The 55365-nt window shown below is 59.5% G+C and carries 57 protein-coding genes and 1 other RNA gene (2 of these 58 only partly in view); 27 read left to right on the top strand and 31 right to left on the bottom strand.

Annotated features, from left to right (window positions below):
- The 4 genes from ACR809_RS10745 to ACR809_RS10730 form a co-directional block, all read left to right on the top strand.
- On the top strand, window positions 1-50 hold the final stretch of the coding sequence (locus tag ACR809_RS10745) for a DNA-binding transcriptional regulator (RefSeq protein WP_004891228.1). 763 nt of this gene lie to the left of the window's left edge; only the last 50 of its 813 coding nucleotides appear in the window; its start codon lies off the left edge, out of view; the stop codon is at window positions 48-50.
- 91 nt (window positions 51-141) lie between these two features.
- The gene (locus tag ACR809_RS10740; protein WP_122051231.1) at window positions 142-1200 is read left to right on the top strand and encodes an ABC transporter substrate-binding protein; all 1059 of its coding nucleotides are present in this window, start codon (window positions 142-144) and stop codon (window positions 1198-1200) included.
- Complete coding sequence (locus tag ACR809_RS10735) at window positions 1190-2197, top strand: FecCD family ABC transporter permease (protein ID WP_122051230.1); 1008 nt, start codon at window positions 1190-1192, stop codon at window positions 2195-2197. Before ACR809_RS10740 ends, ACR809_RS10735 begins: the two co-directional genes overlap by 11 nt.
- The gene (locus ACR809_RS10730) at window positions 2194-2943 is read left to right on the top strand and encodes an ABC transporter ATP-binding protein (RefSeq protein WP_004151841.1); all 750 of its coding nucleotides are present in this window, start codon (window positions 2194-2196) and stop codon (window positions 2941-2943) included. Before ACR809_RS10735 ends, ACR809_RS10730 begins: the two co-directional genes overlap by 4 nt.
- On the opposite strand, the gene ACR809_RS10725 is transcribed toward ACR809_RS10730, so the two are convergent.
- The 4 genes from ACR809_RS10725 to ACR809_RS10710 all read right to left on the bottom strand — a co-directional run bounded on the left by ACR809_RS10725 (window position 2927) and on the right by ACR809_RS10710 (window position 7826).
- Window positions 2927-3670 (bottom strand): substrate-binding domain-containing protein, encoded by a 744-nt coding sequence (locus tag ACR809_RS10725; protein ID WP_122051229.1) that lies wholly within the window; start codon window positions 3668-3670, stop codon window positions 2927-2929. The genes ACR809_RS10730 and ACR809_RS10725 overlap by 17 nt on opposite strands.
- Before the next feature lie 56 nt (window positions 3671-3726).
- The gene (locus ACR809_RS10720; protein ID WP_122051228.1) at window positions 3727-4563 is read right to left on the bottom strand and encodes a shikimate dehydrogenase family protein; all 837 of its coding nucleotides are present in this window, start codon (window positions 4561-4563) and stop codon (window positions 3727-3729) included.
- Between the two features lie 15 nt (window positions 4564-4578).
- Entirely contained in the window at window positions 4579-5901 is a 1323-nt protein-coding gene (locus ACR809_RS10715; protein WP_032431911.1) for an MFS transporter, read from the bottom strand.
- A 71-nt stretch (window positions 5902-5972) separates the two neighbouring features.
- The gene (locus tag ACR809_RS10710) at window positions 5973-7826 is read right to left on the bottom strand and encodes a bifunctional sugar phosphate isomerase/epimerase/4-hydroxyphenylpyruvate dioxygenase family protein (RefSeq protein WP_122051227.1); all 1854 of its coding nucleotides are present in this window, start codon (window positions 7824-7826) and stop codon (window positions 5973-5975) included.
- Window positions 7827-7952: 126 nt separating this feature from the next.
- Between ACR809_RS10710 and ACR809_RS10705 the strand changes: the two genes are divergently transcribed.
- On the top strand, window positions 7953-8591 hold the full coding sequence (locus ACR809_RS10705) for a TetR family transcriptional regulator (protein ID WP_002908844.1): 639 nt from the start codon (window positions 7953-7955) through the stop codon (window positions 8589-8591).
- Window positions 8592-8608: 17 nt separating this feature from the next.
- Here the strand turns inward: ACR809_RS10705 and fumD are convergent, their stop codons facing one another.
- From fumD to ACR809_RS10690, 3 genes are all read right to left on the bottom strand, one after another.
- On the bottom strand, window positions 8609-8821 hold the full coding sequence (gene fumD / locus ACR809_RS10700) for a fumarate hydratase FumD (RefSeq protein WP_004180357.1): 213 nt from the start codon (window positions 8819-8821) through the stop codon (window positions 8609-8611).
- Window positions 8811-8969, bottom strand: a complete 159-nt coding sequence (locus ACR809_RS10695; protein WP_004143246.1) for a hypothetical protein — start codon at window positions 8967-8969, stop codon at window positions 8811-8813. The genes fumD and ACR809_RS10695 overlap by 11 nt, the downstream gene beginning before the upstream one ends.
- Before the next feature lie 88 nt (window positions 8970-9057).
- Window positions 9058-9189 carry a hypothetical protein gene (locus ACR809_RS10690; RefSeq protein WP_004217210.1) on the bottom strand — a complete coding sequence of 44 codons (132 nt, stop codon included), beginning with the start codon at window positions 9187-9189 and terminating at the stop codon, window positions 9058-9060.
- Here ACR809_RS10690 and ynhH point away from each other — a divergent pair.
- The 3 genes from ynhH to ACR809_RS10675 all read left to right on the top strand — a co-directional run bounded on the left by ynhH (window position 9134) and on the right by ACR809_RS10675 (window position 11288).
- A complete protein-coding gene (ynhH, locus tag ACR809_RS10685; protein ID WP_418133804.1) occupies window positions 9134-9319 on the top strand; it encodes a protein YnhH in 186 nt (61 codons plus the stop codon). The genes ACR809_RS10690 and ynhH overlap by 56 nt on opposite strands.
- 7 nt (window positions 9320-9326) lie before the next feature.
- The gene (pykF, locus tag ACR809_RS10680) at window positions 9327-10739 is read left to right on the top strand and encodes a pyruvate kinase PykF (protein ID WP_002908859.1); all 1413 of its coding nucleotides are present in this window, start codon (window positions 9327-9329) and stop codon (window positions 10737-10739) included.
- 312 nt (window positions 10740-11051) lie between these two features.
- On the top strand, window positions 11052-11288 hold the full coding sequence (locus ACR809_RS10675; protein WP_002908860.1) for a major outer membrane lipoprotein: 237 nt from the start codon (window positions 11052-11054) through the stop codon (window positions 11286-11288).
- 61 nt (window positions 11289-11349) lie between these two features.
- Here ACR809_RS10675 and ldtE read toward each other — a convergent pair whose 3' ends face one another.
- From ldtE to ACR809_RS10635, 8 genes are all read right to left on the bottom strand, one after another.
- The gene (ldtE, locus tag ACR809_RS10670) at window positions 11350-12336 is read right to left on the bottom strand and encodes a L,D-transpeptidase LdtE (protein ID WP_004180358.1); all 987 of its coding nucleotides are present in this window, start codon (window positions 12334-12336) and stop codon (window positions 11350-11352) included.
- A gap of 99 nt (window positions 12337-12435) precedes the next feature.
- Window positions 12436-12852, bottom strand: coding sequence for a cysteine desulfuration protein SufE (gene sufE / locus ACR809_RS10665; RefSeq protein ID WP_002908865.1), 417 nt, complete (start codon window positions 12850-12852; stop codon window positions 12436-12438).
- Window positions 12853-12863: 11 nt separating this feature from the next.
- Window positions 12864-14084 (bottom strand): cysteine desulfurase SufS, encoded by a 1221-nt coding sequence (sufS, locus tag ACR809_RS10660; RefSeq protein WP_002908867.1) that lies wholly within the window; start codon window positions 14082-14084, stop codon window positions 12864-12866.
- Entirely contained in the window at window positions 14081-15355 is a 1275-nt protein-coding gene (gene sufD / locus ACR809_RS10655) for a Fe-S cluster assembly protein SufD (protein ID WP_040219207.1), read from the bottom strand. Before sufD ends, sufS begins: the two co-directional genes overlap by 4 nt.
- A complete protein-coding gene (gene sufC / locus ACR809_RS10650; protein ID WP_002908876.1) occupies window positions 15330-16076 on the bottom strand; it encodes a Fe-S cluster assembly ATPase SufC in 747 nt (248 codons plus the stop codon). The genes sufD and sufC overlap by 26 nt, the downstream gene beginning before the upstream one ends.
- Before the next feature lie 16 nt (window positions 16077-16092).
- Window positions 16093-17580 (bottom strand): Fe-S cluster assembly protein SufB, encoded by a 1488-nt coding sequence (sufB, locus tag ACR809_RS10645; protein ID WP_002908877.1) that lies wholly within the window; start codon window positions 17578-17580, stop codon window positions 16093-16095.
- Between the two features lie 2 nt (window positions 17581-17582).
- Window positions 17583-17960 carry a Fe-S cluster assembly scaffold SufA gene (sufA, locus tag ACR809_RS10640; protein WP_004143232.1) on the bottom strand — a complete coding sequence of 126 codons (378 nt, stop codon included), beginning with the start codon at window positions 17958-17960 and terminating at the stop codon, window positions 17583-17585.
- A gap of 483 nt (window positions 17961-18443) precedes the next feature.
- Window positions 18444-18641 (bottom strand): hypothetical protein, encoded by a 198-nt coding sequence (locus ACR809_RS10635; RefSeq protein ID WP_002908880.1) that lies wholly within the window; start codon window positions 18639-18641, stop codon window positions 18444-18446.
- Between ACR809_RS10635 and ACR809_RS10630 the strand changes: the two genes are divergently transcribed.
- From ACR809_RS10630 to lldD, 4 genes are all read left to right on the top strand, one after another.
- Window positions 18640-18777: a hypothetical protein gene (locus tag ACR809_RS10630; RefSeq protein ID WP_014343173.1), complete on the top strand. Its 138-nt coding sequence runs from the start codon at window positions 18640-18642 to the stop codon at window positions 18775-18777. The genes ACR809_RS10635 and ACR809_RS10630 overlap by 2 nt on opposite strands.
- A gap of 100 nt (window positions 18778-18877) precedes the next feature.
- Window positions 18878-19273 (top strand): DoxX family protein, encoded by a 396-nt coding sequence (locus ACR809_RS10625; protein ID WP_004143228.1) that lies wholly within the window; start codon window positions 18878-18880, stop codon window positions 19271-19273.
- On the top strand, window positions 19270-19902 hold the full coding sequence (locus tag ACR809_RS10620) for a TetR/AcrR family transcriptional regulator (protein WP_101970301.1): 633 nt from the start codon (window positions 19270-19272) through the stop codon (window positions 19900-19902). Before ACR809_RS10625 ends, ACR809_RS10620 begins: the two co-directional genes overlap by 4 nt.
- A gap of 254 nt (window positions 19903-20156) precedes the next feature.
- Window positions 20157-21341: an FMN-dependent L-lactate dehydrogenase LldD gene (gene lldD, locus ACR809_RS10615; protein ID WP_004151846.1), complete on the top strand. Its 1185-nt coding sequence runs from the start codon at window positions 20157-20159 to the stop codon at window positions 21339-21341.
- A 55-nt stretch (window positions 21342-21396) separates the two neighbouring features.
- Here lldD and ACR809_RS10610 read toward each other — a convergent pair whose 3' ends face one another.
- The 4 genes from ACR809_RS10610 to ACR809_RS10595 form a co-directional block, all read right to left on the bottom strand.
- The gene (locus ACR809_RS10610) at window positions 21397-24489 is read right to left on the bottom strand and encodes an efflux RND transporter permease subunit (protein WP_122051226.1); all 3093 of its coding nucleotides are present in this window, start codon (window positions 24487-24489) and stop codon (window positions 21397-21399) included.
- Complete coding sequence (locus ACR809_RS10605; RefSeq protein ID WP_048978213.1) at window positions 24486-25595, bottom strand: efflux RND transporter periplasmic adaptor subunit; 1110 nt, start codon at window positions 25593-25595, stop codon at window positions 24486-24488. Before ACR809_RS10605 ends, ACR809_RS10610 begins: the two co-directional genes overlap by 4 nt.
- Window positions 25596-25669: 74 nt before the next feature.
- Window positions 25670-26284 carry a TetR/AcrR family transcriptional regulator gene (locus ACR809_RS10600; protein WP_004143215.1) on the bottom strand — a complete coding sequence of 205 codons (615 nt, stop codon included), beginning with the start codon at window positions 26282-26284 and terminating at the stop codon, window positions 25670-25672.
- Window positions 26285-26380: 96 nt separating this feature from the next.
- A complete protein-coding gene (locus tag ACR809_RS10595; RefSeq protein ID WP_122051225.1) occupies window positions 26381-27367 on the bottom strand; it encodes an NAD-dependent epimerase/dehydratase family protein in 987 nt (328 codons plus the stop codon).
- 96 nt (window positions 27368-27463) lie between these two features.
- Here ACR809_RS10595 and ACR809_RS10590 point away from each other — a divergent pair, with 96 nt between their 5' ends.
- The 5 genes from ACR809_RS10590 (at window position 27464) to ACR809_RS10570 (ending at window position 32574) form a co-directional block, all read left to right on the top strand.
- The gene (locus ACR809_RS10590) at window positions 27464-28375 is read left to right on the top strand and encodes a LysR family transcriptional regulator (protein WP_114670099.1); all 912 of its coding nucleotides are present in this window, start codon (window positions 27464-27466) and stop codon (window positions 28373-28375) included.
- A gap of 158 nt (window positions 28376-28533) precedes the next feature.
- The gene (locus tag ACR809_RS10585) at window positions 28534-29532 is read left to right on the top strand and encodes an ABC transporter substrate-binding protein (protein WP_004200258.1); all 999 of its coding nucleotides are present in this window, start codon (window positions 28534-28536) and stop codon (window positions 29530-29532) included.
- Complete coding sequence (locus ACR809_RS10580) at window positions 29532-30569, top strand: FecCD family ABC transporter permease (RefSeq protein WP_071009799.1); 1038 nt, start codon at window positions 29532-29534, stop codon at window positions 30567-30569. Before ACR809_RS10585 ends, ACR809_RS10580 begins: the two co-directional genes overlap by 1 nt.
- A complete protein-coding gene (locus ACR809_RS10575; protein ID WP_122051224.1) occupies window positions 30569-31330 on the top strand; it encodes an ABC transporter ATP-binding protein in 762 nt (253 codons plus the stop codon). The genes ACR809_RS10580 and ACR809_RS10575 overlap by 1 nt, the downstream gene beginning before the upstream one ends.
- Before the next feature lie 56 nt (window positions 31331-31386).
- Window positions 31387-32574: an MDR family MFS transporter gene (locus ACR809_RS10570; RefSeq protein ID WP_020317066.1), complete on the top strand. Its 1188-nt coding sequence runs from the start codon at window positions 31387-31389 to the stop codon at window positions 32572-32574.
- An 82-nt stretch (window positions 32575-32656) separates the two neighbouring features.
- Here the strand turns inward: ACR809_RS10570 and ACR809_RS10565 are convergent, their stop codons facing one another.
- The gene (locus tag ACR809_RS10565; RefSeq protein ID WP_002909005.1) at window positions 32657-33688 is read right to left on the bottom strand and encodes a methionine synthase; all 1032 of its coding nucleotides are present in this window, start codon (window positions 33686-33688) and stop codon (window positions 32657-32659) included.
- Window positions 33689-33711: 23 nt separating this feature from the next.
- A complete protein-coding gene (locus ACR809_RS10560; protein ID WP_002909008.1) occupies window positions 33712-34692 on the bottom strand; it encodes a DUF1852 domain-containing protein in 981 nt (326 codons plus the stop codon).
- Between the two features lie 569 nt (window positions 34693-35261).
- Between ACR809_RS10560 and ACR809_RS10555 the strand changes: the two genes are divergently transcribed.
- A complete protein-coding gene (locus ACR809_RS10555) occupies window positions 35262-35582 on the top strand; it encodes a hypothetical protein (protein WP_004212509.1) in 321 nt (106 codons plus the stop codon).
- Window positions 35583-35679: 97 nt separating this feature from the next.
- On the opposite strand, the gene ACR809_RS10550 is transcribed toward ACR809_RS10555, so the two are convergent.
- The 3 genes from ACR809_RS10550 to ydiJ form a co-directional block, all read right to left on the bottom strand.
- Complete coding sequence (locus ACR809_RS10550) at window positions 35680-35928, bottom strand: GlsB/YeaQ/YmgE family stress response membrane protein (protein ID WP_002909014.1); 249 nt, start codon at window positions 35926-35928, stop codon at window positions 35680-35682.
- A 204-nt stretch (window positions 35929-36132) separates the two neighbouring features.
- Window positions 36133-36543: a 1,4-dihydroxy-2-naphthoyl-CoA hydrolase gene (menI, locus tag ACR809_RS10545; protein WP_002909015.1), complete on the bottom strand. Its 411-nt coding sequence runs from the start codon at window positions 36541-36543 to the stop codon at window positions 36133-36135.
- On the bottom strand, window positions 36540-39596 hold the full coding sequence (gene ydiJ / locus ACR809_RS10540; RefSeq protein ID WP_009307612.1) for a D-2-hydroxyglutarate dehydrogenase YdiJ: 3057 nt from the start codon (window positions 39594-39596) through the stop codon (window positions 36540-36542). Before ydiJ ends, menI begins: the two co-directional genes overlap by 4 nt.
- A gap of 218 nt (window positions 39597-39814) precedes the next feature.
- Here ydiJ and ydiK point away from each other — a divergent pair, with 218 nt between their 5' ends.
- Both ydiK and rprA read left to right on the top strand, forming a co-directional pair.
- On the top strand, window positions 39815-40927 hold the full coding sequence (gene ydiK / locus ACR809_RS10535) for an AI-2E family transporter YdiK (protein WP_004148729.1): 1113 nt from the start codon (window positions 39815-39817) through the stop codon (window positions 40925-40927).
- A 188-nt stretch (window positions 40928-41115) separates the two neighbouring features.
- An RNA gene (gene rprA, locus ACR809_RS10530) (antisense sRNA RprA) lies at window positions 41116-41223 on the top strand.
- Between the two features lie 86 nt (window positions 41224-41309).
- Here the strand turns inward: rprA and ppsA are convergent.
- A complete protein-coding gene (gene ppsA / locus ACR809_RS10525; protein WP_002909055.1) occupies window positions 41310-43688 on the bottom strand; it encodes a phosphoenolpyruvate synthase in 2379 nt (792 codons plus the stop codon).
- Window positions 43689-43763: 75 nt separating this feature from the next.
- Here ppsA and ACR809_RS10520 point away from each other — a divergent pair, with 75 nt between their 5' ends.
- The 4 genes from ACR809_RS10520 (at window position 43764) to hemP (ending at window position 46397) form a co-directional block, all read left to right on the top strand.
- On the top strand, window positions 43764-43883 hold the full coding sequence (locus ACR809_RS10520) for a hypothetical protein (protein WP_009484225.1): 120 nt from the start codon (window positions 43764-43766) through the stop codon (window positions 43881-43883).
- A 144-nt stretch (window positions 43884-44027) separates the two neighbouring features.
- A complete protein-coding gene (ppsR, locus tag ACR809_RS10515) occupies window positions 44028-44861 on the top strand; it encodes a posphoenolpyruvate synthetase regulatory kinase/phosphorylase PpsR (protein ID WP_002909061.1) in 834 nt (277 codons plus the stop codon).
- Window positions 44862-45015: 154 nt separating this feature from the next.
- Window positions 45016-46062, top strand: coding sequence for a 3-deoxy-7-phosphoheptulonate synthase AroH (gene aroH / locus ACR809_RS10510; protein WP_004180369.1), 1047 nt, complete (start codon window positions 45016-45018; stop codon window positions 46060-46062).
- A 155-nt stretch (window positions 46063-46217) separates the two neighbouring features.
- Window positions 46218-46397: a hemin uptake protein HemP gene (gene hemP, locus ACR809_RS10505; protein WP_014343179.1), complete on the top strand. Its 180-nt coding sequence runs from the start codon at window positions 46218-46220 to the stop codon at window positions 46395-46397.
- 29 nt (window positions 46398-46426) lie between these two features.
- Here the strand turns inward: hemP and selO are convergent, their stop codons facing one another.
- The 4 genes from selO to ACR809_RS10485 form a co-directional block, all read right to left on the bottom strand.
- On the bottom strand, window positions 46427-47869 hold the full coding sequence (selO, locus tag ACR809_RS10500) for a protein adenylyltransferase SelO (RefSeq protein ID WP_122051223.1): 1443 nt from the start codon (window positions 47867-47869) through the stop codon (window positions 46427-46429).
- A 113-nt stretch (window positions 47870-47982) separates the two neighbouring features.
- Complete coding sequence (locus ACR809_RS10495) at window positions 47983-48447, bottom strand: NlpC/P60 family protein (RefSeq protein ID WP_002909082.1); 465 nt, start codon at window positions 48445-48447, stop codon at window positions 47983-47985.
- An 81-nt stretch (window positions 48448-48528) separates the two neighbouring features.
- Window positions 48529-49278: a vitamin B12 ABC transporter ATP-binding protein BtuD gene (gene btuD, locus ACR809_RS10490; protein WP_122051222.1), complete on the bottom strand. Its 750-nt coding sequence runs from the start codon at window positions 49276-49278 to the stop codon at window positions 48529-48531.
- Window positions 49278-49829 carry a glutathione peroxidase gene (locus ACR809_RS10485; RefSeq protein ID WP_004175610.1) on the bottom strand — a complete coding sequence of 184 codons (552 nt, stop codon included), beginning with the start codon at window positions 49827-49829 and terminating at the stop codon, window positions 49278-49280. Before ACR809_RS10485 ends, btuD begins: the two co-directional genes overlap by 1 nt.
- A 236-nt stretch (window positions 49830-50065) precedes the next feature.
- Here ACR809_RS10485 and ACR809_RS10480 point away from each other — a divergent pair, with 236 nt between their 5' ends.
- Window positions 50066-50866, top strand: a complete 801-nt coding sequence (locus tag ACR809_RS10480; RefSeq protein ID WP_002909085.1) for a MetQ/NlpA family ABC transporter substrate-binding protein — start codon at window positions 50066-50068, stop codon at window positions 50864-50866.
- Window positions 50867-50902: 36 nt separating this feature from the next.
- On the opposite strand, the gene btuC is transcribed toward ACR809_RS10480, so the two are convergent.
- Both btuC and ACR809_RS10470 read right to left on the bottom strand, forming a co-directional pair.
- The gene (btuC, locus tag ACR809_RS10475; RefSeq protein ID WP_004151850.1) at window positions 50903-51889 is read right to left on the bottom strand and encodes a vitamin B12 ABC transporter permease BtuC; all 987 of its coding nucleotides are present in this window, start codon (window positions 51887-51889) and stop codon (window positions 50903-50905) included.
- A gap of 123 nt (window positions 51890-52012) precedes the next feature.
- Window positions 52013-53446 carry a gluconate:proton symporter gene (locus ACR809_RS10470; protein WP_004184568.1) on the bottom strand — a complete coding sequence of 478 codons (1434 nt, stop codon included), beginning with the start codon at window positions 53444-53446 and terminating at the stop codon, window positions 52013-52015.
- A gap of 280 nt (window positions 53447-53726) precedes the next feature.
- On the opposite strand from ACR809_RS10470, the gene ACR809_RS10465 reads away from it, so the two are divergent.
- Both ACR809_RS10465 and ACR809_RS10460 read left to right on the top strand, forming a co-directional pair.
- A complete protein-coding gene (locus ACR809_RS10465; RefSeq protein WP_002909089.1) occupies window positions 53727-54641 on the top strand; it encodes a LysR family transcriptional regulator in 915 nt (304 codons plus the stop codon).
- 37 nt (window positions 54642-54678) lie between these two features.
- A protein-coding gene (locus ACR809_RS10460; protein WP_322962240.1) for a D-amino acid dehydrogenase crosses the window boundary here: on the top strand, window positions 54679-55365 show its 5' portion. The gene runs 579 nt beyond the window's last position; 687 of the gene's 1266 nt are visible here — the first part of the coding sequence; the start codon lies at window positions 54679-54681; its stop codon lies off the right edge, out of view.

The raw sequence follows: 55365 nt of genomic DNA, 5'->3' as shown, positions 1-55365 counted from the left end.
AGATAGAAGCCCGCATGGAGGATGAAGAAGTGTGGTACGAAATGCCCTGATCGTGATGAGGGTAACCGCGATCAACCATTGCGCCCGGCTTCGTTATATAATTTAATACACAACGAATTTTCACGCCATTCGGGCCACACCATGTCAAAACACCCCTTACTGCTGGGCCTGACGCTGCTCAGCGCCAGCCTGTTCACCGGCCAGGCCTTCGCCGACCGCACCGTCACCGACCAGCTGGGTCGCCAGGTCACCCTCCCCGACCACGTCACCCGCGTAGTGGTTCTGCAGCATCAGACGCTCAATCTGCTGGTACAACTGCATGCCGCCGAGGATATCGTCGGCGTCTTAAGCAGCTGGAAGAAACAGCTCGGGCCGCAGTTCGCCCGCTTCATGCCCGAGATCGGGCAACTGGCGACCCCAGGCGATCTCACCCAGGTCAATATTGAAAGCCTGCTGGCGCTGCGTCCGCAGGTGGTTTTCGTCGCCAACTATGCGCCGCCGGCGATGATCGCGCAGATCCAACAGGCCGGGATCCCGGTGGTGGCCATCTCGCTGCGCCATGATGCCGCCGGGGAAAAAAATAAAATGAACCCCACCATGGCTGACGAAGAGCAGGCCTATAACGCCGGGCTGATGGAGGGGATCCGCCTTATCGGCGAGGTGGTCGAGCGCCAGCCCGAGGCCGAGGCGCTGATTCACTACACCTTCGAGGCGCGCAAGCAAGCCAATGCGCCGGTGGCCGATATTCCCCAGAACCAGCGGGTGCGGGTGTACATGGCCAACCCCGATCTGAATACCTATGGCGCTGGCAAATACACCGGGCTGATGATGGCGCACGCCGGGGCGCTGAACGTGGTGGCCGCCAGCGTAAAAGGCGCCCGCCAGGTGTCGCTGGAGCAGGTGCTGGAGTGGAACCCCCAGGTGATCTTCGTCCAGGACCGTTATCCGCAGGTGGTCAAACAGATAGAGAACGACCCGCAGTGGCAGACGATCGATGCGGTGAAACATCACCGCGTGTGGCTGATGCCGGAGTACGCCAAAGCCTGGGGCTATCCCATGCCAGAGGCCCTGGCGCTGGGTGAGCTGTGGATGGCGAAAAAACTCTATCCCGCGCGCTACCAGAGCATCGATGTGGACAGTAAAGCCAGCGATTACTATCAGCGTTTTTACCGCGTGGCGTGGACGCCAGATGCCCGCTAACCATCATCCCTGGCTGGTGCAGGGTAGCCTGGCGCTGGTGACCCTGGCGATCGCGGTCGCCTCGCTCTGTTTCGGCCAGTACCCGTTAAGCCTGAGCGCCGTTGGCCACACCCTGGTCCATCTGCCGCCAGGAGAAGGGGTGATCGGGCAGATCGTCTGGTCGGTTCGCCTGCCGCGCGTGGTGATGGCCCTGCTTGCCGGGGGCGCGCTGGGGCTGTGCGGCGCCACCTTGCAGGGCGTGTTCCAGAACCCGCTGGTGGACCCGCACATCATCGGGGTGACCGCCGGCTCCGCCTTCGGCGGCACGCTGGCGATCCTGTTGGGCGTCGGCAGTCTGCTGATGATGGCCTCGACCTTTTTCTTCGGCCTCGTCGCGCTGGGGCTGATTTACGCCCTCGCCGCCCTGCAGGGGCGGGACAGCACGCTGGGGCTGATTCTGTCCGGGATCATTCTCAGCGGCTTCTTCGCCGCGCTGGTCAGCCTGATGCAGTACCTCGCCGACAGCGAAGAGACGTTACCGAACATCGTTTTCTGGCTGCTCGGCAGCTTCGCGACCGCCAGCTGGCATAAGGTACTGCTTATGTCCCTGCCCCTGGCGCTTGCCGCCGGGGTGCTGTGGAAGCTGCGCTGGCGTATCAACCTGCTGGCCCTGGAGGAACGGGATGCCCGCAGTCTTGGCGTTCCGGTGGCCGCGCTGCGTCGCGGCGTGCTGGTTTGCTGCGCGGTGCTGGTGGCAGCCCAGGTGGCGGTCAGCGGCAGCATCGCCTGGATGGGTCTGGTGGTCCCGCACCTCGCCCGTCTGCTGGTAGGGGCTGACCATCGTCGCCTGCTGCCCACCGCCTTCTGGCTCGGCGCCGCGCTGATGCTGGTGGTGGACGATCTGGCGCGCACGCTGACCCAGGCGGAGATCCCGATCGGGATCATCACTGCCCTGCTCGGGGCGCCGCTGTTTACCGTGTTGCTGGTGCAATCCCGACGCCGGAGTACGACCCGATGAACAGCTCATTATCGCTGCAAGCGCTACGCTACGGCCACCGTCAGCCGCTCTTCGCCCCGCTCACGCTGGCCTGCCGGCCCGGTGAGATCTGGGCGGTGCTGGGCGCCAATGGCCGGGGAAAAAGTACCCTGCTGGATACCCTGACCGGCGTGTTGCCGCCGCTGGGCGGCGAGATGCAGTGCGAGGGCGGCGTGGCCCTGGTTCCGCAGTCGTTTCGTCCCGCTTTTCGCTGGCGCGTGAGCGATGTGGTGCTGATGGGCCGGGCCCGTCATGTGGATCTCTTTGCCCAGCCGGACGAGGAGGATGCCCGGCGGGTTGAGCAGGCGCTGGCGCAGCTGGGGATTGCCGCCCTGGCCGAAGATGACTTCGGCGCCCTCTCCGGCGGCCAGCAGCAGCTGGTGTTGATTGCCCGCGCGCTGGTCAGCGCCAGCCAGAATATCCTGCTGGATGAGCCCTGCTCGGCGCTGGACCTCGGTAACCAGCAGGTGGTGCTGCAGCTGATCGGCGACCTCGCCCACCGCCAGGCGCGCACCGTCCTGTTCACCACCCATGATCCCAACCACGCCCTACAGGTGGCCAGCCATACGCTGCTTCTGCTGCCGGAGGGCCGGTGGCTGGCGGGCGAGACCGCCGACGTGCTGAGCGAAACGCATCTCCGGCAAGCGTACGGCCTGCCGGTACGCCTGATCCGCCATGCCGCCTCCGCGTTCCCTCTGCTGGCGCCGGGGTTTACGCTGCGTCGCTGAACGGCATAAAACCCGCCTGCCGAAGATACCCCTGGCCAACGTCGCCGAGGATAAAGCGATACAGGGCCAGCGCGGCGGGATCGGCCCTGAGACGCGCCAGCTGGTAATCGCAGCGAATATTCCACGGCGCCGGGATGGTCAGGGTACGCAGATCGTCGCAGGTGGCCAGCGCGGGGCCATAGTGCGCATAGCCGATAAACAGATCCGCCAGATTCTGGCGAATAAGCCACGCGCCGGCTATCTCTCCCGGCGGCACGCTCAGTGAGTCTCTGCCGCCGACCAGCTGCTGCGCCCGCCCGGCCATCGCGTTGCCCAACCCTGGATAGCGTGCCTCAATTCGGGCGAACAGCTGCCAGGTATAATCTCCCGACGGATCGCAGCCTGGCGTGGAGGTCGCCAACCGCAGGCGGGGCGTGCTGAGCAGCGCCAGCCAGTCCAGGCTATCGTTGTCCGGCGACCGCCGGGCGGTCAGCATCAGCTGGTTGCTGGCAAATCCCTGGCATTCCTGCGCCAGACCCGCCTGCAGCAGCGCCTGCGGGTGCGCCGCGTTGGCGGAAGCAAAAACCGCGCACGGCGCCCCGGCTTCGATCCGCTCGCGCAGCAGGCCGGCAGGGCCAAACTGCGCATCGACCGCCAGGCCAGTGTGCTGCCGAAAGTGCGCCACAAGCGGCAGGAAGGCGCTTCTCAGGCTTCCTGCCGCCAGCAGCGTGAGAGTAGTATTTGCCATAGGATATCGCTATAAACCGGATAATATAGCGCTATATTACCCGGTTTGCCGTCGCGTCAGTAGCGAATTTCTGCCAGGGTCCGCAGCTGCTCGGGGGTGGCTACCGGTAGGTCAAAAAAGCGCAGATAGGCAGGGATCATTTCAAACAGCATGTCGGTCCCGCGCTGGATGTGGCACTGTCGCGCCCGAGCGGCCCTCAGCAGCGGGGTGTACTCCTGGGTCATGACGACTTCCCCCACCCAGGCGCCTGGCGCCAGACGGTCGACGTCCAGCGGCAGCGGATCGCTGGCCTTCATCCCCAGCAGGGTGGCATTGACCACCAGCTCGTGTCCGGCAGGATCGGGCTGCATCAGGGTGATATCGAGCTGCGGATAGTGCTGATGCAGCCGCCCGGCGAGGGCGTGCGCCACCTCGGGCCGGGTATCGTACAGGGTCAGGGCGCTGACCCCCGCCGCCGCGAGGGAGGCGGCGATAGCCGATCCCACCCCGCCGCTGCCAACCACCAGCGCCCGCGTCCCCTGCGGGTTAAACCCTTTACGACGCAGGCCCAGCACAAATCCCTCGCCATCGAACATGTCTCCGCTCAGGCTACCGTCAGCCTCGCGGCGGATGGCATTGCAGGCGCCAGCGATGGCCGCCGTCGGGCTCAGGCGCTGCACCAGATCGCAGGTAGCGATTTTATGCGGCATCGTCACCAGCGCGCCGATGATGTTGGTCATCGTAAACAGCGGCGGAATAAACGCGGCGTAGTCCTCCGGCCTGACCCCCATCGGCACCACCTTCACGTCCACCTGCTGGTCAACGAACCACGGGTTGTAGATCATCGGCGCCTTAAAACTGGCGGTCGGATAGCCAAGGTGCGCTATCAGCCGCGTATGCCCACTAATCACCATGCCTTGCTCCTTTGCTTACTGCGATAACTCGATACGTTTGACGTCGCCGAGGATAAACAGATAGGCCACCACGCCCAACAGCGCGGCGCCGCCGATGTAGATCAAGGCGTAGAAGAAATTGCCGAACCCGGCAACGATAAAGCCGATCACCAGCGGGGTGAGGATCCCCGCGAGGTTGGCGCAGAAGTTAAACAGGCCGCCGGTCAGGCCGCCCAGCCCCTTCGGGGCGATATCGGAGATCAGCGTCCAGCCGAGACCCACCATCCCCTGGCCAAAAAAGGCAAACGACATCACCAGGATCACCGCCAGGTCGCTCTCCAGCCAGTTGGCGGTGATGATGCAGCTGGCCATCAGCAGACCGGCGACGATCGGCAGCTTACGGCCAAGGTTGGCTGACCCGGTGGCTTTCAGCAGCTTGTCGGAGAGCCAGCCGCCAAACATCACCCCGCCGGCGGCGGCGACAAACGGCAGGATGGAGAAAAAGCCGACCTTCAGCCAGGGCATATGCCGCTCGGTGGCCAGCCAGGTGGGGAACCAGGTGAGAAAAAACACCAGCACGGTATTGCCGGCAAACTGGCCGATACTGGCGCCGATGATCTGCCGTTTGCTCAGCAGCTGGCGGACCAGCGGCCAGCTGAACGCCACCTGCTGGTCGGTCGGGGCGCTGAGGCCGCCGCCGTTTTCGATATGCTCGCGCTCCTGCGGGCTAAGACGCAGGTCTTCATGCGGTTCGCGGTAGCAGCGCCACCACACCAGGGCAAACAGAATGCCGACGGCGCCAACGCTGACGAACAGCACCCGCCAGCCGAAACCGTCCATGATCCAGAACAGCAGCGGCGCAAAGCAGGCCAGCCCGAGATACTCCCCCACGGTGTACACCGCCGTGGCCTTCGCCCGCTCCTGCTGTGGGAACCAGGCGCTGACCACCCGGCTGTTGACCGGAAAGCACGGCGCTTCGCTAATACCGAGCCCGAAGCGGCACAGCAGCAGCGTCTTCAGCCCCACCGCCATGCCGTGGAACAGGGTAAACAGCGACCACAGGGTCAGTGACAAAAAGTAGGTCACTTTGTTGCCAAAGCGGTCGAGAAACAGTCCGCCGGGTATCTGCGCCAGAGCATAGGTCCAGGCGAAGGCGGAGAAGAGGATTCCCATGATCGCCGGGTCGATCCCCAGCTCAGCGGTGAGCTTTGGGGCGGCGATCCCCAGTACGGTGCGATCGAGATAGTTGATCATGGTGCCAATGGCCAACAGCGCAAGAATGCCGATACGCCGCCGGGAGCGGCGCACGGTGACGGCTGGCTGGGCGGCAGCCGTCGGGTTAGGGCTATATGAGCTCATAGTCGGTTCCTGTCTCGGGTACAGAGGGTGTTGTTATTGTGTTTAACGCATAATGAACCATTTGATTCAGGCTAACAATACTGCATCGCTGCCAGACGGACGGCCGCATTCGCTGCGCCATAGAGCGCATAGCCAGCCCGGCGCTCGGTTAACTCAAAGAAAAAGCGGCCGGCGGTAAACGGCCGGGTGTAAAGATGCAGGAAATCTCCCCCCTGCGGATCGCGGTCATAGAGGAGCTGCTGGCGCTGAAGCTGCCCGACGTCCAGCTCGCCGCCAAAGCGCGCCAGCAGATCGTCATAATAATTGGCCGGGATCGGCAGCGTATGGCGGGCAACCTCGGCAAGCTGGTCGCAGGCGGCCGGCAGATCGCGGCAGGCAAAGGCGGCATGCTGCAGCCCCGCCCCCTGGTAGCAGGCAACGGAGCGGGCGATCTGCGTCGCCCGGCTCTGCGAAATATTCAGCGCCAGACGGATATCGCCCTGCGGGCTGCGCACCGCCAGGCTGCGCACCAGTCCATACGGGTCCGGCAGCGTCTGCTCATGCTCAAGGGAAAAACCAAACACCGTACGGAAGAACATCACCCAGTTATCGCGGCTGTCGGCCTCCATTCCCAGCGCCAGATGATCGATACCGAGATAATCCTCGCGCACCGTCACGCCATCACGCAGATGAAAATCGCGCTCGTAGATAGCCTCCCCGGCGTCGATGAGATAGATAAGGCTGCCGTCGGGGGCGCAGATCGCCGGGATCGGCGTTTCGTTCGGCCCGGCGTCGCCCTGCCAGGTGGCATACCCCAGCGCGCGGGCGCGGGCGACAAGCGACGCGCTGTGCTCGACCCGCAGCGCCATCGCGCAGAGCGATACCCCGTGGCGTTGATAAAAATGGTCGGCCCAGCTGTGCGGCTGATAGTTGATGACGATCCGCGCCCCGCCGTTGCGCCACAGCGTCACCTGTCTGGAGCGGTGGCTTCCCTCGTGCTGAAAACCCAGCACCTGCAGATGTTGCCCCAGGCGCTGCGCCTCGGCGGCGCTGGCGGCGAATTCGATAAACTCCAGTCCCTGGTAGACCGGCAGCGGCGGCGGTGAAAACAGATCGGCATCGCACGTCGGGAGCCGACGGCGGGTTTGCTCCTCCAGCCACAGCAGCGAACGATAACCATCTTTGGCCGTCGCGCCGTTCGGCGAGGCGCGAAAACCGTCATTAAAGATCTCCAGCGACCAGGGGCCGCGGTAGCCACAGCGGGTGATCTGCTCGGCAAACGCCTCCAGCGGCAGCTCCCCCTGTCCGGGAAAGCAGCGGAAGTGGCGGCTCCACTCCAGCAAATCCATTTTCATATACGGCGCATCGGCGAGCTGTACAAAGGTGATTTTCTCCACCGGCACCGACGGTAGCGCGTCCAGCGTGTCGCCGCGGGCCAGAATATGGAAGCTGTCGAGCACCAGGCCCAACGCCGGGCTGTCCACCCGCCGCACCCGCTCCCAGGCCTGCTGCCAGCGGTTCACATGGGTTCCCCAGGCCAGGGCCTCATAGCCGATAGCAATCCCCTCCTCTTCCGCCAGCGTGGCCAGCGCCCGCAGGTCCGCGACCTGCAATTCGCTATCCGCCGAGCAGTCCGGCTGCACATTGCTGCACAACAGCAGCGTCTCGCAGCCCAGCTCGCGCATCAGAGCAAACTTGCGCCGAGCGCGAGCCATATTCGCCGCAAACTGCGCCCGACTGGCGCCTTCAAAATCGCGAAAGGGTTGAAAAAGCGTGATTTTTAACCCTAAATCGGCGGCAAGCTGGCGGATTTCCGCCGGCGTCCCCGTATAATAGAGCAGATCGTTCTCGAAAATTTCCACCCCCTGATACCCCGCCGCCGCAATAGCGTGCAGCTTCTCAGGCAGGGTGCCGGAAATCGAAACGGTGGCGATAGAGCGCAGCATAAGGTCCTCGGGTCAACAGCTGACGTAAGCCTTGAATATGTATCATTTGGTTCATTTGCGCCATACCAGGTTGCTAAATTGTGATCATTATGTGTATTTTTTGTCACCCAAGAAAAAGGAGTTGCCATGACCGTCGTTGCCCATGATGAAGCACAATCCCTGAAGGCGCGGATCTTCAGCGCCGCTATCGCTGTCTTTGCTGAACACGGGCTGTCAGGCGCCCGCATGGAGCAGATCGCCACCGAGGCGCAGACCACCAAACGCATGGTGGTTTACTACTTCAAAAGCAAAGAACAGCTCTATCAGGAGGTGCTGCAGCATGTGTATGCGCGGATCCGCGAAACCGAGCAGCAGCTGGGGCTGGAGAATGTGCCGCCGGTGGAGGCGCTGGTGCGGCTGGTGCGCTGGAGCGTGCGCTATCACGCCACCCATGCGGACTATATGCGCGTCATTTGCATGGAGAATATGCAGCGCGGCAAGTGGTTAAAAAGCTCGGGTGAACTGAAGCCGCTGAATCGTACCGCCCTGTCGATACTGGAAGACATTTTACTGCGCGGCCAGCAGCAGGGCGTCTTTCAGGCGGGGCTCGACGCGCGCGATGTCCACCGGTTAATCAGCAGCTTCAGCTTTTATCAGGTGTCGAACTTCTACACCTTCAGCAGCCTGTATCTTGACGATCCGCTACCCGCCATCGACGATGAAGCGATGGTGGCTCACCATTGTGACATTGCCGTCAGGGCGGTGATCCGCTTCGTGATTTCCTGACCCGCCGGCGTAAGGGTTCAGTGCCCGGAAAGCGCATGAATGACTTTCTCCATAGCCTCCACGGTGAGCGGCGAACGCTGGATTTTGCGGTTCGCCAGCGAGGTGCGCAGCACACCGGCAATGACAATGTGTTTCGGCTCCTGACCCAGGTCACGCATTTCCAGCACGACTTTACCCACCACGCGGCACATTTCCTGGTACAGATCGTCGTCTTTCGCTTTATTTCCCATAGAATTTGGCTCGTATTTTATCATTATCAATCAAATCATTATTGATAGATTTCCCGCACAACGCAAACCATCGCCACTTTAAAGGTTCAATGACGCATTTTACCGGCTCATGATGGCGAAATAATCCATTTCTTTTACCCTTTTTCATAGCCGGTGACGAAAAAGTGTGTTGCGTAGATTTTTGCATAACGTGCCGGTTTTGTTACGCGTTTTGTCCATAATTTGAAACGAGGTTTTTATTTTCCTTTTTGATTTCGGCAGCGTATAATGCGCTTCGATTCTTTCTTGAATGGTTTCAGCGCATTGGACTGCATGATAAAACGCATAACACCTTGCCACATTTCATGGGCTGAACCGCCAGCACACATTCTTCTGCACGCTTCAGGGTTGTCACCTATCCTTAGGGCGTGGCTTAGCAACTTTCGTAATACAGGTTTGGCTCCCCGGCAGTGCGCCCGCGGAGCGAGAATTCCATATCCTTCACAACTTAAAGACTAAAACTGTCATGAAAAAGACCAAAATTGTTTGCACCATCGGTCCGAAAACCGAATCTGAAGAGATGCTGACCAAAATGCTGGAAGCCGGCATGAATGTGATGCGTCTGAACTTCTCCCACGGTGACTATGCGGAACACGGTCAGCGCATCCAGAACCTGCGCAATGTGATGAGCAAAACCGGTAAGAAAGCCGCTATTCTGCTGGACACTAAAGGGCCGGAAATTCGTACCATCAAGCTGGAAGGCGGTAACGACGTCTCCCTGAAAGCAGGCCAGACCTTCACCTTCACTACCGATAAATCCGTCATCGGCAACAACGAAATCGTTGCGGTAACCTATGAAGGCTTCACCTCCGACCTCGCCGTCGGCAACACCGTCCTGGTGGACGATGGCCTGATCGGCATGGAAGTTACGGCTATCGAAGGCAACAAAGTTATCTGTAAAGTGCTGAACAATGGCGACCTCGGCGAGAACAAAGGCGTTAACCTGCCGGGCGTCTCCATCGCCCTGCCGGCGCTGGCTGAGAAAGACAAACAGGATCTGATCTTCGGTTGCGAACAGGGCGTGGACTTCGTCGCGGCCTCCTTCATCCGTAAACGTTCCGACGTCGTCGAGATCCGTGAGCACCTGAAAGCCCACGGCGGTGAAAACATCCAGATCATCTCCAAAATCGAAAACCAGGAAGGCCTGAACAACTTCGACGAAATCCTCGAAGCGTCTGACGGCATCATGGTTGCGCGTGGCGACATGGGCGTGGAGATCCCGGTTGAAGAAGTTATCTTCGCCCAGAAAATGATCATCGAAAAATGTATCCGCGCGCGTAAAGTGGTTATCACCGCCACCCAGATGCTGGACTCCATGATCAAGAACCCGCGTCCGACCCGCGCTGAAGCCGGCGACGTGGCTAACGCCATCCTCGACGGCACCGATGCGGTGATGCTGTCCGGCGAATCCGCGAAAGGTAAATACCCGCTGGAAGCGGTCACCATCATGGCGACCATTTGCGAACGTACCGACCGCGTGATGACCAGCCGTCTGGACTTCAACAACGACAACCGTAAACTGCGCATCACCGAAGCGGTGTGCCGCGGCGCGGTAGAAACCGCTGAGAAACTGGAAGCGCCGCTGATCGTGGTCGCCACCCAGGGCGGTAAATCCGCACGCGCTGTGCGCAAATACTTCCCGGATGCCACCATCCTGGCGCTGACCACCAACGAAACCACCGCTCGTCAGCTGGTGCTGAGCAAAGGCGTGGTACCGCAGCTGGTGGAAGAGATTGCCTCTACCGATGATTTCTATCATCTGGGCAAAGACCTGGCGCTGAAGAGCGGCCTCGCGCGTAAAGGCGACGTAGTGGTGATGGTTTCCGGCGCATTAGTGCCGAGCGGCACGACTAATACCGCTTCCGTACACGTGCTGTAATAATTTACAGGTTAATTGGTTTTTTTTAATAAAGCGCCTCGCGGGGCGCTTTTTTTTATTCATTGATTAGCTCTTCCTATTAAAAATGCAAATCGGAATTTACTATTTAATAAGGGATTATCTAAGATGAATCCGATGGAAGCGCGCTGTTTTCACTCGCCTTTTTCAGCGATTCTGAGCAATTCGATGCTTCTTTGAGCGAACGATCAAAAATAAGTGCGTTCAGGTAAAAAAAATATTCTCATCCCAAAAAACTTTGTGTAATACTTGTAACGCTACATGGAGATTAACTCAATCTAGAGGGTATTAATAATGAATCGTACTAAACTGGTACTGGGCGCGGTAATCCTGGGTTCTACTCTGCTGGCTGGTTGCTCCAGCAATGCTAAAATCGATCAGCTGTCTTCTGACGTTCAGACTCTGAACGCTAAAGTTGACCAGCTGAGCAACGACGTGAACGCAATGCGTTCCGACGTTCAGGCTGCTAAAGACGACGCAGCTCGCGCTAACCAGCGTCTGGACAACCAGGCTCACTCTTACCGTAAGTAAGAGTTCTGGTAATAAAAATGGCGCACTCTGTGCGCCATTTTTTTTGCCCTCAGCATGAGGGCTATTGGGTAAGCAGACCGTTGTCAGACGAACTATTCTGCGCCGACAGCGACGTCGCCGTGCTACCTGCCCCCGCCGACACCACCACCGGATACCCCGCCCTTCTCGACATCGCTTTTTTCAACTGCAGGTCATCCACTGCTTTATCCTCTGCGAAGGCGTGAAACGCCGCTGGCAGCGTGTAAGCGATGGTCCGGGTGTTTTCCCCTTCGGTCTGCGAAAGCGGCCTGTGGACTTCGACATAGCGTTTACCATCCGGCTCGACGGCAAACTTCACCGGCTGATTGATAATCCGTACCGGCGTCCCGGTTTTCACCTGGCTGAACAGCGCTTTGATGTCATCAGCGTTCATCCGCATACAGCCCGAGCTGACGCGCAGACCAACGCTGTCTGGGGCGTTAGTTCCGTGGATGAGATATTCACCGTTACCGTAGGCCAGACGCAGCGCATAGCGCCCCAGGGGATTGTTCGGTCCGGCCGGGACCACTGCCGGCAGCGTCACCCCTTTCTCCAGCGAGCGCGCGCGGATGCCGGCGGTAGGCGTCCAGGTAGGGTTAGGGATCTTCTGCCCCACGCGGGTGGTCATCTCCGGCGTTTCCAGACCTAACTGGCCAATGCCCAGCGGATAGACCTGCACCTGATTCTCTCCCGGCGGGAAGTAATACAGCCGCAGTTCGGCGAGGTTGACGACAATGCCCTCCCTCGGCACGTCGGGCAGCAGCATCTGAGAAGGGATAAGGACCTGAGTGCCGGGCTTCGGCTGCACCGGCGCAATCGTATCGTTGGCTTCGAGGATCAGCATCGCCGCGGTATCGAAATGGCGCGCAATCGCCTGCAGGTTGCGATCTCCCTCCTGGACCGTCCAGTACTGATTCTGACCAATCAGCCGACTGTTGGCGGGAGGAAGCGGATAATCAACGGCCCAGGCGGCCGAGGAGGCGCCAAGGGCGCTGAGAAGGGCTAAGGTGATCATCGTTTTGCGTTTCATACTGAGATTCCTTCTTTCGCTGATAAAACGCCAGGAGACTGAACGGCGGCAGGGTCAGCGCCCTGCCGGACGTAACAGAATGAAATCTACCTGTTTATTCTAGCTAATATTTGCCGCTTTCGCGCGTATCGCGCGGATCATGGCTTCGAGGCCTTGCGAGCGGGAGGGGGTGAGATGCTGGGTGAGCGCCATTTTTTCAAACCACGGACGCACGTCGAACTCGGTGATGTCCTGAGCGGTCATCCGGTCATAGAGGATAAACACCACCGCTATCAGACCCTTGACGATCGCCGCATCGCTATCGCCGCGCAGGGTGATCACGCCTGTGGGATCCTGGTCCATCACGATCCAGACCTGGCTTTGACAGCCCTGAATAATGTTCTGCACGCTATGTTCTTCCGGGCTTAGCGGCGCCAGACGCTGGCCAAGCTCGATGATATAGAGATACTTCTCTTCCCAGTTGGCGCAACGGCTAAAGTTACGCAACAGTTTGTCTTTGTCCGGTAGTGCCGCCATTGTCCCGTCCTTTACCCTAACAGTTTGCGGATCCGCTGGAGGCCGGCCACCAGGCGGTCCACCTCTTCCGTGGTATTGTACATCGCCAGCGATGCCCGACACATAGCCGGTACCTGATACCGGGCCATCAACGGCATCGCGCAGTGGTGTCCGGTGCGCACGGCGATCCCGTAGTTATCGAGGAAGCTGCCGACGTCATAGGCGTGATGCTGACCGAGGTTGAAAGCAATTACCCCTTTACGCTGCGCCGGGCCGTAAAGGATCAGATCCGGTACCGCGCGCAGGGCATCGAGCGCGTAGCGCATCAGCGTCTGCTCATACTCGGCAATCTGCGTCAGTCCCAGCTGGCTGACGTAGGTCAGCGCCGCGCCGAGGCCGATGATCCCCCCGGTATTCGGCGTGCCGGCCTCAAAGCGCCACGGCGCCTGATTCCAGGTGGTGCCCTCCGTCAGGCTGACGGTGGCGATCATCGACCCGCCCCCTTCCCAAGGCGCCATCGTCTGCAGCAGCTCGGACCGGGCGTAGAGCACGCCGATCCCGGTCGGCCCATACAGCTTGTGGGCGGAGAAAACATAAAAATCGCAGCCCAGCGCCTGGACGTCCACCGGGTGGTGCATCACCGCCTGGGCGCCATCCACCAGCACTTTCGCGCCATGCTGATGCGCAAGAGCAATCAGCGCCGCCAGCGGGTTTTCCGTCCCCAGCACGTTGGAGACCTCGGTTATCGCCAGCAGGCGGGTGCGCGGGTCAAACAGTCCCGGGACAACATCCAGTTGCAGCGTACCGTCCGGGTTCAGGGGGATCACCCGCAGCTCAGCCCCGACGCGGGCGCACAGCATCTGCCACGGCACAATATTGGCGTGGTGCTCCATTTCGCTGATGATGATGTTATCCCCGGCGCCGACGTTGGCGTTTCCCCAGCTGTTGGCCACCAGGTTGATACCCTCGGTGGTGCCGCGGACGAACACCACTTCCTCCGCCGACCCGGCGTTAAGGAAGGTGGCCGCCTGCTGACGCACGGCTTCCATCCGCGCGGTGGCTTCCGCGCTGAGGGTATGGATGCCACGATGCACCGCCGCGTAGCCGTGGCGATAGAATTCCGCTTCGGCGCCGATCACTGCCTCCGGCTTCTGGGCGCTGGCGGCGCTGTCGAGATAGACCAGCGGCTGACCGTTGACCTCCCGGTTCAGTACCGGAAAATCGGCGCGAACCTGTTCTACTGAAAATGTCATACTGTGCCTCCCGGCAAACGCTGTCCAATACGCGCCAGCACCTGCTCTCTGAGCGCGTCGCTGCGGATAGCCTCGGTGAGCTCGGCGGCGAAGGCGTAGAGGATCATCTGCTGCGCCGCCTGCTGTTCGATACCGCGCGAGCGCAGATAGAACAGCTGCTCTTCGTCAATGCGCCCCACCGTCGCCCCGTGGCTGCATTTCACGTCATCGGCGTAAATTTCCAGCTGCGGTTTGGTGTCGACCTCGGCCAGCCGCCCGAGCAGCAGATTATTGTTGGTCATCTGACCGTCGGTTTTCAGCGCGAGCGGCGCGACGTTGATCAGCCCGTTAAACACCGCCCGCCCCTTATCGCTGACGATGGTTTTGTGCAGCTGGCGGCTGGTGCAGTAGCCGACCTGATGGTCGAGCCAGGTGCGGCTATCGCAGACCTCATTTTTCACCGGCATCGCCAGCGAATTGAGGCGCAGGTTGCTGTTTTCGCCGCCCAGGCGGGTGCTGGTCTGGTGACGCAGCACCTGGCCGCCAAGCAGGAAACTGCTGCTGAAGGCCGAGGCGTCGCGGCCCAGCAGCAGGTCGTTATGGGCGAAGTGATAGCTGCGGGCATTCTCAAATGCCAGCTTGATATGCTGGAGGTGCGCGTTATCGGCCACCGTCATGGTCAATCGCCCGCCGGTGAAATGCGGCTGTTCATTGAGGCTCAGGTAATGCTCGACAATCGTCGCCTCCGCCCCGCTCTCCAGCGCCAGGTGATGGCGATAGTGGGCGGTATTCAGCGCATCGCCGGCCAGGCCACTGGTGATATGCATCAGCAGCAGCGGTTTATCCAGGCGGCGGTTGCGCGGCACGCGAATGCGGGTCACCGTCTGGGCCAGGCTTTCGGTCAGATGGAGAAACACCTCCGGCTGCAGGGCATCCGGCAGATGCTGGCGCTGATTATCGACACTGACCTCCACGCCGCTGGCGGCAAGTTCGTCGCTCAGCTGAGGATGATAGCGGCCATCGATAAACACCAGCCGCCAGGCGTCCAGCGGCAGCGCCAGCGCATCACGCTGTTCAGCGCTGAGAGAGGCCCCCTCATCGGCGACAAAGCGACCGTTAAGTAGGGCATCCAGCGGAGTGTATTTCCAGTCCTCGTGCTTGCGCGTCGGCAGCCCAAGGCGCAGCAGCTGCTGCAGATGCTGACTGGCCTCCGGGGTACGCGGGCCGCCCTGCGCTTCAAACAGATGGTGCCACTGCTGCAGCGCGTTACTGCTGTTCGGTAAGCCAGCCATAGCCCTGCTCCTCCAGCTGTTTGACCAGAGAGAAATCGCCCGACTTCACAATCCGTCCCTGATACAGCACATGGACATAGTCCGGCTTGATATAGTCAAGGATGCGCTGATAGTGGGTGACAATGATAAAGGCGCGTTTGCCGTCGCGCAGGGCATTCACTCCCTGCGAGACGATTTTCAGGGCATCGATATCCAACCCCGAATCCGATTCATCGAGAATGCACAGCTCCGGCTCAAGCACCGCCATTTGCAAAATATCGTTGCGCTTTTTCTCACCGCCGGAGAAGCCAACGTTCACCGAGCGGGTCAGGAGATCTTCCGGCATCTGCAGCAGCTTGATCTTTTCTTCCATTAAGTCCTGGAAATCGAAACGATCCAGCGCCTCCTGGCCACGATAGTTGCGCACGGCATTCAGCGCAGTCTGCAGGAAGAACTGGTTGCTGACGCCGGGGATCTCTACCGGATACTGGAAGGCCATAAAGATACCTTCCCCGGCGCGATCTTCCGCAGCGAGTTCGAGCAGGTTTTTGCCCTTAAATTCGACGCGACCGCCAGTCACCTCATAATCTTCACGCCCGGCCAGGGTGGCCGAAAGCGTACTTTTACCTGAGCCGTTCGGCCCCATAATGGCGTGGACCTCTCCCGGGCGCACCTCAAGGTTCAGCCCGCGCAGGATCGCTTTATCTTCGACGGCGACGTGTAAATCTTGAATACTTAACATCTTTTTTCCTTAATTATCAGCCGACGCTATGTTCAAGGCTAATGGCCAGCAATTTTTGCGCCTCTACAGCGAACTCCAGCGGCAGCTCGGAGAAGACGTCTTTACAGAAACCGTTGACGATCATCGAGATGGCATCGTCTTCGCTGATCCCGCGCTGCAGGCAGTAGAACAATTGATCTTCGCCAATCCGCGAGGTGGTCGCCTCGTGCTCCAGCTGGGCGCTGTTGTTGCGGCATTCTACATACGGGAAGGTATGCGCCCCGCAGTCCGGGCCGATCAGCATCGAATCGCACTGGGTATAGTTGCGGGCGTTGGTGGCGGTCGGCATGATTTTGACCAGCCCGCGATAGCTGTTCTGGCTGTGTCCGGCGGAGATCCCTTTCGAGATGATGGTCGAGCGGGTGTTCTTGCCGATATGGATCATTTTGGTGCCGGTGTCCGCCTGCTGATGGCCGCTGGTCAGCGCCACCGAAAAGAATTCGCCGATCGAGTTATCGCCGCGCAGGATGCAGCTGGGGTATTTCCAGGTGATGGCCGAGCCGGTTTCCGACTGGGTCCATGACATTTTGCTGTTCTCCCCTTCGCACAGGGCGCGCTTGGTGACGAAGTTGAGGATCCCGCCGGTGTTGTTATCGCCGGGGAACCAGTTCTGCACCGTGGAGTATTTCACTTCCGCGTCTTTATGGATGATGACTTCAACGACCGCGGCATGCAGCTGATAGCTGTCGCGCACCGGCGCCGAGCAGCCTTCAATATAGCTGACGTAGCTGCCTTCATCGGCCACCAGAATGGTGCGTTCAAACTGCCCGGTCTTTTCGGCGTTGATGCGGAAATAGGTCGACAGCTCCATCGGGCAGCGGACGCCCTTCGGCACATAGATAAAGGTGCCGTCCGAAGCCACCGCGGCGTTCAGCGCGGCAAAGAAGTTGTCATTCCCCGGCACTACGGTGCCCAGATACTTTTTCACCAGTTCCGGATGGTCGTGGATCGCCTCACCGAAAGAACAGAAGATGATCCCCTGCTCGGCCAGCTTTTCTCGGTAGGTGGTCGCCACCGACACCGAGTCAAATATCGCGTCCACCGCCACCTCGCGCCCTTCGCGTACCGGCACGCCCAGCTGGTTAAAGGCTTCTTCCACCTCGCTGGTCAGAAAGGTATTGGCCCCGGTCTGCTGCACCGCGCCAGGCTCGGAGGCGCAGGTCTCATCGCAGTTGCCGCAGGAGGGCGCGGAATAGTAGCTGTAATCCTGATAATTCAGCTTATCGTAATGCGCTTTCAGCCAGTGCGGCTCCTCCATTTCCAGCCACGCCCGGTAGGCATTCAGACGAAACTCCAACATCCACTGCGGCTCATTGCGGCGAGCCGAGATAGCCCGAACGACTTCTTCATTAATGCCTTTGGCCAGCTCATCGGTTTGCAGGCGAGTAAAAAAGCCCTCTTTGTAGTTGAGCGGGCCGCCGGTCCAGGTTTTGACATCGTCAGTTGCTTCAGTATTACGCGACATAGTTACTCCGCCTGCACCCCAAAACTTTCGCCGCAGCCGCACTCATGCTGCGCTTTCGGGTTATGAAATTTAAAGATTTCATTTAAACCTTCCCGGACATAATCCAGCTCGGTGCCGTCGATGAACGGCATCGCCTGCAGCGGCGCAAACAGCTTCGCCCCGTCAGATTCAAAGAGCAGATCGTCGGGCGCCGGCTCGGCAATCATTTCGAGCACATAGCCAAAACCAGCGCAGCCGCTGGTTTTAATGCCCAGCCGCAGCCCTTTCTTATCCGGCTGCTTGCGCATCAGATCGCGGATATGCGCGGCAGCGGCCGGCGTCATGGTCAGTCCCTGCCAGCTGAAATCGGCGGGATTAAAAGTTCCTGCTTGTACTTCCATCGATAGACCTCCAGGTTGGCGCCATCAAGGCATACCGCCATGTTAGTGATAATGATTATCACTTCAACCCTTCTGCAGCAGGGGTATTGCCTCATTTAGTGCTTTTTATAAGCATAGACCCTCGCCCGGGGATTATCAGGGCGTGCAAATAGAACTTAATGCATTGATTTATAATATGTTATTTTGAAATCATTCTATCTCCGCACGCAATGGCAAAGATGTATCGAAAATACCGATTTATGCAATAGCGGCAGACCACCCTGCTGGTTATCCTTTGCAGGCGAGCATAAAGTGACAACGTAACAGAAAGACCATGCCAGCGCAGGGCGCGGCCCCGGCCATGCGCTAGAAAAAAGCGGGTAGTGAAAGCGCCCGCCGGTAACGCTTCAGGAAAGGAATAAGCGCCGCTCGCCTGGCCGCGTTCGGGAAATAAAAACTAAAATAAAACGGGCAAACGGGGCTGCCAGGCGGGATACCGGCTGGCTAGGTGCCTTTACTCACCAGCCGGGCGGCCTGGACAAAGACCTCATCCTCTACCCCGTCCCCCTTCTGTCTGCCCAGCCTCACCAGTTCATCCACGATACTCCCCTGATTAATCTGCTTTTGTGTAGCCACTAAGCTAATGACCGCCGCGCCGATGGCCATGCCAATCAATGCCGTTTGTTCATCTTTATCTTTCATGGTGTCGCTCCGTCTGTCCTCCTCAGAAAGGCTAGCAAAAGATACCATCTGCTCAATTTCAAATTCACCTTCTTTACGTCTGACGCAAAGCCTGCGGCAGGGCACCTGGCAGGAGAAAAACAAACTAAGCGGCTGATTGCAATGGCATAACACTAATGAACAATTAACAGACTTGTGAGTCTTGAAATTATTTTTTAGACTCATTGGTCTGTTAATTATCAATTGCGTAAAATCTTATGCCTAATTCGACCTTATTTTTCATCACCCTTTGTCTCTCTCGCGTCCTGGTGACCTTCTTCTTCTGGATGGCAGGCATCTACGGCGTCTTTCATTTCGCGGAGATCGTTCAAGAGATGGTGACCGTCGGCCTGCCGTGGCCGGTCTTGTTCGCGGCGGGCACGATTTTTTGCCAGCTGGCGGGTTCGGCGCTGATCGTTTTTAATCCTGCCGGCTACGGCTGGATTGGATCGGGGATGCTGATTGTGTTTACATTACTCACTATTCCGCTGGGACACGCCTTCTGGGCCTTCAGTGAACCCCGGCGCACTGAGGAATTCCATATTGCGCTTGAACACATTACCGTGGTCGGAGGATTAATTATGAGCGCGCTGTTTGCAGGCTATCGGCGATGAACGAAACCCCTCGTCAGAAAGGTCGGCCAAAAGATCCGTTGAAAACGCAGGCGATACTTCAGGCCGCCCGTAAGCTGTTTCTGGAACAGGGCCTGGAGGTGACAACGGCCGAAATCGCCCGCGTAGCCGGGGTGGCGAAAGCCACCCTGTATGCCAATTTCAGCGATAAAGAACATCTGATAGAGGCGGTCTTACGCCAGGAATCGGATCTCACCATCAGCGACCATGATTTCGCCCAGCGCCATCATCTGCCGCTGATCGAGGTACTGACGGCGTTTGGCTATCGCTTTGTCCGCTTTATCAACCAGCGGGAACTGACCGGCTGGGACCGACTGATCGCCTCGGCTGCCGTGCGTCACCCCGATCTCCCCGGCCGCTTTTACGCCGCCGGGCCGGGGCGCGCGCAGCAGATGCTGGAAGCGATCATCGCCGAGGCGATCGAAGCCGGTACTTTACGAGCCTGCGATCCGCAGGAGGCTGCCGACGAACTGGCCGGTTTATGGCTGGGAATGACCAGCCTGGCGATAAAACTTGGCGCAAGACCTCCGCTGTCCGACGACGAAATCAAACAGCGGGTTGAGCGCGCCCTGGACGTCTTTCTGCGCGCGTATTCCCTGGCGCCGGGCTGATCTCTCCTTCCCCTTTTCAGTGCTGTGGCCTGGCGCAAGGCTGATTTATTGTGCCCAATCCGCGCCCGGCGCAAAAAATAATGTCCTTACCGGTTAGCATTAAAAGAAAATAACAACCACAGAGTGCAACGCAGATTATTCCATGAGGGAATAGTGGGAATGCTAATATTTCATTTCCCCACCGGTTTTTAGAAGCCTATAGTTTTTTTGCCTGCAGAACATCCAGTTAGGTTAAAAGACATAAGGACATAATAATGATTGTTTCAGCCCCCAGCGATTATCGCGAAGCCGCTCGTCGTCGTCTGCCCCGCTTCCTTTTCGATTATATTGACGGTGGCGCGGTGGCGGAAAACACCATGAACGCCAACGCCGCCGAACTTGCCTCGGTAGCTCTTCGCCAGCGCGTACTGTGCGGGGCCGGCGAACCGACGCTGGCGACCACGATCCTTGATGCCCCATGGGCGATGCCCGTGGCGCTGGGGCCCGTCGGCGCCACCGGGATGTACGCCCGCCGCGGCGAAGTCCAGGCGGCCCGCGCCGCCTCCCGCGCCGGGATCCCGTACACCTTATCCACCGTGTCGGTCTGCTCGATTGAAGAGGTGGCGAGCCACGCCAGCGGCGCGCTCTGGTCCCAGCTGTACGTACTGAAAGATCGCGGCTATATGCGTAACGCGCTGGAGCGCGCCTGGGCCGCTGGCATGAAAACCCTGGTATTTACCGTCGATATGCCAATCCCCGGCTCGCGGTATCGCGATAACCGCTCAGGGATGTCCGGGCCGCACGCCACCCTGCGACAATATCTCCAGGCTTGCACCCATCCGCGCTGGGCGATGAACGTCGGGCTGGCGGGCAGACCCCTGTCGTTTGGTAATATCGAAGCCTACACCGGCCACAAAATGACCATGGACGACTATATGGGGTTCATCAGCAACAACTTCGACCCGTCCATCGCCTGGCACGATCTGGAGTGGATCCGCGACAGCTGGCAAGGAAAATTAATCATCAAAGGGATCCTCGATGCCGACGATGCGCGCAATGCCGTGCGGCTGGGCGCCGATGGTATTGTGGTGTCAAATCATGGCGGCAGACAGCTCGATGGCGCCATCCCCACCGCCCGGGCGCTGCCCAGGGTGGTGGATGCGGTCGGCGACGATCTGACAGTGCTTGCCGATTCCGGGGTGCGCTCCGGCGTGGACGTTATACGTCTGCTGGCCCTCGGCGCGAAAGGCGTGCTGCTCGGTCGGGCCTATATTTATGCCCTGGCCGCGGCGGGCGAAGCGGGCGTGGCGCATCTGCTGCGCTTATTTGCCGAGGATATGAAGGTTACCATGACCCTCACCGGCGCGACCTCGCCATCGGCCATCAGCCTCGATTGCCTTGATCGCCTCGAACAGGATCAACACCGCACTCATGCGGTGCCGGTATCCTTACCCGCCTGACGCTGCCCGGGACCTGGCCTGGCCATGTGCCTCGCCCAGGTCCGGCAAAGTGGAATTACCTCTGAAGGTGCAACTCTGTCTGTTGTACCGTGTTCTCCGGACGGATGCGGAACCAGATCGCGTACATGGCCGGCAGGAAGATAAGGGTCATGATGGTTCCCCCCAGCGTCCCGCCAATCAGCGTATAGGCGAGCGTTCCCCAGAAGACCGAATGAGTGAGCGGAATGAACGCCAGGATCGCCGCCAGCGCGGTCAGCAGAACCGGGCGGGCGCGCTGCACCGTCGCCTCCACCACCGCGTGGAACGGATCGAGCCCCGCCTGTTGGTTATGATGGATTTGGCCAATCAGGATCAGCGTATTGCGCATCAGGATCCCCGACAGGGCGATCAGGCCCACCAGGGCATTGATGCCAAACGGCTGATTGAACAGCAGCAGCGTCGGGACCACGCCAATCAGCCCCAGCGGCGCGGTCAGGAAAACCATGACCATCGCCGACAGCGAACGCACCTGCAGGATAATGATCAGCAGCGTGAGGGCGATCATTATCGGAAATAACGGCACCATCGCCCGGGTGGCCTTGCCGGATTCCTCAATCGACCCCGCCGTCTCGATGCGATAGCCAGGCGGCAGCGAATCGATAATGGGCTGCAGCGGCTTCATCAGCGCGGTGGAGACATCCGGCGGCTGCAGGTTCTCCGCAACATCTCCGCGGACGGTGATGGTCGGCGTGCGGTCGCGACGGCGAAGCAGCGGGTCCTCCATCCTGATCGACACGTCGCCAATCTGTGACAAGGGAACCCGCTGCCCGCCGCTGCCCACCAGGGTGAAGTCGGCGATTTTCGCCGGATCCAGACGGATGTCGCCCGCCGCGCGGCCGATCACCTGCACGGCGCGAATATCTTCCCGGACGGTGGTGATCGGGATCCCTGACAGCAGGAACTGCAGCTGCTGGGCGACGGACTGGGAGCTGAGTCCGCTCGCCTGCAGCCGGTCCTGATTGAGGCTGAAATGCATCACCGGTACCCGCGAACCCCAGTCGGTATTGACGGTGCGCATCAGCGGACTGGCCTGCAGCACCGATTTAACCCGCTCGGCGATGTCGAGCAGAGCGTGCGGATCGGGCCCCATCACCCGCCAGGCGACCGGATAAGGCGAATAAGGGCCAAACACCAGCTGAGTGACGCGCACCCGCGCCTCCGGCGCCAGGCCATTGGCCACCGCCTCCCGCAGCCGCCGCTTGAGCGCCTCGCGGGCACCCTGCCCGTCGGTCAACACCACCAGTTTGGCGAAGGAGGGATCGGGCAATTCCGGAGCCATCGCCAGGTAAAAGCGCGGCGCGCCCTGGCCGATATAGCTGGTGACAATCTTCGCCTCCGGCTGCCGCTGCAGCCAGTGCTCAATTTTCGCCGCCGCGGCGCTGGTCTGGCTAATCGACGACCCGTAAGGCAGCTGCACTTCAACCAGCACTTCCGGACGATCGGAGGTGGGGAAAAACTGCTTGTTCACCACGCTCATGCCCAGGATCGCCACGATAAACAGCGCCACCACTCCGGCGGCCACGCGCCATTTATGAGCAATAACCCGGGTCAGCAGCCGACGGAAGCGCTGATAGTGCGGGGTGTCATACAGCGCGGCGTGGCCGGCCGCCACGGGCTTTCTGTCCGGCAACAGGTGCACCCCCAGCCAGGGGGTAAAAATCACCGCCACAATCCAGGAGGCAATCAGCGCGATACCGACGATCCAGAACACATTGCTGGCGTACTCCCCGGCGGTGGACTGCGCAAATCCATTGGGCATAAAGCCCACGGCCGTCACCAGGGTACCGGCCAGCATGGGCGCGGCGGTATGGCTCCAGGCATAGGCCGAGGCTTTGAGGCGGTCATACCCCTCCTCCATTTTGACCACCATCATTTCGATGGCAATGATGGCATCATCCACCAGCAGCCCCAGGGCGAGGATCAGCGAGCCGAGAGTGATGCGGTCGAAGTTTTTGCCGGTCGCCGCCATCACCACAAACACCACGGCGAGGGTTAAAGGCACCGCCGCCGCGACCACCACGCCCACGCGCCACCCCATGCTGACAAAGCACACCGTCATCACCACCAGCAGGGCGACAAAGAATTTGATCATGAACTCATCGACCGCGGCGCTGATATTCACCGACTGATCGGTCACCTTGGTCAACGACATGCCGAGCGGCAGGCTCTGATTGATGCTGGTCGTTTCGGCGTCCAGCGCTTTCCCCAGCGCCAGACCATTCCAGCCCTCGCGCATCACCACCCCCAGCAGCAGCGCCGGTTCGCCCTGATGGCGGATCAGGAAGGTCGCGGGATCTTCATATCCCCGCTCAACCGTGGCGACATCGGCCAGTTTCAGCGTTCTGCCCCCGGCAATAATCGGCGTGTCGCGGATCTGCTGCAGGCGGTCGAACGCCCCGTCGAGGCGGATAAAGATCTGCCCGCCCCGGGTCTCGATAGCCCCGGCGGCGGTCAGCACATTCTGGCTGTTCAGCGCGGCAAAAATCGCCTCTGGTGAAAGGCCCAGGGTGGCGAGACGGTCATGAGAAAACGAGAGATAAATGCGCTCCGCCTGTTCGCCGAGGATATTCACTTTTTTCACCCCGGGAACATGCAGCAGCTGCTGGCGCAGGGCTTCGGCGTCACGCACCAGCTGCCGCGGCGGTTCTCCCCGTGCTTTCAGGGCAAAGAGGGCAAAGGTGACATCGGCGAATTCGTCATTCATCATCGGGCCGGAGACGCCGGCAGGCAGGTTTTTCGCCTCATCCCCGAGCTTTTTGCGCGCCTGATAAAACTGCTCCGGCACCTCGGAAGGCGGGGTCTGATCCTGCAGCGACAGGGTGATCAACGCCATGCCAGGCCGGGTATAGGTCTCCGTGCGATCGTACCACTTTAGCTCCTGGAGCCGTTTTTCCAGCGGCTCGGCGACCTGATCCTGCATCTCCTGCGCGGTGGCGCCGGGCCAGACGGTAATGACCGTCATTTGCTTGACCGTAAAGGGCGGATCTTCCGCTCGCCCGAGTCCGAAGAACGCCACCAGCCCGGCGACGGAGATAAGGATAATCAAAAACAGGGTCACCGACCGCTCGCGGACGGCCAGCGCGGAGAGATTAAAACGCCCGGCGCTCATGGCTGGCTCCCGGCGGCATTATGCTCGCGTCGTTCCGCCAGACGCACCGCCTCGCCCTGGTGCAGAAGATGGGCGCCCAGGGCGACGATCGGCTCGCCGGGCTTCAGCGGGCCGGTCACCCGCGCGGTTTCATCATCCAGGCCGAGCACAGTTACCGGTTGCCAGGAGACGGTGGTCGGACGAGAGGCAATGCGCCAGACGCCAGGGCCGTTACCCGGATCGTAGACCGACGCCAGGGGCACCGCCATCACCTGGCCTGGCGCCTGGTCGTTGCCGATGCGCAGGGTCACGGTAGACCCCAGCGGGGCATTCGCCAGCGCGCCGTTCAGCACATAGCGCGCTTCAAAGGTGCGGGTGGTGGCGTCAGCCGCGTCCGAAAGCAGGCGCAGGGTCGCCGTGACCGGCTGAGATTCGCTGCCATAGCGTGTCGCCAGCGCCTCGCTGCCAACCGCCGGGCGCAGCGTCTCCGGCAGTTGCACCCGCGCTTCGCGCTGCCCCGCCCGCGCCAGGCGGATCACCACCTGCCCGGCGCTGACCACCTGTCCCGGCTCAGCGAGGGTTTCCACCACCACGCCGTCAGCATCCGCCAGCAGTCCGGCATAGCCGGTGGCGTTTTGCGCCACATTGGCCTGCGCCTGGGCCGCGCTGAGGTCGGCTCTCGCCGCCTCTGCTGCCGCGTTAATCTGGTCGAATTCCGCGGCAGAGATGGCGCCGCTCGCCACCAGGCCGCGATAGCGGGCCAGATCGTTGGCCGCCTTTTTGGCTCGCGCCCGCGCGGCATCTACGGCCCGCTGTTGGGACTGCGCTTGCAAGGCTAGATCAGCCGGATCCAGGCGCAGCAGCAGCTGACCGCGCTTGACGCTCTGCCCGGTTTCCACCCGCCGTTCAAGCACTTTTCCCGCCACCCTGAAGCCGAGGTCGCTTTGGGTTCGGGCTACTACCACGCCGGTAAAGGCCCGCGAGCCGGCCTCCGCGCGCTCGACGGTCGCCACCCGGACCAGCGGCGGTCGGATGCGGGGGTCGTCATGATCGGCAGGTTCGCCGCAGCCCGCGAGGGCCAGCGGCAGGAGGCAGACGGCAAGATGGACGGCGTTGAGCCTGAGCATGGGTCACCTTAATGAAAAGACCGGATGGTGACCGCATTCTCAGACTAGTGACCAATAAAGTCAATAGTCACTAATCAGGGGGAGAGACTTCTCAGGATCAGGGAGGCAAGCAGCACCGCCGCGGTGGGCGCGGTGTCGAGATTGTATTGCAACTGCACCGGGTTGATGAAAGGACACATCACCATATACACCGCCAGGGTCGCTTCATCCAGCGGGGTTTTGCGCTCGAACTCACCCGCCTGGCGGCCTTCGACAAGGATTTGACCAATCAGCTGCTGCAGATGACCGGCATACTGTTCCGTTGAAGGCCATTTATCGCGCGCCGCGACGGCGGCGATGTCGTACAGTTTGCGATCCTCGAAAAACAGTTCACTGCCAGCCTCGGTCAGCGCCCGGAACAGGCGGCGCAGTTTCTCGCTGGCGGACGGCGCATCGGCGATGGCCGCGCTGACGGCCACCATGATCTTCTCCAGCCGGCTGGCGCAAATCGCCTCGCCAATCGCCTGCTTGGAGTCAAAGAATTTATAGATATAGGCTTTGGAAAAGCCTATCGCTTTGGCGAGATCGGTGACCGTCGTTTTCTCATAGCCATAGCGACTAAAGTGCGCCATGGCCGCGTCAAGAATCTGGTCCCGAACGCTGTGGTCATGGGGACCACGGCTTGCAGGGGTGGGGGTATTTTTCGTCATCCGTTTAGCTTAATGCGATCGTTATCGTTTGACAACGAGTGACGTTATTATGATTTGGTCACAATAACGCCCCGGTTTGCGATCCGCTTCGCCGCGTCACGCCTCGGTGTTTATCGCGCCGGCGGGCAGACAACCCAGGCCTTGCAGCGTCTGATACACCGCGCTGTCGAGCGGGGTATGCGGTTCCGCGCCTAAAAAATCAACCAGTTTATCGTTGCGCAGGCGTACCGGCAGACGCCAGAGATAGTGCATCTCGACCATTTCGCGCAGGGTGGCGTTGAAGGGCGCCGCCATCTTCACCAGCCACCAGGGAAAGGACTTCACTACCGCCCTGCCGCCATAGCGGGCGACCACCCGCTGGATCGCCTGACTCATTTCGCTGCCGTCCGGGTCCCAGTGGCCCTGCATATGAAAGCGGGCGAAAGGCTCAAGCTCGCGCCTGCGGGCCAGCAGCGCGGCAATGGTGGCGGCGACGTCGGGCAGCCAGGCCCACTGATGCCCGACGCCGATCGTCCCCGGGTAGCTAATGATGCGGGGAAGCTGACCAGGCTTGAGCAGCCCTTGCGAAAACCAGTTATTTCCGGCGCGCGGGCCAAAAAAATCGCCCGCCCGGACAATCAACGCCCGGCCGCCGCGCTGCACGTAATCCTCCAGCGCCAGCTCCATCGCCACCCGGATGGCGCCTTTGCGGGTCACCGGCTGTTGTGCGGCCTCTTCAGCAATCAGCGGAAAGGCATCCGGTCCATAGTTGTAGACCGTGCCGGGCAGGACTACAAGCGCCCGCTGCCGTTCGGCGGCCTGCAGGGTGTTGCGCAGCATAGGCAGTACCTGTTGCCGCCAGTGCCGGTAGCCCGGCGGATTCACCGCATGGACGATGACGTCGCAACCGGCAGCCGCCGCCGCGACCTGGCCGCCATCCAGCGCGTCGCCGGCTATCCACTGCATGCCATCTGCGGGACCGCAAATCTGAGCGCCGCGCTTCAGCGCCCGAACCTGCCAGTTGTCTGCCACCAGCCGGCGCGCCACTTCCCCGCCGATGCCCCCGCTTGCTCCCAGAATAAGTACCTTGCCGCTGCTGTTCATCCTCTTTCCCCGTTCGCTAATGGATGCTTGACAGCCTACCTGTGGCTCATATCAAATGAAATTGCATACCATCGTCGAGCGGCTATACATATTTGTATGAATACCTCTATTCCCTGGGAGTGGTACCGAACTTTTCTCGCCGTCCTGCAGGAAGGCTCTTTATCGGGCGCATCGCGTACCCTGAACATCACTCAGCCGACGGCGGGGCGCCATATTGCCGGGCTGGAAAACGCCCTCGGCCAGGCCTTATTTACCCGCTCGCAAACCGGCCTGCTGGCGACCGACGCGGCGCTGGCGCTGCGGATGCACGCCGAGGCGATGGACAACACCGCCCGGGCGCTGGAACGCACGGCGGCCAACTTTAGTCGCGACAGAGCCGATCTGCGTGGCGTGGTGCGGGTGGCCGCCAGCGAGGTGGTCGGCGCCGAGGTGCTGCCGCCGCTGGTTGCCCGGCTCAGGCAGGCGTGCCCGAATATCGTCATCGAACTGATGCTCTCCAATCGGTTTCAGGATCTGCTTCACCGGGAGGCGGATATCGCGGTGCGGATGGTCGCCCCGCAGCAGGAGCAGCTTATCGCCCGCCGTCTCGGCAGGATTGAGCTTGGATTACATGCCACCGCCGCCTACCTGACGCGCCAGGGCCTGCCCGCGACCCTCGACGATCTGGCCAGCCACGCGCTGATTGGTTTTGATAGCGCCACCCCCCTCGTGCGCCGGGCGCTGCAGGCTTACCCTCGTTTTCAGCGTGAGGCCTTCGCGATGCGGACCGATAGCGACCTCGCCCAGTTGAGCCTGATCCGCGCCGGAGCGGGGATCGGCATCTGCCAGGCGCCTCTTGCGGATGGCATTATTCCCCTGCAGCGAGTGCTGGCGGCCGACTTTTCTCTGTATCTTGATACCTGGCTGGTAATGCATGAGGATCTGCGCCACAGCCCTGCCTGTAAGCGGGTATTTGATTTTCTCGCCCAGGGGTTGCAGGCGTATATTCGTGGCCCACTGGCGAGCTGACCCGCCCCATCGCGCGGGCATTTCATTGCCTGCGGAAATAGTCACTCATTGACACTGTAAATATGGCATTGTATAAAACCCCGCCCCAATAATGAGTTTCATTTGCATTACTCCCATTTGCTGGTCATCCACTCGCCTGTTTACAAGGATAGCGTTTAATGAAGAAGGTCCTTTGCGCGTTAGGCTTGATGTTCACCGCCGTCAGTTCCGCGCTGGCAACAACCTACCCCCTGACGATTGAAAACTGCGGCTATCAGGAGACCTTCACCCGGCCGCCGGAGCGCGTGGTCGCGCTGGGGCAAAATACGGTCGAAATTCTGCTGCTGCTCGGGCTGCAAAAGCAGGTAGTCGCCAGCGCCTTCTGGCCGACCAGCGTTTTACCGCAGCTGGCTGAGCAAAACGCGAAGATTAAAACCTTGACGGTGGAAATTCCGAGCCTGGAATCGGTGCTGGCGCAAAATCCTGATTTCGTTCCCGCCCAGTTGCCGCTGCTGCTGGGGCCGGAAAGCAAAGTCGCCAGGCGTGAAGATCTCGCCACCGTCGGCGTGAACAGCTACGTCTCACCGGGGATGTGCGCCACCAAAAAGGCCACCGGCGATATGTACGGCAGCCGGCAAAAGCTGTGGGATATGACCTGGCTGTATCAGGAAATTAGCGATTTCGCCCGCATTTTCAACGTCGAAGATCGTGGTCAGGCGCTGATTGCCGATTTCAAAAAACGTGAAGCCGACCTGCGCCAGGAGTTTGGTAAAAGCAAAAAAGATCTCTCCTTCGTCTTCTGGTTCTCCAGCGCCTCGCCTTCGGCCGATGCCTATGTCGGCGGCAAAAACAGCGCCTCCGGATTTATCGCCAGCGTGCTGGGCGGACATAATGCGATTACCTCCGAGACCGAGTGGCCCACGGTGAGCTGGGAGAGCATTATTGCCGCCAACCCGGATGTGATCGTGGTCGCCAGCCTGGACCGTAACCGCTGGGCGCTGGATAAGGCCGAGGAGAAGATCAAATTCCTCAAAAGCGATCCCGCCGTCAGCCAGCTGGAGGCGGTGAAAAAAGGCCATATCGTGGTCATGGACGGTCAGGCGATGAATCCGACAATTCGCACGCTTTACGGCGCGGAACAGGTGGGCGAGCAGCTGAGAAAAATGGGGCTGAACTGATGAGCGTCGCCGCGATTGAGACGCGCCGCAGCATGCTGCTCACCGGCTGGTGTGTACTGGCAGCGATCGTGCTGGCGCTGGTGATAGCGGTGGGCGTCAGCGTCGGCGAGCTGGCCATCCCGCTGCAGAATGTCTTTTACGCTATCAGCAACAGAACCGGCTTAACCGCTGAGCCTCTCAACCGTATCTATGAGAGCGTTATCTGGGATTTCCGCCTCAGCCGCGCGCTGGTCGCCGCCTGCTGCGGCGCAGGCCTCGCTATCTGCGGCGTCGTGCTGCAAAGCCTGCTGAAAAATGCCCTCGCGGAACCCTACGTCCTCGGCGTCTCCGCCGGGGCCTCCACCGGCGCGGTGTCGATCGTGGTGCTGGGCCTTGGCGCTGGCGCAATTTCCCTCTCGGCCGGGGCCTTTGCCGGGGCCTTCGCCGCCTTCGCCTTTGTCGCCTTGCTGACTAACGGCGCGCGCGGCGGCAATGAGCGTACGATTCTTGCGGGCGTTGCCGCCTCGCAGTTATTTAACGCCATCACGGCCTATACCATCAGCACCTCCGCCAGCGCGCAGCAGGCGCGCGATGTGATGTTCTGGCTGCTGGGCAGCTTCAGCGGCGTTCGCTGGCCCGAATTCCAGCTGGTCATTGTGGTGGTGCTCGCGGGTCTGGCGGTCTGCCTGTGGTATGCCCGGGCGCTGGACGCGTTCACCTTCGGCGACGATGCCGCCGCCTCGCTGGGGATTGCTGTGCCGCGCGTGCGCCTGATCCTCTTCACCACTGCGGCGCTGATCACCGCCACCATCGTCAGCATGGCCGGCTCAATCGGCTTTGTTGGCCTGGTGGTGCCGCACGTGATGCGTTTCTTCTTTGGCCCGCTGCACCGAACGTTGCTGATCGCCAGCGCGCTGGCAGGGGCGATATTGATGGTACTGGCGGACATTGCGTCGCGCCTGCTGATTGCCCCGCAAAGTCTGCCCGTTGGGGTAGTAACCGCCCTGGTTGGGGTGCCTTTCTTTGCCGTGATTATCTACCGCTCAAGGAATAAGTGATGAGTATTTGCGCTGAAAATATCACCTGGAAGGCAGGCAAAAAGGTCATCGTCAATAATGTCTCGCTGCGGGTGCCGCGAGGCGAAACGGTCGGGCTGCTGGGGCCCAACGGCTGCGGCAAATCCTCGCTGCTGCGCGTTCTGGCGGGCCTGCGCCGCCCGGATGCAGGTCGCGTCACCCTCGACGGCCAGGATATCGCCCGGATGGCGAAAAAGCAGCTCGCCCGCCGCGTGGCTTTCGTCGAGCAACACGGCATGACCGAGGCCAATATGCGGGTGCGCGACGTCGTGCGCCTGGGACGCATTCCCCACCACTCTCCGCTCTCAAACTGGAGCGCTCAGGATGACGAGGCGATTGCCGCCGCGCTGCAGCGGGTGGCGATGCTGGAGAAAAGCGAACAGGGATGGTTAAGCCTCTCCGGCGGCGAGCGGCAGCGGGTGCATATCGCCCGCGCGCTGGCGCAGAGCCCGAGCGAAATCCTGCTGGATGAGCCGACCAACCATCTGGATATACACCATCAGATGCAGTTAATGCAGTTGATCAGCGAGCTGCCGGTAACCAGCATTGTGGCCATTCACGATCTTAACCATGCCGCGATGTTCTGCGATTCGCTGATCGTGATGCAGCAGGGGCAGATCCTCGCCAGCGGGACGCCGGAGGAGATTTTGTCCGAAGCGCTGCTGTGGGACGTTTTCCGGGTGAAAACCAAAATCGAGATCTCCCCTTACCACGGCAAAAAGCACATTCATTTCATCATTTAGGTTGGGCGGATATGCCTCTTTTCTCCCTGCGCCCTGCGGCAACCCTCTGGCCTCCGGTGTTACTGGGAAGCCAGTTCGTTTTTAATATTGGCTTTTACGCGGTCGTTCCTTTCCTCGCCCTCTTCCTGCGCGACGACATGCTGCTCTCAGGCGGACTTATCGGCCTGATCCTCGGGCTGCGTACCTTCTCTCAGCAGGGCATGTTTATCCTCGGCGGGACGCTGGCCGACCGCTATGGCGCTAAGGCGATCATTCTCGCCGGCTGCGTCGTTCGCGTCGCCGGTTTTCTCCTGCTGGCGTGCGGGGCGTCGCTGTGGCCCATTATCCTCGGCGCCTGCCTGACCGGCGTCGGCGGCGCCCTGTTCTCCCCGTCGATAGAGGCCCTGCTGGCGCGGGCCGGTACCCTCAGCCAGGCCAACGGGAAACGCAGTCGCGCCGAGTGGTTTGCGCTGTTTGCGGTATGCGGTGAACTGGGAGCGGTGATCGGCCCGGTGGCCGGAGGCGTGCTGAGCGGGATCGGCTTTCGGCATATCGCCCTCGCCGGCGCGGGAATATTTCTTCTGGCGCTGGCGGTGCTCTTTTTCTGTCTGCCCGCCGACGGGCACACGACAACAACGCGCAGACGAGTCCCATGGTGGACGCCTTTGCGCCAGCCGCGCTTTGTCGCGTTTATTCTCGCCTACAGCTCATGGCTGTTGAGCTACAACCAACTGTACCTCGCCCTGCCGGTGGAGATCCAACGTTCCGGCGGCCGCGAGCAGGATCTGGCGCCGCTCTTTATGCTGGCCTCGCTGTTGATTATCACCCTCCAGCTCCCTCTCGCCCGCTTCGCCCGGCGAATGGGCGCCGTGCGCATCCTGCCGGTGGGCTTTCTGCTGCTGTCGGCTTCCTTTGCCAGCGTGGCGTTATTCGCCGCCGCCCCACCCGCCGAAGGTTGGCTGCGGTTAATGCCGGCGGCTGGTTTTGTCACGCTGCTCACCCTCGGCCAGATGCTGTTAGTGCCCGCAGCCAAGGATCTGATCCCGCTGTTCGCCGAGGAGTCGACGCTGGGCGCCCACTACGGAGCGCTCGCCACCGCAGGAGGGTGCGCGGTGTTAGCCGGGAATTTACTGCTCGGTCATTTACTTGACCAGGCGCTCATTCCGTCGCCGCAGGCGGTTTACCCCTGGCTTCTGCTGGCGCTGTTTCCGCTGTGCAGCGCCGTCGCCCTGCGGGCAATCTGTCGCCCGCTGGCGGCAACATGACGCAGAGCGGGCAACAGCCCGCTCTGGAAGTGAACCGACGATAAAGTACACCGCCTGGGGAAGATAACGGGCGCGCCCCGCCTTACTTTGCCGCCAGCTCGCGACGAATAATCTCGGCGCCGGCGCTCAGGGCGTGCAGTTTGCCGGTCGCGACATGGCGCGGCAGCGGCGCCATACCGCAGTTGGTGGACGGGTAGAGTTTGTCGGCATCGACGAACGCCAGCGCCTTGCGCAGGGTTCCAGCCACCTCTTCCGGGGTTTCGATCGCATGGCTGGCGACATCGATCGCCCCGACCATCACCTTTTTACCGCGGATCAACTCCAGCAGATCCATCGGCACGCGCGAGTTGTGGCACTCGAGAGAGATAATATCAAGGGACGATTTCTGCAGCTGCGGGAAAGCCTCTTCATACTGTCGCCACTCGGAGCCCAGCGTCTTTTTCCAGTCGGTATTGGCCTTGATGCCATAGCCGTAGCAGATATGCACCGCTGTCTCACACTTCAGCCCTTCGGTGGCTCGTTCTAAGGCGGCGATCCCCCAGTCGTTGACCTCATCGAAGAAGACGTTAAAGGCCGGCTCATCGAACTGAATAATATCAACCCCCGCAGCCTCTAACTCTTTCGCTTCCTGATTGAGGATTTTAGCAAATTCCCAGGCCAGCTTTTCCCGGCTTTTATAGTGGTTGTCATACAGCGTGTCGATCATGGTCATCGGGCCCGGAAGCGCCCATTTGATCGGCTGACTGGTGAGCTGCCGCAGATAGCGAGCGTCCTCCACGAAGACCGGTTTCTGGCGCTCCACGGCGCCCACCACCGTTGGAACACTGGCCTCATAGCGGTTACGAATTTTCACGATCTCGCGTTTGGCAAAATCCACCCCGCTGAGGTGCTCGATGAAGGTGGTGACAAAGTGCTGCCGCGTTTGCTCGCCGTCGCTGACAATATCGATCCCGGCCCGCAGCTGGTCGTCGAGGGATAACCGCAAGGCGTCGCGCTTGCCGGCCAGTAATTCTTCGCTGGACAGTTTCCAGGGCGACCACAGGGTCTCTGGCTGCGCCAGCCAGGAAGGTTTCGGTAAACTGCCGGCGGTCGATGTCGGAAGCCATGTTTTCATAGTCATTAGCCTTTTATATGGGTTTAGCAAAGCGCGAAATTAGCAGACCATTGCTCAAGCAACGTCTTGTGCGGGTTGATAAAATGTTGTTGTGTAAATTTCCCCTGCTCAATCGCCAACAGGCTGCGCTCTTCCCGGTCATAGACGATTTTTGTTAATGAATGATCCAGGTGGCTGAGATTGGGCTGATAGTATTGCCCCGCCGGGGAGTTGGCATTGTAGATCTCCGGGCGATATATTTTCTGAAACGTCTCCATCGTGCTGATGGTGGCGATCAGTTCCAGGCTGGTGTAATCGCTGAGCAGATCGCCGGTAAAATAAAAGGCCAACGGCGCGACGCTGTTTTTTGGCATAAAATAGCGTACCTGCAGCCCCATTTTGCTGAAATAGCGCTCGGTCAGCGAGACGCCTTCCTGAGCATATTCAATGCCGAGGACCGGATGTTCGTTACCGGTGCGATGGTAAACATCTTTACTGGAGACGCTCAGGCAAATCACCGGCGCCTTGCTGAAGTTGGCGCGCCAGGCGCTGGATTGCACAAAATCCTTAAAGATATTGCCGTGCAACTCGCCAAAGTTTTCCGGTACGCTGAAGCGACTCTGGTCCTTATTATGTTCCAGAAGCAGTACGCTAAAATCGTAATCCCGCACATAGGAGGAGAAGTTATTGCCGACGATACCGGCATGACGCTCCCCGCTCTTTTTATCGACAATATGCGTTTGCAGGATCTCAATCACCGGGAAGCTGGCGCTATCCTGAGCAATATTCATCTCGACAGAAATAATATCCAGTTCCACCGCATAGCGATCGTTATGGGGATTATCCCAGTGGGCCAGGCTATTAAAACGGTTATTCATCATGATTAACGTATTGCGCAGATTTTCCTCACGGTTCACCCCTCTGGCTAAATTAGCGAAGTTGGTGGTAATACGCGTATTTTCCGCAGGGTTATAGTTTTCATCAAACCGGGTGCGCTTAATCGTATAGGTAAATTTATTATTCATGGCGATTGTCCATCCTGATGGCGGGCATAAAGCGAACCCGGCGGAATACTCTCCACCAGCCTGGCGACGCGGAGTCAGGCCGGGCGCGCTTCAACCGGTAAATGTTGTTGATTCGTTAATGAACCTATTTTTGCCAGAGTCAGCGCTGGAGGGAAAGCGACTTAAATTCAATGCAACATGAGCCATCCTCATGTTGCTCCAGGCGGTGGCCGATGGCCGACGCAGGCCGACAATATTAGTCAATAAACGTTTGTTCAATGGAAGTAGGCAGGGTACACTCTTTAACCACTATAAGATGGGCTTTTACCTGCCCGCCGTACCCGTTTAGCTGGAGCTTTTGTCGTACAGAATGATTGTTGATATCAGTATTATGTCGATGTGCATGGCCGTACTGCTGATTATGAGCGTACTGCTGAATTAAGAGGCTCCCGAACGCAATGACACTAGCTCTCATCTGACCTCCACATTCGCGAGGAAAAAAGAAGATTCAGAGGATTCGCGCCGCCTGGGATTGTTCCGCCTGCCGGCACCCTCTACTCTTTTGGGACTTGCTTATTGAGGAATCCCGGATGAAAAAAGCTCTGCTTGCCCTGTTCGCTATCGCCACCGTTACCGCCGCCAGCGCCTTTGCGGCTGATAAAACCGACGTCCCGGCGCCTGTCATCGATAACGGAGTCCGCCCGCCGATGGAGAGGGATCGTGGCCCCCTGCCGCCGTTCCCGCCGCAGCTTCCGCCGCACAGACCGGTGCTGTTTTCAGCCACGGTAGCAACCGATACGCCAGCGGAAACCATTAACAAACTGACCGCGCTGATCCCCGCCGGCCAGGCGAAACACTACGAAGTGCACGTTGAGGTGGTGCCGGTTGGCGAGGGAACCGACAGACAATAGCCCAAAGGAGATCTACGCTGTCATCTGTCAGCAATAAAAAAGCTGCCGCATATCGCGGCAGCTTTTATGTACTTATTTACAGCTGAGCAGCTGAAAATTAGCTACGCACTTTCCGGTAGATAAACAGTACCACCAGCGCACCGATAACCGCTACCACGAAGCTGCCGAAATTAAACCCATCGACCTTGCCAAAACCAAACAGGGTACTGATCCAGCCGCCGACCACGGCGCCGATGATCCCCAAAATAACGGTCACGATAAATCCGCCGCCATCTTTTCCCGGCATAATCCACTTGGCTAAAATACCGGCAATAAGTCCAAAAATGATCCAGGAAAGAATACCCATGGTTAACCGTCCTCTTGTTACCTTTAAGCATTTAGTATTGAAAAGAGTAGCATAAATAACGAGAGTGGATCGGTAATAATATAAATATTAGATAATTCCCTGCCGACGCCCGGCTGATCTTGTGACAACCTCTCTGGCTCTGGCAGGCCGGCTCTCGCTTATTACCTTAAAAAAAGGGAGGCTATTCGCCTCCCGCCATGCGGCTTATATTACCGCGGTGGTTAGTCGTGATGAACAACATAACCGCGACTGTTCGTCGAAGATTTCAATTTGCCAGACCTGATGGCGCGTCCCGACGTGCAGCGCTTTGCAGACGCCGCGCACCCGGCCCCCGCGCGCCGAACGGATGTGGTTGGCGTTAACCTCCAGCCCCACCACCTTTTGTTCGCCTTCGCTGCACAGATAGCCTGCCACCGACCCCAGGGTCTCCGCCAGCACCACCGACGCTCCGCCGTGCAGCAGGCCAAACGGCTGCTGTGTGCGGCTATCGACCGGCATAGTGGCCTCCAGCGTATCGTCGGTAACGGTCTCAAAGCGAATATCGAGCAGCCCTACCATGTTCCCCTCACCGAGCCGGTTGAGCTGCTCCAGCGTGGCCTGACGTTTCCAAATCATCCGATTATCTCCAGTAACGCCTGCAGCGGGTGGCGAACGCCGCTGCCTTCAATACGCTTCACCTGACTGCGGCAGGAGTAGCCCGTCACCAGACAGCGGTTTCGCGGCAGCCGCTGCATCGCCTGCTGCCAGGAGAGCGCGTAAATGGCCAACGAGTTGGCGTGGTTTTTCACTTCATGACCATAGGTGCCAGCCATCCCGCAACACCCAACGCTGACGTTTTCCAGCTTCGCGCCGAAGTGGGCAAAAATATCTGCCCACTGCTTTGTCGCCGCCGGTAGCGCGGTCACTTCGGTACAGTGACCGAACAGGTACCAGGGCTCACCGCCCAGATCGGGACGGGCGTCGCTGGTTAGGGCCTTCGGCAACCACTCATGGACTAACAGCACCTGGAAATCGCCGCGCTTGTCGCCGAGCGTCTGCTTGTACTCATCGCGGTAGCAGAGCACCAGCGCCGGATCGACGCCCACCAGCGGCATGCCCAGCTGCGCCACGCGGTTGAGGAAGTCCGCCGTCTTCTGCGCGGTGCGCGCGAAGCGGGTGAGGAAGCCTTTGATATGCTGCGCCTTGCCGTTCGGCGAGAACGGCAGGAGCACCGGCTGATAGCCTAAGGCCTCGACCAGACGGATAAAGTCGGCCACCACCTGGGCGTCGTAGTAGCTGGTGAAGGGATCCTGCACCACCAGCACCATCTTCGCTTTCTGCTCGGCGCTCAGCGCTTCGAGCTGCTCAAGGGTCATATTGGCGGAACGGTGGCCGGCCATCTGCTGCTTCAGCGACGGCGCCGAGAGCAGCGGCAGATCGACCATCCCGATATGCTTCTCCGACAGCTTTTTCAGCCACGGCTGGTTAATAAAAAAGTTAAAGGTCTTCGGCGCCTGCGCCATCAGCGGCGCATAAGATTCGACCGAGGCCACCAGATGATCGCGCACCGGCCGCAGATAGCGGCTGTGGTACAGCTGCAGGAAGCGCGAGCGGAACTCGGGAACATCGATTTTGATCGGGCACTGGGTCGAACAGGCTTTACAGGCCAGACAGCCGGACATCGCCTCTTTGACCTCATGCGAGAAGTCATATTCGCCTTTGCGCGCATGCCAGCTGTTGCGCGTGCGCGCCACCAGCGAGCGCAGGCTGACGCCCTGCTCCGGCAGCGCCTTCTCCAGCTGGTTGGGATCGACGCCGCGGTCGGCCAGCAGGCGCAGCCATTCCCGCACCAGCGTCGCCCGCCCTTTCGGCGAGTGGATGCGCTGGTTGCTGACTTTCATCGACGGACACATCGGGCTCTTGACGTCAAAGTTGAAGCACAGCCCGTTGCCATTACACTCCATCGCCCCACGCCAGCTGCTGCGCACCGCGATGGGGATCTGCCGATCCCAGGTGCCGCGCTTCGCCGCATCGACTTTCATCATCGGCGCGTCGATACCTTCCGGAGGACAGATTTTCCCCGGATTCAGGCGGTTATCGGGATCGAAGACCGCTTTGATCTTGCGCAGCTCGGCATACAGCGTCTCGCCAAAGAAGGCCGGGCTGTACTCCGCGCGGAACCCTTTGCCATGTTCGCCCCACAGCAGGCCGCCATACTTCGCCGTCAGCGCCACCACATCGTCGGAGATCTGCTTCATCAGCACCTCCTGCTGCGGATCGCACATGTCCAGCGCCGGGCGCACGTGCAGCACCCCGGCATCAACGTGGCCAAACATGCCGTAGCTCAGGCCGTGGCTGTCGAGCAGCGCGCGGAACTCGACGATGTAATCCGCCAGATGTTCGGGCGGTACGCAGGTGTCCTCGGCGAAAGGAATAGGCTTGGCGGCGCCTTTGGCATTGCCCAACAGGCCGACGGCCTTCTTGCGCATGGCATAGATGCGCTCCACGCCTTCAAGATCGTGACAGACCTGCCAGCCAATGACGCCCGCCTCGCTGGCGGCCATCAGCTCGTCCAGCCGCTGGCACAGGGTAGTAACCTGCTGGTCAATCAGCGCCGCGTCATCGCCGGCGAATTCGACGATATTGAGCCCGAGCATCTCTTTATCCGGTACGTCGGTGATCAGTTCGCTTACCGAGTGCCAGACGATATCCTCGCGCGCCAGATTGAGAACTTTAGAATCGACGGTCTCCACCGACAGGGCTTTCGCTTCGACCATAAAGGGCGCATTGCGCAGCGCAGAGTCGAAGGAGTCATATTTGACGTTGACCAGACGGCGCACCTTCGGCAGGCGGGTGATATCCAGCCGCGCTTCGGTAATAAACGCCAGCGTCCCTTCCGAACCGGTTAAAATACGGGTCAGGTCGAACTCGCTCATCTCATCGTTAAAGACGTGACGCAGATCGTATCCGGTGAGGAAGCGGTTGAGTTTGGGAAACTTATCAATGATCAGGTCACGCTGCGCCTTGCAGCGCTGGTAGACCGTGTTGTAGATCCGGCCAACCGTCGAGGGGGTATTGCCCAGCGTCTCCGCCAGCGCCACCGGCACCGCCTGGGTATCGAGGATATCCCCGCCCATCAGCACCGCCCGCAGGCCGAGCACGTGATCCGACGTTTTGCCGTACACCAGCGATCCCTGGCCGGACGCGTCGGTGTTAATCATCCCCCCCAGCGTGGCGCGGTTGCTGGTGGATAGCTCAGGCGCAAAGAAGTAACCATAGGGTTTAAGAAACTGGTTCAGCTGATCTTTGATGACCCCGGCTTCAACGCGCACCCAGCCCTCTTCGGGGTTGATTTCGATAATGCGGTTCATATAGCGGGACATATCGACGATAATCCCGCCGTTCAGCGCCTGGCCGTTAGTGCCGGTGCCGCCGCCACGCGGTGTGAAGATCAGCGATTTAAAACGCGGTTCGGCGGCGACGCGCGCCAGCAACGCCACGTCCGCCGTGGATCGAGGAAAAATGACCGCATCCGGCAGCAGCTGATAGACGCTGTTGTCGGTGGCCATCGTTAGCCTGTCGGCATAGCTGGTGGCGGTATCGCCGGTAAAACCCTGTTGCTCCAGTACCTGCAAAAAATTCAGCACCAGTTGAACTACCCCTGGCGCCTGAGAAATTTGTGGGATCATCACGCTTGACCCTGCCTGACTATGTTGTGTTTAAAAATATTGTGTTGGTGCTAACTAAACGTTTGCGTAGCGCATTCAACTTTTTATCACATTTTTTTCATATGCGCCCACGTGTTTTCTGTGCAAAATCAGCCCGGCAAAATTATTGATATTATTATCAGTATATGGATTTACGCGGCGCCAGCTGTTTGGCGCGACTGGAAAGGTAAAATTTCTCTATGATTAATCCTCATCAGCCTCGGGACATTCCGCAAATACTGCTGTCGGTGCTGTTCCTGGCCCTGATTATCATATCCTGCCTGTGGGTTGTGCAGCCGTTTATTCTGTCCTTCGCCTGGGCCGGTACGGTGGTGATCGCCACCTGGCCGGTGCTGCTGCGTCTGCAGCGTGTGCTGTTCGGCAAACGACTGCTGGCGGTGCTGGCGATGACCCTGTTGCTGTTTCTGCTATTCGTTATTCCTATCGCTCTGCTGGTCAACAGCCTGGTGGATAACAGCGTTCCGCTGATCAAACTCATCAGCAGCGGAAATGTGACGCTGCCGGATTTCGCCTGGCTCAACAGCGTACCGCTGGTCGGCGATAAACTGTACTCCGCCTGGCACGGTCTGCTGGATATGGGCGGCTCGGCGATTATGGCCAAGGTTCGTCCCTATATTGGCACCACCACCAGCTGGTTTGTCGGTCAGGCGGCGCACATCGGCAAGCTGCTGGTCTACTGCGGTTTGATGCTGCTGTTCAGCGCGCTGCTCTACTGGCGCGGCGAGCAGGTGGCCTATGGTTTCCGCTACTTCGCCACGCGCCTCGCGGCCAAACGCGGCGACGCCGCGGTGCTGCTGGCCGGCCAGGCCGTGCGCGCCGTGGCGCTGGGCGTGGTGGTCACTGCCCTCACTCAGGCGGTACTGGGCGGGATTGGCCTTGCCGTCTCCGGCGTGCCCTACGCCGCTCTGCTGACCGTGGTGATGATCTTTACCTGTCTGGTTCAGCTCGGCCCTTTACTGGTTTTGGTGCCGTCGATTATCTGGCTTTACTGGAGCGGGGACACCACCTGGGGCACCGTGCTGCTGGTCTGGAGCTGCGTAGTCGGCACCATGGACAACGTTATTCGTCCGGTGCTCATCCGCATGGGCGCCGACCTGCCAATGATCCTTATCCTCACCGGCGTCATTGGCGGCCTGATCGCCTTCGGCATGATCGGCCTGTTTATCGGTCCGGTGCTGCTCGCCGTCTCCTGGCGACTGTATGACGCCTGGGTGCATGAGGTGCCGCCGCCGCCGAAAGACCCTGACGTCGTCCTTGAAGAGCTTAGTGAGCTGGAGGCCGGTCGCAAGTAATGCCTGGCAGGCGGGGAGACCCGCCTGTTTCTTTGCCCGCATATTGTTAAGCAAAATTTATTGATCGCCGGCAATGCGCTGGCCCCGCGCGCCCTTCACCTCGCTTTCCTCCCCCGGTCCTTCACAACAATTTAACTATTGAGAGGAATCTGATCGACGGCAAAGGCCCCGCTGCCTACTATTAGCTCACGGTTATAAATCAACACCTTGATTTATAAGCATGGAAATCCCCTGAGTGAAACAACGAATTGCTGTGTGTAGTCTTTGCCCATCTCCCACGATGGGCTTTTTTTTGCCCTGCGCATCACGACACCAGATAGCCTGACACCGGTAAAAAAAATCCCCGGCATCGCTGCCGGGGATCGGTCCTGTCAGGGCGAACTTATTTTTTCAGTTCCGCCAGACCTAACCAGGTTTGTACCACGGTATCCGGGTTCAGGGACAAGCTATCAATCCCCTCTTCCATCAGCCAGGCGGCGAAATCCTCATGGTCAGACGGCCCCTGGCCGCAGATGCCGACGTATTTACCCTGTTTCTTCGCCGCGCGGATGGCCATCGACAGCAGGGCTTTCACCGCGTCGTTGCGTTCATCAAACAGCTCAGAAACCACACCGGAATCGCGATCCAGACCGAGCGCCAGTTGGGTCATGTCGTTCGAACCGATGGAGAAGCCGTCGAAGTACTCGAGGAACTGCTCCGCCAGCAAGGCGTTCGACGGGATCTCGCACATCATAATGATCTTCAGCCCGTTCTCGCCGCGCTTCAGCCCCTGACGCTCCAGCTCTTCGACCACCGCTTTCGCCTGGGCGACGGTACGGACGAACGGGACCATCACTTCAACGTTGGTCAGTCCCATATCGTTACGCACGCGCTTCATCGCTTCGCATTCAAGGGCGAAACAGTCGCGGAAGCTTTCGGAAACGTAGCGTCCGGCGCCGCGGAAGCCGAGCATCGGGTTCTCTTCTTCCGGCTCATAGCGCTCGCCGCCCACCAGGTTGGCGTATTCGTTCGATTTGAAGTCCGACAGACGCACGATGACCCGTTTCGGATAGAAAGCGGCGCCGAGGGTGGCGATCCCTTCGGTCAGGCGGCCAACGTAGAACTCTCTCGGCGAATCGTAGCCTTTCATCAGCTCGCGGATTTCGTTCTGCAGGCCCGGCTCCTGGTCGTCAAACTCCAGCAGCGCGCGCGGATGAACGCCAATCATACGGTTGATGATAAATTCCAGCCGCGCCAGACCGACGCCTTCGTTCGGCAGGCAGGCGAAGTCGAACGCGCGATCCGGGTTGCCGACGTTCATCATCACCTTCAGCGGCAGATCCGGCATGTCGCCGACGCTGGAGCTTTTGACGCTGAAGTCGAGCAGCTCGGCGTAGACATAGCCGGTGTCGCCTTCGGCGCAGGAGACGGTGACATTCTGATTTTCCTGAATGCGATCGGTAGCATCGCCGCAGCCGACCACCGCCGGGATCCCCAGCTCACGGGCGATAATCGCCGCGTGACAGGTACGCCCGCCGCGGTTGGTGACAATCGCCGAGGCTTTTTTCATGATCGGTTCCCAGTCCGGGTCGGTCATATCGGTAACCAGTACGTCGCCTGGCTCAATGCGATTCATCTCGCTGATATCGTGGATCACCTTGACCGGACCGGCGCCAATGCGGTGGCCGATGGCGCGCCCTTCGGCGATGATCTGCCCCTGAGCGTGGAGGGTATAACGCTCCATCACCTGGCCGCGGGAACGCACGGTTTCAGGACGCGCCTGGACGATAAATAGCTTACCGGTGTGGCCATCTTTCGCCCACTCGATATCCATCGGACGGCCGTAGTGCTTCTCGATCTGCACCGCCTGCTTCGCCAGCTCCTGCACTTCCTCGTTGCTTAACGAGAAAATATCGCGCTGCGCCTGCGGCACATCTTCGATACGCACCTGTTTACCGTGCTCCTGGGTCGGCGCGTAAACCATACGGATCTTTTTCGACCCCATGGTGCGGCGCACGATCGCCGGACGGCCAGCGGCCAGCGTCGGTTTGTGGACGTAGAATTCGTCCGGGTTCACCGCGCCCTGCACCACCATCTCGCCCAAACCCCACGCCGAGGTGATAAACACCACCTGGTCAAAGCCGGATTCGGTATCGATGGAGAACATGACGCCGGAGGAGGCCAGATCGGAGCGGACCATCCTCTGCACCCCGGCGGAGAGCGCCACGCCGCGGTGATCGTAACCCTGATGCACGCGGTAGGAGATTGCGCGATCGTTAAACAGCGAAGCAAACACGTGCTTCACGGCAACGAGCACGGCGTCAAAGCCCTGCACGTTGAGGAATGTCTCTTGCTGCCCGGCGAAGGAGGCGTCCGGCATATCTTCCGCGGTGGCGGAAGAGCGCACGGCGAATGAGGCCTCAGCGTCATCGGCGGACAGCAGGTCATAAGCATCGCGAATCGCGTTTTCCAGTTCGCTCTGGAAGGGGGTATCGATGATCCACTGTCGGATCTGCGCGCCCGCTTTCGCTAATGCGGAAACGTCGTCAATGTCGGTTTCATCCAGCAGCGCATAGATGCGCTGGTTAACACCGCTTTGGTCCAGGAACTGATTGAAAGCATCAGCGGTGGTGGCAAACCCGTTAGGTACGGAAACACCCATACCGGACAGATTCGTAATCATTTCACCAAGGGAGGCATTTTTGCCCCCAACTCTGTCTACATCATTCATGCCGAGTTGGTTATACCAAAGCACCAGCGGTGACGAGCCATTGTTGGACATCGAGACAATCCTTTTGTGATTTAATACCAGTGAAAAAAATTTCACGATCGACTGCAGGATTATCCTGACATATTTATGAAGCTGAAAAAAACGGTGAATCGTTCAAGCAAATTATTTTTTCATTTTTCGGACTGTTCCCCCGATATTGCTAACTTGATGATTTTTAGGAATTCTGATGGAAAACGCTGGAAATAACGGCGACAAAAAGAAAATGAACCACCCTTTTCATAAAAAACAAAAATAGCGTTTCAATTTTAACAAGAGACAAATCAAACAGGGATATGCTTAAATTTAATATCCGCTTTCAGGCAATTAAACTCATTATACCGGATGGTCAAAATGGAAAGTGCTGTAGATCGCCACGTATTTTATATTTCTGACGGTACCGCCATTACGGCGGAGGTGCTGGGGCATGCCGTGATGTCGCAATTCCCGGTCGCCATCAGCAGCGTAACCCTGCCGTTTGTGGAAAACATCAGCCGCGCGCGGGCGGTGAAGGAGCAGATCGACGCCATCTATCAGCAAACGGGTATTCGCCCGCTGGTGTTCTACTCCATCGTCATCCCGGAAATACGCGACATTATTCTGCAAAGCGAAGGCTTTTGTCAGGATATCGTGCAGGCGCTGGTGGCCCCGCTGCAGCAGGAGCTCAACCTCGACCCGACGCCGGTGGCCCACCGCACCCACGGCCTCAACCCTGGCAACCTGATTAAATACGATGCGCGTATCGCCGCCATCGATTATACCCTCGCCCATGACGATGGCATCTCGCTGCGCAACCTTGACCAGGCGCAGGTGATCCTCCTCGGCGTCTCGCGCTGCGGCAAAACACCCACCAGTCTGTATCTCGCCATGCAGTACGGTATTCGCGCCGCCAACTATCCGTTTATCGCCGACGATATGGACAATCTGGTGCTGCCGGCCTCGCTGAAACCCCTGCAGCATAAGATGTTCGGCCTGACCATCAATCCGGAGCGTCTGGCGGCGATCCGCGAGGAGCGCCGGGAGAACAGCCGCTACGCCTCCCTGCGCCAGTGTCGGATGGAAGTGACCGAAGTGGAGGCCCTGTATCGCAAGAATAAAATCCCCTGCCTGAACAGCACCAACTATTCCGTTGAGGAAATAGCGACAAAAATCATGGACATCATGGGGCTGAATCGCAGAATGTACTAATACACTAGTACATTATTAAAAATTTGTTTATGCTATCACCCGTGGCCTATACAGGATCATGCCCTGCTCTTGCAATAAGCAGGGATTGGTTTATCGTGATGCGCATCACTTCCCGGCATTTTCGCCGCGGAAGAAACAGATTTTTGAGACCCCAATGAATAAAACAGACGAATTGCGTACCGCGCGCATTGAGAGCCTGGTAACGCCCGCGGAGCTGGCCCAGCGCCATCCCGTGACGGCCGACGTGGCTGCCCACGTCTCGGCCTCCCGCCGCCGAATTGAAAAAATCCTCAACGGCGAAGACCGCCGACTGCTGGTGATTATCGGCCCCTGCTCCATTCACGACACCGACGCGGCGCTGGAGTATGCCCGCCGCCTGCAGGGCATGCGCGAGCGCTATCAGCCGCAGCTGGAGATCGTGATGCGCACCTACTTTGAAAAACCGCGTACCGTGGTGGGCTGGAAAGGCTTAATCTCCGATCCCGACCTCAACGGCAGCTACCGGGTCAACCACGGAATTGAGCTGGCGCGGCGCCTGCTGCTGCAGGTTAATGAGCTGGGGGTACCGACGGCCACCGAGTTTCTCGATATGGTGACCGGTCAGTTTATCGCCGATCTCATCAGCTGGGGGGCCATCGGGGCGCGCACCACTGAAAGCCAGATCCACCGTGAAATGGCCTCAGCGCTCTCCTGCCCGGTTGGATTTAAAAACGGCACCGACGGCAATACGCGTATCGCGGTGGACGCCATCCGCGCCTCCCGCGCCAGCCATATGTTCCTCTCCCCGGACAAGCAGGGGCAGATGACGATTTACCAGACCAGCGGCAACCCGTACGGGCATATCATTATGCGCGGCGGCAAACGGCCAAACTATCACGCCGAGGATATCGCCGCCGCCGGCGAGGCGCTGCGTGAATTCGATCTGCCGGAACAGCTGGTCGTTGATTTCAGCCATGGCAACTGCCAGAAGCAGCACCGCCGTCAGCTGGAGGTGTGCGCCGATATCTGTCAGCAAATTCGCGCGGGCTCCACCGCCATCGCCGGGATTATGGCCGAAAGCTTCCTGCAGGAAGGCACTCAGAAAGTGGTCCCCGGCCAGCCGTTGACCTGGGGCCAGTCGATCACCGACCCCTGCCTGAGCTGGGAAGACAGCGAAAGATTATTGAGCGAGCTGGCTGCGGCCACCGCCACACGCCTGTAACCGCTCCGCCCGCCGCGCCTGCGGCGGGCAATTCTCTTCGCTGACTCCCCTACCAAATCCGGTAACACGATAAATAACGCTTGCCGTCAAAAACAACATTATTGATAATGATTATCATTGTTGCCTTGATTTTTATTTTGAGAGCTATGACGCGTATGGATAACACTGCCACAGCTGAAAAACCAAAAGACAATGCCCCTTATCCCGTGGCGACGGACAGAGAGATCAGCAGTCGGGTTCTGTTAGGCAGCGAAGGACGAGTAGTGATTGAGCATGGCGGCCAGCGCTATCTGCTGCGCCAGACCCACGCCGGGAAGTTAATTCTGACCAAGTAAGCGCCCCGCTGAACGCGGGGCGAGGCAAGTTAGCTCGAGCAGCTGACTTCCAGACGTTTCCCCCAGTCCGGCGGGCGGCGGACGTAGTCGTCCTCGCGATCGGTAAAGGGGTCTGCCAGCGCGGCATGCAGGCGCTCCAGCTCGCCCATATCGCCCGCCTCAGCCTGCTCGATCGCCCGCTGCGCCAGCCAGTTACGTAACACCAGCGCCGGATTCACGCCCTGCATCCTCTGCTGGCGCTGCGCGTCGTCCACCTGTTCATCACGCAGCCGCGCACGATACCCGGCAAACCAGCTGTCAAAGGCCGCGCGGTCGATAAACTCATCGCGCAGCGGCGAGGCGGCGCTGAGCTGTTCGCTGTGGCTCAGCAGGCGGAACGTCCGGGTATAGTCGCTCTTCTCGCGGATCATCAGGGCAAACAGCCCGTCCAGCAGGTCGTTATCCCCTTTCTGCTGGCTGAACAGGCCGAGTTTATCGCGCATCCGCTGGCCATAAGCGGTCAGCAAGGCGTGCTGATACTCATCCAGCGCCGCGTTTAACGCTTCAGCGCTGATAAACGGCGACAGCGATTGGGCGAGACGCTGCAGATTCCACAGCCCCACCGCCGGCTGGTTTTCAAAACTGTAGCGCCCCTGATAATCGGAGTGGTTGCAGATGAAGTCCGGTTGGAAATCGTCAAGGAAGCCATACGGGCCGTAGTCGATGGTCAGACCGAGAATCGACATGTTGTCGGTATTCATCACCCCATGGGCAAAGCCCACGGTTTGCCAGCTGGCGATAGTCTGCGCGGTACGCGTGACAACGTCACGGAACCATAACAGGTACTTATCCGCCTCATCCTGCAGCTGCGGCCAGTGGTGGCGAATAACATAGTCGGCCAGTTGCTGGACCTTCTGCGGCTCACGGCGATAGTAAAAATGTTCGAAATGGCCGAAGCGCACATGGCTCTCGGCCACCCGCATCAGCATCGCGCCGGGCTCCACGCGCTCGCGGTAGACCGGGGTATCGCTGGTCACCATCGCCAGGGCGCGCGTCGTCGGGATCCCCAGAGCGTGCATCGCCTCCGACGCCAGACTTTCCCGGATCGTCGAGCGCAGCACGGCGCGGCCGTCCCCCATCCGCGAATAAGGAGTCAGGCCGGCGCCTTTCAGATGCCAGTCGTAACGGCGGCCATCCGCCAGCTGCTGCTCGCCGAGCAGGATCCCGCGTCCGTCGCCCAGCTGGCCGGCCCAGGCGCCAAACTGATGGCCGCTATATACCTGCGCCAGCGGCGACATGCCCGGAAGCAGCGCTTCGCCGCCCCAGACACCGGCCCCGCTTTCAGGCGCAAACAGGGCGTCGGGCACCTCCAGCTGTTGCGCCAGCGGGGCGTTGCGCCAGATGAGTCGGGCGTTATCCAACGGCGTTGGTGACAGGGAAGTGTAAAAGTCCGGCAGTTCATCCCGCCAGTGGGTGGTAAAAGAAAGGGTCATGGTTCCTCCTCTCTCCAGTGTAGTGCCTGGAACAGCGGATTAACACGGGCGGAGTGCAGGGTTATCGGCATAAAAAAGGGAAGCGTTCGCTTCCCTCTTGCTTCTGAATGACGTCAGATTCGCCGCGCCTGCCAGAACTTTTTGTTCCAGTAGACGTTATCCAGCGAGGAACGGGTGACGCCCTGGCTGGTGGAGGCGTGAATAAACTGGTTGTCGGTATCGTAGATGCCAACGTGCAGACCGCTCTCCCCTGAGCCGGTTTTGAAGAACACCAGATCGCCGGGCAGCAGATCGCGCTTATCGATGCGGGTGCCGATTTCCGCCTGCTCGCGGGTTTCACGCGGCAGCTGGAGGGCAAATTTATCGCGAAACGTGCGCACCACGAAGCCGGAGCAGTCAACGCCGCGCGGCGTCATGCCGCCGTAGCGATACGGCGCGCCGCGCCAGCTGCGCAGCTGCTCGTTCAGATTCGCCACCACCGTAATGGAGTCTGCCAGCCGAGGATTCGGCGGCGGTGCCCGATGGCTGCTGCAGCCGGCTAAAATTAACGCCGCCGCCAACATGAACCAGAAGCGCATTTCAGATGATCCCTCTGTCCCTAGTCTCTTTATCGCAATAATTTAGCTTGTTTATCAATATAGTGACAAGATAACTGCGTGCTACTGTGACGCGATGAGCATAATATGACCGGCCACCTCAACGCGCTGGAACGGGATCGCATAGGCGGCGGTTAAATTTTCCTCATTCAGCACCTCGGCGGTCTCCCCGCAGGCGATGGCTTCCCCCTGGCAGAGCAGCCAGCTCTGACCGGCGTGGCGCAGGGTATGGTTGAGATCGTGGCTGCTCATCACCACCGCAATCCCCGCCGCGCTCAGCTCGTGTAACAGCCGATCCAGCGCCGCCTGCTGGGCCACATCCAGACTGTTCATCGGCTCATCCAGCAGCAGCAGCTGACCCGCGGAATTACTCAAGGGATCGATCTGCAGGATCACTGCCGCCAGCCGCACGCGCTGCCACTCGCCGCCCGACAGCTGATTGACCGGACGGCCCAGCTTATTGTCCAGACCAAGCCTGGCCGCGATATCGCTCAGACGGGCGCTATCACCCTGCTGCTGCATATGCAGCGCCAGGTAGTGCCATACCGGCATGGCGAACGGCGGGGTCTGGTGTTGACACAGATACCCGCGACGGCGCGCCAGCTCCCTCGCCGGCCACTTGTCAAGCAGCCGGCCGTTAAAATGAACCGTGCCGGGGCCGTCGGACAGCCCCGCCATGCGGGTCAGCAGCGTGCTCTTCCCTGCGCCGTTCGGCCCCACCAGATGGACAATCTCCCCGGCGCGAAAGGCCGCAGAAAACGGGGCCAGGCGCCCCGCCGTCTCTACATCCTGTAGCTGCATCAGAAACGACATTATTGCGCCAGCGCTCCTTTAATCGCCGCCACCAGCTGCGGATCGTCCGGCGTCATATCCGGCGAGAAGCGCTGAATGACGTTGCCCTGGCGATTGATGAGGAATTTTTCGAAGTTCCACAGAATGTCGTCCACATACAGCGGCGCCCGGCCTTTGCTGGCCATCCGCTCATAAAAACCGCTGCCTTCCGGGGCCACCGCTTTCGGTGCGGCGGCAATCAGTTTTTGATAGAGCGGCGCGCGATGTTCGCCGTTGACGTCAATTTTGCTAAACAGCGGGAAGGTGACGCCGTAGGTGGTGCTGCAGAAGGTCTTAATCTCCTCTTCACTGCCCGGCTCCTGGCCGAGGAACTGGTTGCAGGGGAACCCCAGCACGCTGAAGCCCTCGGCGGCAAACTGCTTTTGCAGATCCTCGAGTTGCTCATACTGCGGCGTCAGGCCGCATTTCGAGGCCACATTGACGATCAGCAGCACCTTGCCGGCAAAGGATGCCAGGGTGGTTTTCTCGCCATCAATGGTCGTCACTTCGGTATTCAGAATGTCATGTTGCATAGCCTGTCCTCAATGGATAAACCGGTTTCCGGTGAAGGTGATCCCTTTCTACTGTAGCGGATTCAGCGCCCGCCATTCTACTGCCATTCCCCCCGAGTTGTCGCATGATGTAACAGCGCTTCGCTGGCCGCCGGCAACATGAAATCCTCTCAATTGGGCCGTCGACCATTTCCGTGTACAGTGTTCCATGAATGTAATATGGTTTCGTTACTTGTTAATTTAAGAGAGTTTTAGTGATGAAGAAGTTGTTTAGCCTGGCGTTAATCGCCACCTCTGTCGCCCTGCTGAGCGCCTGCTCCCCGGATGAAGATAATAAAGTAAAAGTCGCTATCAATACCGGGCCGGACGAAGCCATCTGGAAAGTGGTGGAGCAGGTGGCGAAGGATAAATACCACCTCGATGTCGAAGTGGTCTCCTTCAATGATTATGTGCTGCCCAACGAAGCGCTGAACAACAAAGATGTCGATGCCAACGCCTTCCAGACCCTGCCGTACCTTGAGGCGCAGTCGAAAGAGCGCGGCTATAAATTTGCGGTGGTCGGTAAAACCTTTGTCTTCCCTATCGCCGCCTATTCTCACCGGATCAAAAATATCAGCGAACTGCCCGAAGGGGCGACGGTGACCATCTCTAATGAAACCACCACCCTGGGCCGCAGCCTGCTGCTGCTTCAGGCGCAGGGGTTACTCAAGCTGAAACCGGGCGTCGGCTATTTACCCACCACGCTGGATATCATCGACAATCCGAAACAGCTGAAAATTGTTGAAGTGGATACCCCGCAGCTGACCCGTACCCTTGACGATCCGAACGTCAGCCTGTCAATCATTAACACCAACTTCTCCGCCCAGGCGGGCCTGTCGGCCGCCCGCGACGGTCTGTTTATGGAGGGGCCGGATTCCCCATACGTGAATGCGATAGTCGCCCGCGAGGATAATAAGGACAGCAAGAAAATTCAGGAATTAAAAGCCGCCTTCCAGACCAGCGAAGTCGCGGAAAAAGCGAAGGAAGTCTACAAAGGCGACGCGATCAAAGGCTGGTAAGCCTGAACCGGCGCCGTCCCTACCGACGGCGCCGCGCTATCCCCGCCCCCGCGAACGCAGCAGCAACCAGATAAAGACCGGCGCGCCCAGGGTCGCCGTCACCACGCCAATCGGCAGCTCTGCGGCGGAAAGCGCCAGCCGGGCAATGATATCCGCCCCCAGCAAGGCGCTTGCCCCGGCCAGCATACAGGCCGGGAGCAACACCCGGTGATCGCTCAAGCCGCATAGCCGCAGAATATGCGGGATCACCAGACCGATAAAGCCAATCGCCCCCGCCAGCGCCACGCTAACGCCGACCATCCAGCCGGTCGCCACCACCAGTAATTTGCGCCACAGCCACAGCGGCAGCCCAAGCTGACGAGCGGAGACTTCGCCCAGCGCCAGTAAATTCAGGGGTTGCGACTGCAGACAGACCCAGCAGAGCACCGGCAGGAGGGCTATCATCAGCCACAGCTGTTGCCAGTCGACGCCGCCAAACCCGCCCATCATCCAGTACATTAGCTGACGCAGGTCAAAAGAGGTGGAGAAGTAGACTGCCCAGGTCATCAGGGCGCTGCAGATGATCCCCAGCGCCACCCCCGCCAGCAGCAGACGGCTGGTAGAAAGATGGCGGCGGGCAAAACGCAGCAGAATAAAAGTGATCAGCAGCGCGCCAAAGATGGCACACAGGCCGAGCGCCCAGCCGGGCAAGACTCCTTTGCCCAGCAGGACGGCAGCAATCAGCCCGACGCCCGCGCCGTTGGAGACCCCCAGCAGCCCCGGCTCCGCCAGCGGATTTTCAAACAACGCCTGCATAATCGCCCCGGAGAGCGCCAGCGCCGCCCCCACCAGCAGCACCGCCAGGGTTCGCGGCAGGCGGATCTGCCAGATAAACAGCTGGCCTTTGGCGCTGAGCCACTCGCCGGGCGGGATCCATTGCTCCCCCGCGCACAGGCTGATCAGCAGGGTGACCAGCAGCAACAGCGTTAATCCGAAGAGCCAACGCCGGCTGCGGCGCTGTTGAAGATGGGCGAGAGTCAGCATAGATTCCATTACGCAGGGGGAACAAGAGGCTGATTTTACGGTGGCTGTCGCGGTGAGAAAAGGAAAACCTCACGACCAAACGTCGACGCGGAGGAAAATCTCCTCCGCGTCTGCGGTCGTTCGTCACACCAGAATCTGAAACAGCAGCGCAAAGAGAATGATGTTCGCCACCACGATTGCCCAGCCGTTATAGAGCATATATTTCAGATGAGTAGACTGCGCCAGCCCCATCTGGCCGAACATATCTGATGAGGGAAACGGCCCGAACCAGTCCACCTGGGATGAGGCCAGCAGCACGGCGGTGGTCCCCTGGGGCGGCACGCCGGCGGCCATCAGCATCGGGCCAAAGATTTTATGAGTAAAGGTCATCTGGGCCACCGCCGCACCGGGCACATGGCCGATAATATTGAACGCGAAGATGCTAAAGCACAGCCAGGCCGGGGAGATCCCCTCCAGCAGCGGTTGGGTATACTCCAGCAGCCCCTGATAGGCGTGCAGGCCATCCATCAGCTCAAGGATCGGGTTGTACAGCCAGTAGAGAATAAACATCCACACCAGACGGCCGCAGCCGTGATACAGGGCCTGAAGGATCTGCGTCGGTCGCAGGCCGCCTACCAGGCCGGTCATCAGGGCCACCAGCAACATCACGATTATCGCGAAGCTGAAGCCGGCTTTAATCACCACGCCAACGATCGCCATCACGATGATGGTCGCCGCGAAGGCCAGCGCGCTTAATTTACGCCGACGCTGCTGCGCGGCGCTGAGATCCTCTTGCGGCTTTTCCGCGAGATCGACGTCATAGCGCAGTTTGCCTTCGGTCATCTTCTGGATCCGTCCCGCCATTACCCAGCCGGCCAGCAGCGTGACCGCGCTCATCGGCAGACCAACGTACAGCAGATAGTCCGGATAGCTCAACCCACCGAGGCTGAGGATCGTCACGGTACTGGGGGTGAAAGGCCCGGTAAACAGCCCAACGGAACCGGCGGTCATCATCAGCGCGGCGACCGTTGGCGGGGTTAAGCGTACCGCTGCCGCCACCGGAATGATTACTGCCACGATAATGGCATTGCCACCGGCCATAGTGCCCAGCGAACCGCAAATTAAAATCGATGACGCCACAATGCCGAATTTCACCCGCGTCTGACTCGACAACCCGATGCGATGGACGACAAATTTTACCAGCTCAACCGCTGCGCCGGTGCGGGTGGCCACTTCCCCCACGCCGGCGCCGAGCATAATGATAAGCCCAACGGTGGCAATAAATGACCCGGTGGATTTCGCCAGCATCGTGCCCATTTCCGGCAGGCCGGTCGAGGTCATTATCATGGCGATAATAATCGAGGAGATGACCGCCAGCACAATATCAACGCCGATCAGCGATAATATCGCTAGCGCCACCAGCGGCGTAAATCCCAGCAGACCAAGCTCGCTGCCTGGTCGACCGTGGCACCACAGCGCGATCAACACGAACAGCAGCAATAACAGACCAATAATAACGTTTTTCCGCGTGATATTTTGTCTGACAGGCGCATTGCCTGTGAGCGTTGAGTCACTCATAACACTCCTTAATGCCAATCAATCCGACCATGATGGTCAGGTGGTGTATGGGGGCCTGCTCAGAAAATATCCTCCCTCTTTTTCATTATTGATTGGCCGCGGCCTGAGGGTTTGTTTGGGTACAAAGGAAACGATTCTGAGAGCGTAATATGCCGCCATTGGGCGGGGTCTACAGCACAAGATGTAACCAATGCGCTGATTGGTGATTAAATCTATGTTAACTTAGTGTTAGTAGAAAATGACTTTTTATCGGTAGGCTATAACCCTGAGTTAACTGTTCATGAAACTGCGTCATCTGGAAATCTTCTATGCCGTCATGACCTGCGGCTCTTTATCGCGGGCGGCGGAAGCGCTCAATATCTCCCAGCCCGCGGCCAGCAAAGCGTTAAAAAGCGCCGAAATGAAGCTGGGTTTTACCCTGTTTCAGCGGGTGCGCGGCAAGCTGCTGCCGACCAGCGAGGCGATCACACTTTTCGAAAAAGCGCAGAGCATTTATCAGGACCTGGACAACCTGCGCCTGCTGGCCGACAACCTGGCTCGCGATCCGCGCGCCAAGATCACTTTAGGCTGTCTGCCAAGCCTGGGGTTAAGCCTGGTGCCGGAGCTGGTGACCGACTTTTATCAGCAAAACAGCAACCTGGTGATGACGCTCACTACCGAGCACACCGAGACGCTGGTCAAAAAACTGGATTTGCGCGAGATAGATTTGGCGCTGACGCTACAGCCGGTGCAGCAGGGAGAGATCCTGACCACCCTGATTGCCGAAGTACCGCTGGTGTACATCGACCGTCATTATCGTCAGGGGGCGGTGGAGATCGACCAGATCGACCAGCAGCGCTGGATCTCGCCGGGACCGCACTCGCTCTCTGCCGCCATCGCCACCCGTCGCGACTTTTCCACCACCCGGCTAAACGTCCAGACCTACTATATGGCCACCGAGTTCGTGAAGCGCGGCATGGGCTGCAGCATCACTGATATCTTTTCCGCCCAGCACAACCTGGCCCCGGAGATGATCCATCCCATTACGCCGCCGATGGCGATTAACCTCTGTCTGTTACGCCGGGCCGACGTTTCCCTGAGCCCGATGGCGCAAAAGTTCGTCGATTTTCTCTGCCAGCGTCTGCGCCAGCAGCTCAAGGAGATTAACCTGCGGTTATACCCTGACCATAAAAAGTCAATTGCGCCGCTGGGGTAAATGCTTTGACATAACCCGATAAATTTATCAGCGGTGGATATATCGGGTTATGAACAAACGCATTGTCATTATCGGCGGCGGCGTGGTCGGTCTGGCCACGGCCTGGGAACTGATCAAGCGCGGCCATCAGGTGCAATTACTGGAGCGCAATGCCGAACCGGGCAGCGCCACCAGTTTTGCCAACGGCGGACAATTAAGTTACCGCTACGTCGCCCCCCTTGCCGACAGCGGCGTTCCCCTGCAGGGAATGAAATGGATGGGCAAAGCCGATTCGCCGCTGAATATGCGTCTCAGGATGTCTCTCCAGCAGTGGCGCTGGCTGCTGCAGTTTCTGCGCGCCTGTAATAACCAGACCAATAAAATGAATGGCGACCATATTTTACGCCTGTCGTTGCTCAGCCGTCAGGTCATGCAGGCGTGGCGGGATGAGGATAATCTTGCCGATTTCCACTGGCGGCGCAGCGGAAAATTAATTATCCATCGTCGCGAATATGATTTTAATAAAGCAGCAAAAGGGATTGATCCTCAGTATCAGCAGGCGCTGAATGCTGAAGCCTGCCTGCAGCTGGAGCCGGCGCTCAAACATATTAGTCCTTCTCTGCAGGGCGGAATCTATTCGCCAGGCGATGAAACGGCAGATTGTCATCAGTTCTGCCTTGCCCTGCTCGACAAGCTCAATGCCAGCAGCGACTTTAGCCTGCTGACCCAGTGTGAGGTGCGGCGA

It is taken from the genome of Klebsiella sp. CD33 (assembly GCF_051992865.1).
Taxonomy (GTDB): domain Bacteria; phylum Pseudomonadota; class Gammaproteobacteria; order Enterobacterales; family Enterobacteriaceae; genus Klebsiella; species Klebsiella pneumoniae.
The sequence above is the reverse complement of the archived record's forward strand: the minus strand, read 5'-3'. Positions and strand labels throughout refer to the sequence as shown.

Coding starts and splice junctions, on each gene's coding strand:
- ACR809_RS10740 (WP_122051231.1), top strand. CDS start 142: ATGTCAAAACACCCCTTACTGCTGGGCCTGACGCTGCTCAGCGCCAGC.
- ACR809_RS10735 (WP_122051230.1), top strand. CDS start 1,190: ATGCCCGCTAACCATCATCCCTGGCTGGTGCAGGGTAGCCTGGCGCTG.
- ACR809_RS10730 (WP_004151841.1), top strand. CDS start 2,194: ATGAACAGCTCATTATCGCTGCAAGCGCTACGCTACGGCCACCGTCAG.
- ACR809_RS10725 (WP_122051229.1), bottom strand. CDS start 3,670: ATGGCAAATACTACTCTCACGCTGCTGGCGGCAGGAAGCCTGAGAAGC.
- ACR809_RS10720 (WP_122051228.1), bottom strand. CDS start 4,563: ATGGTGATTAGTGGGCATACGCGGCTGATAGCGCACCTTGGCTATCCG.
- ACR809_RS10715 (WP_032431911.1), bottom strand. CDS start 5,901: ATGAGCTCATATAGCCCTAACCCGACGGCTGCCGCCCAGCCAGCCGTC.
- ACR809_RS10710 (WP_122051227.1), bottom strand. CDS start 7,826: ATGCTGCGCTCTATCGCCACCGTTTCGATTTCCGGCACCCTGCCTGAG.
- ACR809_RS10705 (WP_002908844.1), top strand. CDS start 7,953: ATGACCGTCGTTGCCCATGATGAAGCACAATCCCTGAAGGCGCGGATC.
- fumD (WP_004180357.1), bottom strand. CDS start 8,821: ATGGGAAATAAAGCGAAAGACGACGATCTGTACCAGGAAATGTGCCGC.
- ACR809_RS10695 (WP_004143246.1), bottom strand. CDS start 8,969: ATGAAAAAGGGTAAAAGAAATGGATTATTTCGCCATCATGAGCCGGTA.
- ynhH (WP_418133804.1), top strand. CDS start 9,134: ATGATAAAACGCATAACACCTTGCCACATTTCATGGGCTGAACCGCCA.
- ACR809_RS10690 (WP_004217210.1), bottom strand. CDS start 9,189: ATGTGTGCTGGCGGTTCAGCCCATGAAATGTGGCAAGGTGTTATGCGT.
- pykF (WP_002908859.1), top strand. CDS start 9,327: ATGAAAAAGACCAAAATTGTTTGCACCATCGGTCCGAAAACCGAATCT.
- ACR809_RS10675 (WP_002908860.1), top strand. CDS start 11,052: ATGAATCGTACTAAACTGGTACTGGGCGCGGTAATCCTGGGTTCTACT.
- ldtE (WP_004180358.1), bottom strand. CDS start 12,336: ATGAAACGCAAAACGATGATCACCTTAGCCCTTCTCAGCGCCCTTGGC.
- sufE (WP_002908865.1), bottom strand. CDS start 12,852: ATGGCGGCACTACCGGACAAAGACAAACTGTTGCGTAACTTTAGCCGT.
- sufS (WP_002908867.1), bottom strand. CDS start 14,084: ATGACATTTTCAGTAGAACAGGTTCGCGCCGATTTTCCGGTACTGAAC.
- sufD (WP_040219207.1), bottom strand. CDS start 15,355: ATGGCTGGCTTACCGAACAGCAGTAACGCGCTGCAGCAGTGGCACCAT.
- sufC (WP_002908876.1), bottom strand. CDS start 16,076: ATGTTAAGTATTCAAGATTTACACGTCGCCGTCGAAGATAAAGCGATC.
- sufB (WP_002908877.1), bottom strand. CDS start 17,580: ATGTCGCGTAATACTGAAGCAACTGACGATGTCAAAACCTGGACCGGC.
- sufA (WP_004143232.1), bottom strand. CDS start 17,960: ATGGAAGTACAAGCAGGAACTTTTAATCCCGCCGATTTCAGCTGGCAG.
- ACR809_RS10630 (WP_014343173.1), top strand. CDS start 18,640: ATGGTGTCGCTCCGTCTGTCCTCCTCAGAAAGGCTAGCAAAAGATACC.
- ACR809_RS10635 (WP_002908880.1), bottom strand. CDS start 18,641: ATGAAAGATAAAGATGAACAAACGGCATTGATTGGCATGGCCATCGGC.
- ACR809_RS10625 (WP_004143228.1), top strand. CDS start 18,878: ATGCCTAATTCGACCTTATTTTTCATCACCCTTTGTCTCTCTCGCGTC.
- ACR809_RS10620 (WP_101970301.1), top strand. CDS start 19,270: ATGAACGAAACCCCTCGTCAGAAAGGTCGGCCAAAAGATCCGTTGAAA.
- lldD (WP_004151846.1), top strand. CDS start 20,157: ATGATTGTTTCAGCCCCCAGCGATTATCGCGAAGCCGCTCGTCGTCGT.
- ACR809_RS10610 (WP_122051226.1), bottom strand. CDS start 24,489: ATGAGCGCCGGGCGTTTTAATCTCTCCGCGCTGGCCGTCCGCGAGCGG.
- ACR809_RS10605 (WP_048978213.1), bottom strand. CDS start 25,595: ATGCTCAGGCTCAACGCCGTCCATCTTGCCGTCTGCCTCCTGCCGCTG.
- ACR809_RS10600 (WP_004143215.1), bottom strand. CDS start 26,284: ATGACGAAAAATACCCCCACCCCTGCAAGCCGTGGTCCCCATGACCAC.
- ACR809_RS10595 (WP_122051225.1), bottom strand. CDS start 27,367: ATGAACAGCAGCGGCAAGGTACTTATTCTGGGAGCAAGCGGGGGCATC.
- ACR809_RS10590 (WP_114670099.1), top strand. CDS start 27,464: ATGAATACCTCTATTCCCTGGGAGTGGTACCGAACTTTTCTCGCCGTC.
- ACR809_RS10585 (WP_004200258.1), top strand. CDS start 28,534: ATGAAGAAGGTCCTTTGCGCGTTAGGCTTGATGTTCACCGCCGTCAGT.
- ACR809_RS10580 (WP_071009799.1), top strand. CDS start 29,532: ATGAGCGTCGCCGCGATTGAGACGCGCCGCAGCATGCTGCTCACCGGC.
- ACR809_RS10575 (WP_122051224.1), top strand. CDS start 30,569: ATGAGTATTTGCGCTGAAAATATCACCTGGAAGGCAGGCAAAAAGGTC.
- ACR809_RS10565 (WP_002909005.1), bottom strand. CDS start 33,688: ATGAAAACATGGCTTCCGACATCGACCGCCGGCAGTTTACCGAAACCT.
- ACR809_RS10560 (WP_002909008.1), bottom strand. CDS start 34,692: ATGAATAATAAATTTACCTATACGATTAAGCGCACCCGGTTTGATGAA.
- ACR809_RS10555 (WP_004212509.1), top strand. CDS start 35,262: ATGAAAAAAGCTCTGCTTGCCCTGTTCGCTATCGCCACCGTTACCGCC.
- ACR809_RS10550 (WP_002909014.1), bottom strand. CDS start 35,928: ATGGGTATTCTTTCCTGGATCATTTTTGGACTTATTGCCGGTATTTTA.
- menI (WP_002909015.1), bottom strand. CDS start 36,543: ATGATTTGGAAACGTCAGGCCACGCTGGAGCAGCTCAACCGGCTCGGT.
- ydiJ (WP_009307612.1), bottom strand. CDS start 39,596: ATGATCCCACAAATTTCTCAGGCGCCAGGGGTAGTTCAACTGGTGCTG.
- ydiK (WP_004148729.1), top strand. CDS start 39,815: ATGATTAATCCTCATCAGCCTCGGGACATTCCGCAAATACTGCTGTCG.
- ppsA (WP_002909055.1), bottom strand. CDS start 43,688: ATGTCCAACAATGGCTCGTCACCGCTGGTGCTTTGGTATAACCAACTC.
- ACR809_RS10520 (WP_009484225.1), top strand. CDS start 43,764: ATGAAGCTGAAAAAAACGGTGAATCGTTCAAGCAAATTATTTTTTCAT.
- ppsR (WP_002909061.1), top strand. CDS start 44,028: ATGGAAAGTGCTGTAGATCGCCACGTATTTTATATTTCTGACGGTACC.
- aroH (WP_004180369.1), top strand. CDS start 45,016: ATGAATAAAACAGACGAATTGCGTACCGCGCGCATTGAGAGCCTGGTA.
- hemP (WP_014343179.1), top strand. CDS start 46,218: ATGGATAACACTGCCACAGCTGAAAAACCAAAAGACAATGCCCCTTAT.
- selO (WP_122051223.1), bottom strand. CDS start 47,869: ATGACCCTTTCTTTTACCACCCACTGGCGGGATGAACTGCCGGACTTT.
- ACR809_RS10495 (WP_002909082.1), bottom strand. CDS start 48,447: ATGCGCTTCTGGTTCATGTTGGCGGCGGCGTTAATTTTAGCCGGCTGC.
- btuD (WP_122051222.1), bottom strand. CDS start 49,278: ATGTCGTTTCTGATGCAGCTACAGGATGTAGAGACGGCGGGGCGCCTG.
- ACR809_RS10485 (WP_004175610.1), bottom strand. CDS start 49,829: ATGCAACATGACATTCTGAATACCGAAGTGACGACCATTGATGGCGAG.
- ACR809_RS10480 (WP_002909085.1), top strand. CDS start 50,066: ATGAAGAAGTTGTTTAGCCTGGCGTTAATCGCCACCTCTGTCGCCCTG.
- btuC (WP_004151850.1), bottom strand. CDS start 51,889: ATGCTGACTCTCGCCCATCTTCAACAGCGCCGCAGCCGGCGTTGGCTC.
- ACR809_RS10470 (WP_004184568.1), bottom strand. CDS start 53,446: ATGAGTGACTCAACGCTCACAGGCAATGCGCCTGTCAGACAAAATATC.
- ACR809_RS10465 (WP_002909089.1), top strand. CDS start 53,727: ATGAAACTGCGTCATCTGGAAATCTTCTATGCCGTCATGACCTGCGGC.